We start from the raw sequence: 46,350 nt of genomic DNA, 5'->3' as shown, positions 1-46,350 counted from the left end.
AGGACCACGACCGCCGCCTCCTCGGACGAGGTGGGTGCGGTGGCCTTGCGGACGGCACGGCGGCGCGGACGGGCCGGAGCGGCTTCCTCGACGGGTCGAGTGCCTTGCGAGGTGACACGCCGTGCCATAACGTGAAGGAGTCCGGGCGGCCGGCGTACAGAGACCTTCCGTACGTCGGCTGTCCCCGCAAGCCCTCGGGCGAGCGCGCCCGGACGCCTGCGTCACAGGCAACTTCCCGCGCCACAAAGCGCTGCCACAGCACCACCTCCGCCGAACCGACGGCACCCCTCAGCCCTCACCCTCACCCCCAGCAGCACCGACGTACCTGCTCAGCGTCTCCCTCAAGATCCCCCAAGCTCTCGACGCCGCTCGACCAGGGGAGACCCCCACTTCGCCGGAGGCAACACCGTGAAGGACATCCTGGACGCCATCCAGTCGGGGACGGCCACGTCCGCCGACATCGCCGCTCTGCCGCTCCCCGATTCGTACCGCGCGGTCACCGTGCACAAGGACGAGACGGAGATGTTCGCCGGGCTCACCACCCGCGACAAGGACCCCCGCAAGTCGCTGCACCTGGACGAGGTGCCGCTGCCCGAGCTGGGACCGGGCGAGGCCCTGGTGGCCGTCATGGCCTCCTCGGTCAACTACAACTCGGTGTGGACGTCGATCTTCGAGCCGCTGCCGACCTTCGGCTTCCTCGAGCGCTACGGCAAGCTCTCGGAGCTCACCAGGCGCCACGACCTGCCGTACCACATCATCGGCTCCGACCTCGCGGGCGTCGTCCTGCGCACCGGCCCTGGCGTCAACGCCTGGAAGCCCGGCGACGAGGTCGTCGCGCACTGTCTGTCGGTCGAGCTGGAGTCCTCCGACGGCCACAACGACACGATGCTCGACCCCGAGCAGCGCATCTGGGGCTTCGAGACCAACTTCGGTGGTCTCGCTGAGGTCGCGCTCGTCAAGTCCAACCAGCTCATGCCCAAGCCCGGTCATCTGTCGTGGGAGGAGGCCGCCGCCCCCGGCCTGGTCAACTCCACCGCCTACCGGCAGCTCGTCTCCCGTAACGGCGCCCAGATGAAGCAGGGCGACAACGTGCTGATCTGGGGCGCCAGCGGCGGCCTCGGCAGTTACGCGACCCAGTTCGCGCTCGCGGGCGGCGCCAACCCCATCTGTGTCGTCTCCTCCCCGGCCAAGGCCGAGATCTGCCGCTCGATGGGCGCCGAGGCGATCATCGACCGCACTGCCGAGGACTACAAGTTCTGGAAGGACGAGCACACCCAGGACCCGAAGGAGTGGAAGCGCTTCGGCAAGCGCATCCGTGAGCTGACGGGCGGCGAGGACGTGGACATCGTCTTCGAGCACCCGGGCCGAGAGACCTTCGGCGCGAGCGTCTACGTCACGCGCAAGGGCGGCACGATCGTCACCTGCGCCTCGACCTCGGGCTACCAGCACGAGTACGACAACCGCTACCTGTGGATGTCCCTGAAGCGGATCATCGGCTCGCACTTCGCCAACTACCGCGAGGCCTGGGAGGCCAACCGCCTCGTCGCCAAGGGCAAGATCCACCCGACCCTCTCCAAGGTCTACTCCCTCGAGGAGACCGGGCAGGCCGCGTACGACGTGCACCGCAACCTCCACCAGGGCAAGGTCGGCGTCCTGTGCCTCGCCCCCGGCGAGGGCATGGGTGTGCGCGACGAGGAGATGCGCGCCAAGCACATCGACGCCATCAACCGCTTCCGGAACATCTGAGAGCGGCGGAGGTCACAGATGACTGAGCGTCAGAGGACTCAGGTGCGCGGTGAAAGGGACCGGCCGTGGCTCATGCGCACGTATGCCGGTCACTCCACGGCGGAGGCGTCCAACGAGCTGTACCGGCGCAACCTCGCCAAGGGCCAGACCGGCCTGTCGGTGGCGTTCGACCTGCCGACACAGACCGGCTACGACCCCGACCACGTCCTCGCCCGCGGCGAGGTCGGCCGGGTCGGGGTCCCGGTCTCGCACCTCGGTGACATGCGCCGGCTGTTCCAGGACATCCCCCTGGAGCAGATGAACACCTCGATGACCATCAACGCCACGGCCATGTGGCTGCTGGCGCTCTACCAGGTCGTCGCGGAGGAGCAGGGCGCGGACGTCTCCAAGCTCCAGGGCACGACCCAGAACGACATCGTCAAGGAGTACCTCTCGCGCGGCACGCACGTCTTCCCGCCGGGCCCCTCGCTCCGGCTGACGACGGACATGATCGCGTACACCGTCTCCCACATCCCCAAGTGGAACCCGATCAACATCTGCAGCTACCACCTGCAGGAGGCGGGTGCCACACCGGTCCAGGAGATCGCGTACGCGATGTCGACGGCGATCTCCGTCCTCGACGCGGTGCGCGACAGCGGCCAGGTGCCACAGGAGCGCATGGGCGATGTCGTCGGCCGTATCTCCTTCTTCGTGAACGCGGGCGTCCGCTTCGTCGAGGAGATGTGCAAGATGCGGGCGTTCGGCCGGATCTGGGACCGGATCACGCGCGAGCGCTACGGCATCGAGGACCCCAAGCAGCGCCGCTTCCGCTATGGCGTCCAGGTCAACTCCCTCGGCCTGACCGAGGCCCAGCCGGAGAACAACGTCCAGCGGATCGTGCTGGAGATGCTGGCCGTGACCCTGTCGAAGGACGCACGCGCGCGTGCGGTTCAACTCCCGGCGTGGAACGAGGCGCTGGGTCTGCCCCGGCCCTGGGACCAGCAGTGGTCGCTGCGCATCCAGCAGGTGCTCGCACACGAGAGCGACCTGCTGGAGTACGAGGACATATTCGACGGCTCGCACGTCATCGAGGCGAAGGTCTCCGCTCTCGTCGAGGAGTCGCTCGCCGAGATCGACCGGATCCAGGAGATGGGCGGCGCGATGGCCGCCGTCGAGTCGGGCTATCTCAAGTCGCAGCTCGTCGCCTCGCACGCGGCGCGCCGGGCCCGTATCGAGTCCGGCCAGGAGAAGATCGTCGGCGTCAACATCTTCGAGACGACCGAGCCGAACCCGCTCACGGCCGACCTGGACACCGCCATCCAGACGGTCGACCCGGCGGTCGAGGCACGGGTCGTCGCCTCGCTCCGAGGCTGGCGCGACACCCGCTACCAGCCGCCCTTCAACCACCCGCGCCCGTGCAAGGCGCTGGAACGCCTGAAGGAGGCCGCCAAGGGCACCGACAACCTGATGGAGGCCACCCTGGAGTGCGCCCGCGCGGGTGTCACGACCGGTGAGTGGGCCGGGGCCCTCAGAGAGGTCTTCGGCGAGTTCCGTGCGCCGACGGGGGTTTCGTCCGCGCCGGTCGCGGTGACGGCCGAGCAGGGCACGGCCCTCGCGGAGGTCCGCCGTAAGGCGGACGCCACCGCTCGCGACCTGGGCGTCGGCAAGCTCCGCTTCCTCGTGGGCAAGCCGGGTCTGGACGGCCACTCCAACGGCGCCGAGCAGATCGCCGTGCGGGCCCGAGACGCCGGGTTCGAGGTGGTCTACCAGGGCATCCGGCTGACGCCGGAGCAGATCGTGGACGCCGCCCTCGCCGAGGACGTGCACGCCGTCGGCCTGTCCATCCTCTCCGGCTCGCACGCGCAGCTCGTGCCGGACGTGCTGGAGCGGCTGCGTGAGGCCGGTGCGGCCGACATCCCGGTGATCGCGGGTGGGATCATCCCGAACGGCGACGCCGAACAGCTCAGGGCCGTGGGAGTGGCCGCGGTCTTCACTCCGAAGGACTTCGACATCACCGGAATCATCGGCCGTATCGTCGACGAGATCCGCAAAGCGAACAAGCTCGACCCCCTGGAGGTCCCCGCATGACAACGCCGGTCAACCGTCTGCGCCCGCGCCGCTCCTGCCTCGCGGTGCCCGGAAGCAACCCCCGCTTCCTGGAGAAGGCACAGGGCCTCCCGGCCGACCAGGTCTTCCTGGACCTGGAGGACGCGTGCGCGCCGCTGGCCAAGCCCGAGGCGCGGCACACCATCGTCAAGTTCCTCAACGAGGGTGACTGGACGGGCAAGACGCGGGTCGTGCGCGTCAACGACTGGACGACCGAGTGGACGTACCGCGATGTCGTGACGGTGGTCGAGGGGGCGGGCCAGAACCTCGACTGCATCATGCTGCCGAAGGTGCAGAACGCCGAGCAGGTCGTCGCTCTCGATCTGCTGCTCACGCAGATCGAGAAGACGATGGGCCTCGAGGTGGGCCGCATCGGTATCGAGGCGCAGATCGAGAACGCTCAGGGCCTCAACAACGTCAACGCGATCGCCGAGGCCTCACCGCGCCTGGAGACGATCATCTTCGGCCCGGCCGACTTCATGGCGTCGATCAACATGAAGTCGCTGGTCGTGGGCGAGCAGCCGCCCGGCTACCCGGCGGACGCCTACCACTACATCCTGATGAAGATCCTGATGGCCGCCCGCGCCAACGACCTCCAGGCGATCGACGGCCCCTACCTGCAGATCCGCAACGTCGACGGCTACCGCGAGGTCGCGAAGCGCGCCGCCGCGCTCGGCTTCGACGGCAAGTGGGTGCTGCACCCGGGCCAGGTCGAGGCCTCCAACGAGATCTTCTCGCCGTCCCAGGAGGACTACGACCACGCCGAGCTGATCCTGGACGCGTACGAGTACTGCACGTCCGAGGCGGGCGGCAAGAAGGGCTCGGCGATGCTGGGCGACGAGATGATCGACGAGGCGAGCCGCAAGATGGCGCTGGTCATCGCGGGCAAGGGCCGCGCCGCCGGTATGCGACGCACCAGCACGTTCGAGATCCCGGAGGCGTGAGGACCATGCAGTTCGGACGCACCTACGAGGAGTTCGAGGTCGGAGCGACCTACAAGCACTGGCCGGGCAAGACGGTCACGGAGTACGACGACCACCTGTTCTGTCTGCTCACCATGAACCACCACCCGCTCCACATGGATTCCAACTATGCGGAGAAGACGACGGACTTCGGCAAGAACGTCGTCGTGGGCAACTACATCTACTCCCTCCTGCTCGGCATGTCCGTACCCGACGTGTCGGGCAAGGCGATCGCCAACCTGGAGATCGAGTCGCTCAAGCACGTGGCGCCGACCTTCCACGGTGACACGATCTACGGCGAGACGACCGTGCTCGACAAATGGCCGTCGAAGTCGAAGAACGACCGCGGCATCGTCCATGTCGAGACCAAGGGCTACAAGCAGGACGGCACGCTGGTGTGCGTGTTCCGTCGCAAGGTGATGGTCCCCACCGAGACGTACATCAAGGAGCGCGGCGGCGAGCAGCCCGGCCGCCCGCCCGTCTCCCACCACCACCCTCAAGCGACGCCCCTGCGGGGCGGCACCCCCGGTTCCGAGCTGAACTCCCAGGAGAAGTGATGAGCCGTCTCGCCCAGACCTCCGGTCTGACAGATGTCCAGCAGGAGATCGTCTCCACTGTCCGCGACTTCGTGGACAAGGAGATCATCCCGGTCGCGACGGAGCTGGAGCACCGCGACGAGTACCCGCAGCAGATCGTCGACGGTCTCAAGGAACTGGGCCTCTTCGGTCTGATGATCCCCGAGGAGTACGGGGGTCTGGGCGAGTCGCTGCTCACCTACGCGCTGTGCGTGGAGGAGATCGCCCGCGGCTGGATGTCGGTCTCCGGCATCATCAACACACACTTCATCGTGGCGTACATGCTCAAGCAGCACGGCACGCAGGAGCAGAAGGACCACTTCCTGCCGAAGATGGCGCTGGGTGAGACCCGCGGCGCCTTCTCGATGTCGGAGCCGGCGCTGGGCTCCGACGTCTCGGCGATCACCTCGAAGGCGGTCAAGGACGGCGACGAGTACGTGCTGACCGGCCAGAAGATGTGGCTCACCAACGGCGGCACGTCGTCCCTGGTCGCCGTCCTCGTCCGGAGTGACGAAGGACACCCCGAGGGCACGGCGCCCCACAAGTCGATGACGACCTTCCTGGTCGAGAAGGAGCCCGGCTTCGGAGAGGTCCGCCCCGGTCTCACCATCCCGGGGAAGATCGACAAGATGGGTTACAAGGGTGTCGACACCACCGAGCTCATCATGAACGAGCTGCGCGTTCCGGCCGACCGTGTGCTGGGCGGGGTCACCGGGCGTGGCTTTTACCACATGATGGACGGCGTCGAGGTCGGCCGGGTGAACGTCGCGGCGCGCGGCTGCGGCGTCGCTCAGCGCGCCTTCGAGCTGGGCGTCTCCTACGCCCAGCAGCGGCACACCTTCGGCCGGCCGATCGCCCAGCACCAGGCCATCCAGTTCAAGCTGGCGGAGATGGCCACCAAGGTGGAGGCGGCCCATGCCATGATGGTGAATGCGGCACGCAAAAAGGACTCCGGTGAACGAAACGACCTCGAAGCAGGCATGGCGAAGTACCTCGCCTCCGAGTACTGCAAGGAGGTCGTGGAGGATGCCTTCCGGATCCACGGCGGCTACGGCTTCTCGAAGGAGTACGAGATCGAGCGCCTCTACCGTGAAGCCCCGATGCTGCTGATCGGTGAAGGTACCGCCGAAATCCAGAAAATGATCATCGGCCGTCGACTGCTCGAAGAGTATCGAATCCAGGGTTAGATATACCGATTTGGGGTGTTTTCTTCGCGAAGAAGATCACACCCCGTCAACACTCTTCAGCCGCCGACTCGGCTTCCTGGCTTGCCCAGTTGTGGTCGGCGACCGGTACGATCGCCGGAAAGCCGCCGTCCCCCGTTGAAGCGCGGCATCATCCGCTACGAAGGTCATCCATGCCCCACAGCAAAACCTCTGCACCACGCGACAGCCTTGTTAGCGTACGCCTCGCGCGCGGAGCATCGCCGTGGCTTCTCCCGACCGTTGCCACCGCAGCGCTCAGCCTGGCCCGGGCGCGCCGCTCCGGCGTCGCCAAGGCCGTGGCCGTGCCCGCCACCGCACTCGCGGCGGGCATGCTGTGGTTCTTCCGCGACCCCGAGCGCGAGATCACCCAGGGCCGCGTCATCTCTCCCGCCGACGGTGTGGTGCAGAGCATCATGCCGTGGAAGGACGGGCGCACCCGCGTCGCGATCTTCATGAGCCCGCTCAATGTTCATGTCAACCGCGCGCCGCTCTCCGGCACGGTGACGTCGGTCGAGCACATCCCGGGTGGGTTCGTTCCGGCGTTCAACAAGGAGAGCGAGAACAACGAGCGCGTAGTCTGGCATTTCGAAACCGAACTGGGCGACATCGAAATGATCCAGATCGCCGGCGCTGTGGCCCGCCGCATCGTCCCGTACGTGCCCCAGGGCACCAAGGTCGAGCAGGGTGACCGTATCGGTCTGATCCGCTTCGGCTCGCGCGTCGACCTCTACCTGCCCGAGGGCGTCGAGGTCGGGGTCGAGGTCGGCCAGAAGACCGTGGCTGGGGTGACTCGCCTTGACCGTGATTGATCGTGACACCAAGACCGGCTGGGTGCCGGAGGCGGACGGGGGGGACGACGAGGAGGAGATGCCCCTCTCACTCCGCCTCTCAATAGCGGACACCCTCACCCTGGGCAACGCCACGTGCGGATTCATGGCGGTGTACTTCACCACCACCGGCATCCTGATCCCGCACCTGACAGGCGGCAACGAGTCGGCGGGCATGGCCCGGCACTCCGCCGCCACGGCCGTGATCCTCATGCTCTGCGCGGCGATCTTCGACCTCTTCGACGGTCTGGTCGCCCGCAAGCTGCGTAGCTCGCCCATGGGCGCGGAGCTGGACAACCTCTCGGACCTGATCAGCTTCGGTCTGGCGCCGGCGTACTTCGTGCTGGTCTACGGCATGGTGGCGGACGACGCACACCAGAGAGTGGCCGCGGTCGGAGCGATCGTGGTGCTGCTGGCCGTGGTCCTGAGACTCGCCCGCTTCTCGTGCGTGACGATGAAGGACGGCGTGTTCCAGGGCATGCCCTCACCGTTCGGCGCGCTCACCGTGGTCTCGATCGTCCTGCTGGAGCTGCCGTTCTTCGCCACGCTGCTGGCGATCCTGGGCACGGCGTGGCTGATGGTGAGCCGGGTGGAGTACCCGAAGCCGCGGGGTCGTCTCGCGGTGGCGATGCTCTCCTGGATCGTCCTGAGCATGGGGCTGCTGGCGGCCTGGGCCTTCGAGGCGCCGAGCGGCACGCTCCTCCTGCAGACGGGCTGCGCCCTGCAGCTGGTCATGGGCGCGGTGATCCCGCTGTTCGCGACGGCTCGCCGCGTGAACAACTTCCGCGACAACCGCCGCGAGGCACGGACCGCACAGCTGCCATAACCCCGCGCTTACCGAGGGCCCCGAACCTGGTTGGGTTCGGGGCCCTTCGCTTTTTCGGTGCCCGGACTCGGGAGGCGCGAGGCATCCCGGCCTCAGCCCAGGTGGTCCCGGGCGATCCGTTCCGCCACCTGCTCCAGGAGCGGCCCCGCCTCCGCGATGCACGTCGCCACGTCCGGTTCGACCTCGGTCAGCGGGTAGGCCTGACGGATACCTGCCCGGGCCAGCGCCCGCGGTGTCAGCGCCAGCCGGCCGCACACCGCCACGACCTTCTTGCCCGCCGCCCGCGCGGCCGCCGCGACCCCCACCGGCGCCTTGCCGTGCAGCGTCTGCTCATCCAGCGCTCCCTCGCCCGTGATCACCAGCGAGGCCCGCTCCAGTGCCGACGCGAAGCCCAGCGCGTCCAGCATGACCTCGATGCCCGGCCGGAAGCGGGCGCCCACCAGCAGTGCCCCGTACCCGAGGCCGCCCGCGGCGCCCGCGCCCGGCGACACGGCGTACTCCGCCGCCCTGGGCCCGACGGCCTCCTCCAGCACCTTCACGTAGTGTGCGAGCGCCGCGTCCAGCGTCTTCACCTCGGCCGGCGAGGCACCCTTCTGCGGTCCGTACACGGCGGGCGCGCCCGTGGGCCCGGTCAGCGGGTTGTTCACATCGCTCGCGAGCACCAGGTCGACCGAGGACAGCCGCGGGTCCAGATCCGACAGATCGGCACGGGCGAGCGCCGCCAGCCCTCCGCCACCCGGCCTCACCGGTTCCCCTTCCGCACCCAGGAACCGGGCCCCCAACGCGGACAGCATCCCGGCACCCCCGTCCGTGGTCGCACTCCCGCCGGCCCCGAACACGATGGTCCGTACCCCGGCGTCCAGCGCGGCCAGCAGCAGTTCCCCGGAGCCGTACGTGGAGGCGGTCAGCGGCGCGAAGACGCCGGCCGGCAGCCGCTGCAGTCCGCTCGCCTCCGCCATCTCCACGACCGCGGTGTCGCCACGCAGCGCGAACGCCGCCGTCACCTCCCGGCCGAGAGGGCCCGCGACCCGTACCTCACGTCGTTCGAACCCGGCCACGACCGCCGCGTCCACCGTCCCGTCGCCGCCGTCCGCCACGGGCAGCGCCTCGACCTCCAGGCCGGGCACGACTCTGCGCAGCCCCGTCGTCACCCGCTCCGCGACCTCTACCGCCGTCAGCGACCCCTTGAACTTGTCCGCGGCGATGAGCACCCGCTGCGCCGACTGCGCTCTCCGGATGTCATCCACCACAGCGTCCGCCACCTGCACTCCCCTTGCTCTCCAAGCCTTGCGCACGTCGAGGCAGCCGCGCCGCTGCGCCCCTAACCGGAGCACGCCCTCGCCGTCGTGCCCCGTCCGGTCGCCACAGCCATGCATGATCTGCCACTACATCATCCGGCGGAACAAGCGCGCCGCCGACGATTGCGTGAACTCAAGCGCGCACCGGCCCGTGTCCAGTGGGACCCCGAACGCGACCTGAACTTGCGTCCCCTGCCGCACCGTTCGCTGCAACTCGGTCCGCCCTCGGGCGTGACCATCGTGGCCTTCCACACTCCACCCCGCCGTACGTCCGTCTCGACGGAGCCGGCAGCGGCGTAAGCCCACTGGGCATACTGCTCGGGGGTGGTCCACGCCTGCCACACCTTCGCTGCGGGGGCGTCCAGCGTTCGAGTCAGCTTGAAGGGGGTGCCGCAACCGGTCCGTCGCCGGTCGACCGGCGGAAGACAGGCAGCAAACACCACTTGATCTGCCACGGGCGCGGCAACCCGCTCCGGGTCATCACAACTGCCGCCAACGTCAATGGCATCACCCAAACCCTCAACCTGGTCGACGCTTCCCTCCATGAAGCAGCGACTGCCCGCGCGGCGAAGGCTCCGCCTCGATACCCGTTCGCTCCGAGCAGTCAGGCGCCCTACGCTCGGCCTATGAACAGGCCACTCGTAGCCATCCTCAGTGGGGCGGGTATCTCCACTGATTCCGGGATCCCGGATTATCGCGGTCCTAACGGGCTGTGGCGGCGGGATCCCGAGGCCGAGAAGCTCGTGACGTTCGAGTACTACATGGGTGATCCGGAGATTCGGCGGCGTTCCTGGCAGATGCGGCGCGGGAACCGGACGCTGAAAGCGGAGCCGAACGCCGCGCATCGGGCCGTGGCCGAGCTGGAGCGGTCCGGTGTGCCCGTGCGGGTGATCACTCAGAACGTGGACGGGCTGCACCAGCTCGCCGGGATGCCCGCCCGCAAGGTGCTGGAGCTGCACGGCACCGCACGGAGCATCGTCTGTACGGAATGTCATGTGCGCGGGCCCATGGAGGACGCTCTCGCCCGGGTCGACGCCGGCGAGGAGGATCCGCCGTGCCTGGAGTGCGGCGGGATCCTCAAGTCGGCGACTGTGATGTTCGGCGAGCGGCTCGACCCGGTGGTGCTGAGCGAGGCCGTTGCCATCTCCAAGGCCTGTACGGTGTTCATCGCGGTCGGCAGCAGCCTCAAGGTGCAGCCCGCCGCCGGGCTCGCGGGCATCGCCGCGGACCACGGGGCACGGCTGATCATCGTCAACGCCGAGCCCACCCCGTACGACGACCGGGCGGACGAGATCGTACGTGAGCCCATCGGCACCGCACTGCCCGAGCTTCTTGGCCGACTGAGCGCCGGGGATGAGCGCCGGGGATGACTACTCAGCGCCTCGTTTGAGGTGCTGGAGCTGCACGGCACCGCACGGCACGTCGTCCGTACGAAGTGCCGTGTGCGCGGGCCTGTGAAGGACGCCCTCGCCCAGGGTCGAAGTCGGCAAGGACGATCAGGTCTCGCGGACAGCGGTCGGCTGTCCGCGAGACCCGCGCCCCTCCGTGCGTGCCCGTCACCGCAGGTCGCACGGGGTCGCCGGGTCAGGTACCGAAGGCCAGCACCACGTTGTGGCCGCCGAACGCGAAGGAGTCGGAGAGCACCGCGGTGAGCTCCGCGGGGCGCGGCTCCGGGCCCACCACGTCAAGACCGATGGCCGGGTCAGGGGTGTCGGTGTTCAGCGTCGGGGGGATGACGCCGTGCCGCAGGGCCAGGACGCTCGCCACGGCCTCGACGGCGCCGGCCGCGCCCAGCGAGTGACCGGTCGTCGACTTGGTCGCTGACACGGGGACACCGTCCGCCGCGGGGCCCAGTGCCGCACGCAGTGCCTTGGCCTCGGCCGCGTCGTTGTAACGGGTGCCGGTTCCGTGGGCGTTGACGTACGAGACGTCCGAGGCGGACCAGCCGGCCGAGCGGAGCGCGAGGCGCAGGGCCCTGGCAGCGCCGGCGCCCTCAGGGTGCGGGCCGGCCACGTGGTGGGCGTCGGAGGACCGTCCGTAACCGGCGAGCACCGCGAGGACCTCCGCGCCCCGGGTGCGGGCGTTCGCCTCCGACTCCAGAACGAGCACGGCGGCGGCCTCGCCCAGTACGAAGCCGTCCCGGTCCGCACCGAACGGCCGCACGGCGCGCTCGGGTTCGTCGTTGCGGACCGAAAGCGCGCCGGCCCGGGCGAAGCCCCCGACGATCAGGCTGGTGACGGGTGCCTCGGCGCCGCCGGCGAGCACCACGTCGGCCTCGCCGGAGACGATCATCTGGCAGGCGGCGACGAGCGCCTCCGCGCCCGAGGCACAGGCCGTGACCGTGCAGGTGCTGGGACCGGTGATGCCGTGGGCGATGGCGATGTTCGCCGCGGGTGCGTTGGCCATCGACATGACGACGGAGCGCGCGCCGATCCGCCGGGGGCCGTCGGTCTCCAGGAGGCGTGCGTTGCGCTCCCAGCTGCCCGCTCCCCCGGCGCCGCTGCCGACGACCACCCCCACCCGGTCCCGGTCGACGGTGGCGAGGTCAAGGCCCGCGTCGTCGAGTGCCAGACGGGCGGCGGCGAGGGCGAGGTGGGTGGAACGGTCGGTCGCCAGTTCCTCGCGGCGGCCGGGGGCCAGTTCCGCGGGCAGATCGACCTCACCGGCGATGCGGACAGGGAGGCCGGAGGCGTCGAAGCGGGTGATCGCGCGGATCCCGCTCACCCCTTTGAGCTGGGCCTGCCAGAAGTCATGACGGCCGACGCCGACGGGGGTGACGGGACCGACCCCGGTGACGACCACCCGCCGGCCGCTCATCGGTCCGTTCCACTCCCGTGGGCGACGAGGTAGCCGACCACGTCGTCGATGGTGGTGAGACCGGGCGCGGCGGCGTCGTCGACGGGCCGGCCGCTCTCCGCCTCCATGATCGTCAGCAGTTCGACCATGTCGAGCGAGTCGAGGCCGAGGTCCTCCTTGAAGCGGGCCTGCGGGATGATCTCCTCCGGGAGGAGGCCGAGCTTCTGTTCCAGCAGGGCGCTGACGCGGTGGCGGACGGCGTCGGCGGCGGTGGTTCCTATGGTCATGGCGGTCATCCTTTTTCAGCGGTGTGGGAGGGGGAGGTGCGGTAGCCGGCGGTGCTGGAGGCGTCGGTGAGAGCGTCGGCGGTGGGGCGCGACGCGATCGGCACCCCGAAGGCGTCCGCGTGCAGGGCAAGTCCGGCGCAGACCTCGGCCACCGCCGCGGCGAAGGCGTCGGCCTGACCGGTGGTCAGGATGAGCGGCGGCTGGATGCGGAGCACCCGGTTGCTGTTGGCCGTGACGAAGGTGAGCATCCGGTGGTCACGGGCGAGATCGGCGGCGAAGCGCAGGCACAGCATGTCCCCGAGCGAGGACTCCAGGGCCGCGCCGGCCCGGCGGACAGCGGAACGTACGTCGTCGGGCAGCCAGTCGACGAGACGGTGCAGGTCACCGGGGAGCCGGGTGAGGAGTTCGTCAGCCATGGCCGAAGCCGCTCCGGAGAAGTCCCCGTCGAACTCGATGGCGTTCATCAGGCCGACGCCGCGCACCTCCCGGACGAATCCGAAGGGTGCGCACGCCGTGCGCAGCCGCTCGCGGAGCCGCGCGCCGGTCGTTCGGGCCCGCTCGGGTAGCTGTTGTTCCTCCACGACGTCGAGCGCGGCGAGAGCCACCGCGGCGGCGAGGTTGCCGCCGCCGAAGGTGGAGGAATGGAGCATGGCGCGGTCGGTGCTGCCGTACGCGGCGTCCCAGAGATCGGCGCGCACCAGCGTGGCGCCCACCGGTACCAGGCCGCCGGAGAGCGACTTGGCGAGGCAGATCACGTCCGGTTCCAGGCCGTCGTGCTCGGCCGCGAACATGGCCCCGGTGCGGCCCAGCCCGGTCTGGATCTCGTCCAGGACGAAGGCGGCCCCGGCACGGCGGCACAGACGCTGCGCCTCGCGGAGGTAGCCGGGCGGCGGCAGAACGACGCCGCCCTCGCCCTGGACGGGCTCCACGACGAACGCGGCAGCGCCCTCGACGGCCCGGGCGAGGGCGTCGAGGTCGCCGTACGGCACGCCGACCACGTCGCTCACCAGCGGGGCGAACGCCTCGCCGTGAGCCCGGCGGCCGGTGACGGACAGGGACCCCATGGTCTTGCCGTGGTAGCTGTTGTCCGCGTGCACCAGGCGGGTGCGCCCGGTGCCCGCGCGGGCGACCTTGAGGGCCGCCTCCACCGCCTCGGCACCGGAGTTGCTGAAGAAGACCCGTTCCAGCCCGCCGGGGGCTAGAGCGCTGAGCCGCTCGGCCAACTCGCCGGTCTGCACCGGCACGGAGACGTACTGGTTGAAGGTGGGGGCGCCCAGGTCCAGGAAGGAGCGCAGCGCACCGACCACCTGCGGGTGGTTGTGTCCGAGGCTCACCGCGCCGTAACCGGCGACGAAGTCCAGGTAGTCGGTGCCGTCGGCGGTGGTGAGCACGCAGCCCTCCGCCCGGGTGAAGACCCGGTCCATCCCCTGCGCGGCGAACAGGCGTGCCAGGGGTGGGTTGATGTGCTCCCGGAAGCGGCGACGGCCGGCAGCGGTGACGTCCTCGGCGTACGCGGCGGGCGGCCGGGGCTGCTGCCGGGCGCCGGGCACGGCCACCGGTGTGTGGTGGACGCCGAGCCGGGCGATGTCGTCGTCGGCCAGGGGCCGTCCGAAGGAGGCGAGCGGCGTGGGGCGGAACCCGTGGCGCTCGGCGAGCCGCCCGATGCGGCGCACCCCGTCCACATCGATCTCCCGGCCGAGTGACCAGTTCTCGGCCATGCCCTCCAGGGCGAGGACCAGAGTCTCCACGAGGCAGCCGTTGAGCTGCTGAGTCGGGGCGAGCAGGCCGCCCTCCCCGACGCGCACCGCGTCGTCGGCGCTGACCAGGCCGCCGTCCACCACCAGCACGTCCCGGCGGGCGGGCGGCGCGGGCGCGTCGCGGGGGAGGGCGACGTCCACGACGACCGAACCGGGGTGCAGCAGGCCGGTGTCGATGACGCCGCCGGACGAGGTGGCGGCCACACAGAGCCGCGGCGCGGTCAGGCATCCCGTGAGGTCGTCCGTCAGGGTGACCTGTCCGCGCTCCACCGGGCCGAGTGGGCGCAGCAGGCCCTCGGGCGCCCGGCCCCGGCGGACGACCAGTTCCAGGCGGAACCCGTCGGCGAGCAGGAGCCGGGCGACGGCCAGGGCGATCGAGCCGGGGTAGCCGACGATCACCACGGGCGCGTCGGCGGCGGCCGGGCCGATCAGCCTGACGCAGCGGTGCAGCGCCTCGTACGCGGCGTACGCGGTGAGCGAGTTGCCGCTGGTGACGGGGACGCCGACCTGAGCGGCGGTCCACAGGCCGCGGTCGCCGACGATCGAGGTGCCGCCGCCGAGGCCGACGATCTCCGCTCCCGCGTCGTGCAGCGCTCGGACCTCACAGGCGACCATCTCCCGGGCCGCGGTGGGGCGACGGAGGATCTGGTCCGCGGTGAGGGCGAGGATGCGGACCTCGCCGTCGCACCGGTCGCCGGTCGGCGAGGTGACCGAGGTGAGCAGCGGCAGCGGGACGTGCAGTCGACCGCCGGACGCGCGCCTGGTGCCCCGGTGGTCGTCCAGGAGACGGCCCAGCAGGTCAAGTCCGCGCACCTGGTTGCGGTGGGCCGGGCTGACTGCGTGGGCCAGGAAGCCGAACTTCACCGGGCTCTCCTTCGTGGGAGGACGTGCGGGCTGCCGGTCCACGGGCGGGCGGCGCGGCGGCGGACGCCACGGCTGCCGTAGGGGCCGGTCGGCGGCGGGGTCAGCGGGCGGGGCGACCGGGTGCCGGCGCCGTTCCCCGGCGGGCCATGGCGAAGGCCCGTTCGGGGAGCCGGTCGCGCTGCCAGCCGAGGGAGGAGAGCAGGCTCAGGCCGTCTCCCTCGTCGTTGTGCTCCAGCGGCACCGTGTACAGGCCGATGGTCCCGGGTCTGCGCAGACGGGCGACGAGGTCGTCGTGGTCGATGTCGTCTAGGCGACGCCGGGAGACGGTGAGGCCGCCGTAGTGGTCGTCCCTTTCCTCGTCCAGCAGATGCAGCACCTGGGTCTGGCGCCCGGCAGGTCCGGCCCGGCGGCCCTCACGGTAGCTGCGGATCACCGAGTGGCCGCCGTCGACCAGGATGAAGACGCTGAGGTTTCCGGCGAGGCGGTGGCCGTTGACGGTCACTTCCTGCACCAGGGTGGGCACGATGTCCGGCACGAGCGCGGCGGCCCCGTCCCCGACGAAGGCGAGCACATTGTCGTCCCGGGTGAGGGCGATCGCGGGCAGCGCCTGGAGGGCGTCACCCATGAGTGCCCTGCCGTACCAGCCGGAGAAACCGGGGCCGGTGCGGGGCAGGTTGCGCACGGCTGACAGCCCGCCGCGGCCGACGTCGAAGACGCCGGTCCAGGTGTATTCGTGGCGGCTGATCAACGTGTCGAGCACGTCGGCGAGGCGGGCGAAGAAGTAGTTGGCGCTCATCGGCCGCACCGGCAGGGTGTGCAGGACGTCGGAGGCGCTGTCGCAGGTCTCGGCGATCGCCCGCCTGCGCCGGTCCAGCAGGTCGCCGGGGACGTCCAGCCGTTCGCGGACGGCCCGTAGGAAACCGGCTGCGTCGCAGACCAGGGGGTGGTCGGCGAAGGGCGCCAGGTGCCCGGGTTCGCGGGTGACCTGCACGATGCGCAGCGAACGGTCGAGGGCGCGCCGGGAGAAGGGCGTGGCGGCCTCGGGGATGCGGCTCTTGAGGAAGAGGAGGCACTGCTCGTCGCGGGGACGCAGGCGGCCGTCGCGGTGCAGGAAGGCGTGGACACGGTCCGAGAAGCCGTACAGCCCGAGTGTGCCCAGGTAGTACGGCACGGGGCGGCCGTCCCGGTAGCGGGCGACGGTGCCGGGGCGGGTGAGCGAGTCGGCCAGGGCGACGCCCGCGCGGGCGGCGATGTCGTGGACGAGCGACGCCTCCTCGGCGTCGAGCCGCCCACACTGCCACAGCAGGCGGTCGGGGCCGCGATCGACGAGCTCCAGCACGGGAGCGAGGGCGTCCTCGCGGACGGCGAGGGCGGGCCGGGGCCGCGGGGGCGGCGCCTGGCGGCGGCCCTCCGTGGCTGCGGTTGTCCGCAGCACCTCGGGCGTGGCGAGCAGGACGACCGGCCCGCGGTCCTCCTCGTAGGAGGCGTACGCCTCGCGCAGTCGGTCGTCCAGGCGGGCGGGGTCGTCGAGATAGTGGCAGGGGATCCCCCGGGCGCGCAGCACCGCCCGGGAGTCCTCGCCGGCGTGCACGGTGCCCTGGAAGGGGAACCAGGCGTTGGGGGCCGAGTCGGCGCAGACCACGAATCCGCGGGCGCGGGCCTCCCGGAGGTTGGCCAGGGTGCCGCGGAACTCGTCGACCATGCCGCTGGTGACCACGATCAGGAAGGGCACCTCGTCGAGCTGCCAGCGGGCCAGTGCGCCGCAGGCGAGGCTGTGTTCGCTGGGGCCGCGCAGCACGGGGTTGCCGGCGCGGTTGGCGTGCTCCTCCAGGTCCCCGATGAGGCCGGACACCACGGAGCCGGTGTAGTAGTGCAGGCCCCAGCGGTTGCCGGCCCGGGCGTCGAGGAAGGCAGCCAGCTCCGCGCCGAGCAGGGACGGGCCCAGGGCCGCCGCGCCGCGCAGGGCGGCCGCCGAGTGGTCGAGTTGGATCCGGTCGGTGAGGGCGACGACCACCTCGGCGGCGAGCACCCAGTCCTGGTCGGGGAGCCGACGGCGGCGGTAGGGGGTCGCGACCAGCGTCCGGCCCGGCGGCGCCGTGTCGTAGACGAGGACGGCGCCGCCGGTGGGTGCCCGGTGCTTTCCGTCGCCGAGCGTGTCGCCGAGCGCGGTGAGTCCGGCGGCGAGCGCGGCGTCGTCGGGTGGCCCGGCGAGGGGGTCCGGTCCGCTCCGGTCGTCCGGCGCGGTGAGGGCGTCGGACTCGACGAGGACGAGAGCGAGCATGTCGTCGCCGTCGCGTTCCGCCGCGGTGGCCGCGCCGAGGGCGTGGGCCGCGGCCGGAAAGCCGTCGGCCGTGAGATGGCGGAGCTCGGCGTCGGGCACGGCGCGGTCCAGGAACCTGCGGGCCCTGGCGACGACCGAGTGCCAGGTGGCGTGGTCGGGCGGTGCGGGCAGGGGATCGGGGACGTCGGTCACGAGCCGTCGGCCGGCCGGGGCGCCGTGTCCGGTCTTCTGGTGAGCCGTCAGGCCCCAGAGGGCCGCGGCCACCGCTGTGTGGAAACCGGGGCGCCGGGCGACCGTGACGACGAAGAACCTCGGCCGTTTGTCGCTGTCACTGCCGCTGTCCACTCCTGCCACTCCCCCGTCGACGCCCAGGGCCGCTTTTGCCGTCCAGCAGTCTGCATCGCCCTGGCTGAAGGCGATCTGCATAACGTCTGGACGCGGCAGGACTCCGTGGCGCGGGATCAGGCGCCGCGCAGCAGGTGACAACGGTGACCGTCGTAGGCCCAGGCGCGTCAGCCGAGCCCGTTGACGTCTGGCGTCCGGTCTCTTCGGAGCGGCATACTCCTCTTGCTATAGTAGGAATCTAGAGTCACCATATACTCACATCGACGGAGCAGAGGTGACAAGCGTGACGGCTGATCCCGGCGAAAAAACGACGCTGCGCACCGCACGTCCCCCCTCGGGTCTCCTCGTTCTCGTCACGGGCGGGATGGGTCTGTCGATGGTCGTGCTCTACGCCATCGGCGCGCTGGGGCCGTTCCTCGTCGCCGATCTGGACCTCAGCGGGTCCCGTCTCGGACTGCTCACCGCAGTGACCTTCGGTACCGCGTCGCTGCTGTCGCTGTACGCGGGGCACATCGCCGATCTCGTCGGTGGCCGCCGGTCACTGGCCCTGCTGCTGGCCCTCGTCGCCTGTGCCTTCACGGCGCTGGCCCTCTCGCACGGCTACGAAACCCTGCTCGCCGCGCTGGTGTTCGGGGGCGCGGCGCAGTCGCTGGCCAATCCCTCGACCAACAAGCTGATAGCCGCTCATGTGCCGCCTGCCCGGCGGGCGATGGCCGTGGGGGTGAAGCAGTCGGGTGTCCCGCTCGCCGCGTTCACCGCAGGCCTGGTGCTGCCGGCCCTCGCCGACGCCACGTCGTGGCGCACGGCGCTGGCGGTGGTGGTGCCGCTCGCGCTGGCCGCGGCGGCCGGGACGCTCCTGCTGCTGCCGCCGGACGGTACCCGCCCGGCCGGGCCTGGCCTGTCCCTCCCGTCGCCGCCGAACACGCCGACCCGATGGCTGATGGCGGTCTCCTTCTGCGTCGGCTGCGCACTGGCCGCACTCACCACCTACTTGCCGCTCTACGCCCACCAGCGTCTGTCGCTGGGCGAGCGCAGCGCGGGGGCCCTGATCGCCGCCATCGGTGTCTCCGGCATCGCGAGCAGACTCCTCTGGTCGAAGTACAGCGACCGGATGGACATCGCCCGCTCCCTGCTGGTCCTGGCGGCCGTCGCGGTGGCGTCGGCGCTGCTGCTGCCCGCCGCGCTGGCCGGGACCTGGCTGGTGTGGGTCGGCGCCGTGGGGCTCGGGGGTTCCGCGGCGGCGGCCAACGCCGTCACCATGGTCGCGGTGACCAAGGGCAGCGGCTTCGGGCGGACCGGCCACGCCTCCGCCCTGGTGTCCCTCGGCTTCTTCGCCGGGTTCGTCGCCGGACCGCTCGGCTTCGGCCTGCTCGTCGACTCGACCGGCGGTTTCACCGCTGGATGGGTCATGGTGACGGTCCTCCTCGGCCTGGCCGGCGCGCTCGCCTGGGCGGGCCGGGAGCCGGTCCGCCGGAGCGTCTGACGGCGCCCGCGCGGCACGGCGTACACGGCCGACGCGCTCCGCCACGGATCCGGACACGCGCGAGGACGCCCGGGCCGGGGTGCGCTCCCCCGTCCGGGCGCCGGTTGCGGTGCGGCCCCGAGGTTAAGGCTGTCCCGTAATCCCTGGTGGATCAGCGCGCGGCGTCAGATGCTGGGGGCACCTCCCACGCCGTTCAGGCAGTGTGGGAGCATCGCAAGGCGGAGGAACGTCCGCATACTGGATGTATGCGGACGTTCCGACAACGCGGCGAGGTGCCGTAGCTGTCGTCGCGCGCCCGCCAGGGATTACGGGAGAGCCCTTAGGACATGAAGTCGTAGTCCAGGTGCCGGTCCTCGTCCGCGTCGGTCCAGAACCCGTAACGGCGCATCCCGTACATCAGCGGCAACTGGAGCTGGAGCTGGGTGATGGCGACGACGCTGCCCATCACCACGGCGTGATCGCCCACCTTCTGGATCTCGTGCACCGCGCAGTCCGCCACCGTGTGGGCCGCCTCATGAAGGTGGGGCCCGCCGATGTCACCGACGGTCCGCCAGGCGACCTTGTCGAACCGTTCACGGACCCCCGAGGCGAACAGTTCGGCGGTCGCGCGCGCCTGGCTGTGCAGCAGGTTCACCGCGAACGCCCCACTGCCCTGCACGGCCTGAAGCGTCGGGCTGCCGTGCCGCAGACACACCAGCAGCGTCGGCGGCTGCAGTGCGACGCTGCACAGCGAGGTGCACGTCATCCCCCACGGCTCGCCGTCCGGAGCGATGGAGGTGATCACCGATACCCCGGTGGGGAACCCGGCCATGAGCGGTCGGATGTCGGGCTGATGGGCTTCCGGCGTCATGATGTCCGCCTCCTACGGTCACGTGGACGTGTGGACGAGGTCGTACGGGGTGTGCGAGCGGGGCGGGAGCGCGGCCCTGACCTCCTCGGTCAGGTCGCCCGCGAAGGCGTCGAACGCGTCACCGAGGAAGTGGAAGTGGCCCCCGGGATAGACGCGCTCCGTGAAACGGGACCGGGTCTGGCCTGCCCAGGGCGCCATCGCCACCTGCGGCGCCCAGGCGTCGTGCGTCGCCGCGAACACCGTGACCGCGGCGGCCATCGGCATACGGTGGGCGTCCGGCCGGTAGCCCGCGACGGCGCGCAGGTCGCTGCGGACGAGTCGGAGGAACCGGTCGCGGAAGTCCGGCACCGAGTCGAGTTGCTGCGGCATCCCGCCCATCTCGCGCAGCCTCGCGATCAGTTCAGCGTCCGGGCTGTCGGGGTCGGGCAGCCTGGTCAGCACCTCGTGACCGGGCGCGCCCCGTCCCGAGACACCCACCCAGCGGGGACCGAGCCCCGCCTCCTCCAGGGCCCGTGCCGTCTCGTGCGCGACGATCGCGCCAAGGCTGTGGCCGAAGAGGGCCAGGGGCGGTCCCCCGGCCCAGGGCAGGACGTCCTTCGTCGCCACCGCCACGATCTCGTCCATGGACTCCAGGGCCGGCTCCGCGTGGCGCTTGCCCCGGCCGGGGAGGTCGAGCAGGAGCACGTCCCAGTCGGCGGGCACATGACGGGTCAAAGGGAACCATGAGGCGGCGGACCCGCCCGCGTGGTGGAAGGCCACCAGCCGGACGGCGGGGTCGTCGAGCCGCCGGGGCCGCACGAAGTTGCTCATGCGTTGCGCTCCCGTCCGTCGCCGCTCGCCGCAGTCTGCGCGATGTCGTCGGCGAGCCGGGCGAAGAGCTCCCCGAGCGGCAGGTCCAGCGGCAGTTCCTCCGCGGTCAGCCGGAGCCGGTAGTTCTCCTCGACCTTCGTGATGAACAGGACCGACAGGAACGAGTCGCCACCGGAGTCGAGGAAGGAGAGCGCCGTGTCCGGCTCCTCCTCCGCGTGCAGCGCCTCGGTGAGTTCGGCGAGCAGATAGGCGCGGACGGCCTCCCGGTCGGCGGGGTCGGGTGCGGTGCGCTTGCGCTCCCCGCCCGCGGTGGCGGTGGCGGCGCCCGCACCCGTGAGCGGCTCCTCGATCCAGAAGCGCTTGCGCTGGAAGGGGTAGGTCGGCAGATCGCCGGTGAACCGGGCACCCGGGGCGCGGAGCGCGTCGAGTCGCAGGTCAGCGCCGTCCGTGAAGAGCCGGCCGAGCGCGGCGAGCAGCAGCGCCGGGGCCTCGTCTGCATCGTCCCGCATCAGCGGCGCCGTGCGGGTCTCGCCGCCCGCCTCCCATTCCAGGCGGGCCGTGTCGCCGAGGTCCGCATCGAGGCGGTGGCGCACACGGACGCCGAACTCACCGAACAGCCCGGCCAGCCGTTCGCCCGGCGTACCAGAGCCACCAACGTCCGCAGCGGGACAGGCCGCGGCGAGGGCGTCGAGCCCGGCGGCGAGCCGGTCCTCGTCACCGGAGACCAGCAGCACCGCCGCGCGCGGGGCGGCGGGGACCCGGCCGTCGTGCGAAGCGGGCCGCCCGTCGACAGCAGCGCCGACGGCCTCGGCGAGTTCCTCCGCCGTCGTCCCGGTGACGGCGACACGGTGCGCGAAAGCGGCCCGTCCCGCGCGCAGGGTGTGGCAGACGGAGGCAAGCTGGGCCGGCTCGGTCTGCTTCAGACAGGCACGCACGGCACCCGCCAGTTCGACCAGGGCGACCGGGTCCTTGGCGGAGAGCGTCAGCAGTTCGGTCCGCCCGTCGGCCGCCGGCGGCGCGGGCATGTCGTGCCCCTCGAGCACGACGTGCGCGTTCGTGCCGCTCATACCGAACGAATTGACGCCGGCAAGCCGCGTCCCCGCGGGCCACGGGCGGTTGCGGCGTGGCACGGTGACGGAAAGCCGGTCCCAGGGTATGTGCGGATTGAGGTCGGATCCGTCATCGGGGAGGGCGGCCGGGATCTCGCGGTGCCGGAGCATCAGCACCGTCTTGATGACGGCGGCGATGCCCGACGCCGCCTCCAGATGTCCGAGGCGCGCCTTGACGCTGCCGATGGGGAGCGGTGCGCCGCGCTCACGCACGGCCTCGCCGACGACGGCGTCCAGGGCGCCGACCTCGATCGGATCGCCCAGCGCGGTACCGGTGCCGTGCGCCTCGACGTAACCCAGCTCGCCGGGGGTGACCCGGGCGTCGGCGAGGGCGGCCCTGAACACCTCCTGCTGCGCGGGGCCGTTGGGGGCGGTGAGGCCGGAGGCGGCTCCGTCGTGGTTGACGGCGGTGCCGCGGACGGTCGCGAGCACCTCCCGTCCCTCCGCCTCGGCGTCCTCCTGGCGCATCAGGACCAGGACGCCGACGCCCTCACCCCGGCCATAGCCGTCGGCGGTCGCGAGGAAGGACTTGGACCGGCCGTCGGGCGAGACGGCCCGGGTCTGGCAGAGCGACACCATCAGGCTGGCGGAGAGCAGCAGGTTGGAGCCACAGACGAGCGCGTAGCGGCACTCGTCACCGCGTAGCGCGCGAACGGCGAGGTGCAGGGCGCTCAGCGACGAGGAGCAGGCCGTGTCGACGCTCAGCACCGGCCCCCGGAAGCCCATCACGTGGCTGATGCGGCCGGCACCGAAGCAGAGCCCTCCGCCGGTCGTGTAGTAGGGGTCGATCCGCGTCATGTCCGTGCGGTCCTCGAGGCGCTCCCCGTACTCCGAGGCCATCATGCCGAGGAAGACCCCGACGTCGAGACGGTCGGAGCGCCGGACGGGGAGGCCGGCCCGTTCCAGCGCTTCCCAGGCGGTCTCCAGGAGCATCCGCTGCTGCGGGTCGAGCAGCTTGGCCTCGCGCTGCGAGATGCCGAAGAACTCCGCGTCGAAGTGGGCGATGTCGGAGAGGAAGCCCGCGCGTCCGACGTAGGAGCGGCCGGGGCGGCCGGGCACCGGGTCGTAGACGGCGCGCAGTCCGGGCCGGTCCTCGGGGATCTCGGAGTCGGCGGTGCCCTCGCCCTTGAGGAAGTCCCAATAGGCATCGGGAGTGTCGAGACCTCCCGGCAGCCGCAGGCTCATGCCGACCACGGCCAGGGGCGCGTGCCGCCGGTCCTCCAGTTCCTGGATGCGGGCCCGGAGCCGCCGGGAGTGCCGGAGCTGTTCCTCCATCAGCTGACGGATCTGCGCGGGTTCCATGCTCTGCGCACTCATATCTCTGTCCCCACATCTGCCTGTACGGCTTGGACGAGTTCGTCGAACGACAGTTCCGCCGGCTCCGGTTCCGGTTCCGGAGCGCTGCGAGGCCCGGCCTGTGCAGGCCTCGTAGGTGTGGCGGGCCGCGCCGGGCCGGCGGGCTCCTCGGGCGGTGTCCCGGTGCCGGACGCCTCCGCGGAGAAGAGCAAGTCGGTTACGTAGGCCACCAGTTGGGAGACAGTGGGGTGGTCGAGCGCCACCGTCGCGGGCAGGTCGGCGTCCAGCGCGTCCGACAGCCTCGTCCGGAGATCGATCACCATGATCGAGTCCAGGCCGGTCTCGGTGAATCCGATGTCGTCGGCGACGGCGCCCGGGTCACCGAGCACCTCCCCGGTCAGCTTCCGCACCTCCTCGCGCAGCACTTCCTCGCGCTCCTCCGGTTCCAGGCCGGCGAGCCGCTGCGCCAGCCGTCCCCGCGTGGGCCGGGAGGCCGCGCCGCGGGCCGGCCGCGACACCAGCCGGCTCACCAGGGCGCCACCGGGCAGACCGGCCAGTTGTTCCGCGTAGCGGTCACGGTCGAGGGCCACGGAGACGAGCCGGCTGCCGGTGCCGCCGGCGAGGACCGTGGCCAGGGTCTCCTCGGCCTCCTCGTCGGTGAGGGGGCGCAGCCCCCGGCGTTCCATGGCCCGTCCGGCTGCGGCGGACGCCGCCATGCCGCCGCGGGCCTTGGGCGCCCACGGTCCCCAGGCCACACTGGTGGCCGGGATCCCGCGGGCGCGCAGCAGCGCGGCGAGGCCGTCCAGGTACCCGTTGGCCGCCGCGTAGTTGGTCTGGCCGGCCGAGCCGAGCACGGCGGACGCGGAGGAGTAGAGGACCAGGGCGTCGAGGTCCTGGCCGTCGAGCGCCTCCACCAGGTTCGCCGCGCCCCGGGCCTTGGCCGCGAACACGGTGGCGAACGCCTCCTCGTCGAGCCGTTCGAAGGTGCGGTCGGCGTTGACGCCCGCCAGGTGCAGCACGGTGCGCAGCGGTACCCGGCGTCCGGCCGTGGCCACCGCCTCGCGGCATGCGGCGGGGTCGGTGACGTCACCACGGAGGACCGTCACGTCGACCCCCTGAGCGGTGAGTTCGTCGACGACCGTCCGCGCGGTGGCGTCCGGTGCGGACCGGCTCATCAGCGTGATGGCCGTGATGCCGGACCGGGCGAGGAATCCGGCGCTGCTCAGTCCCAGGGCGCCGAGCCCTCCGGTGATCAGCGCCGCCCCGCCGCGGGTGCCCGGCCGGGCTCCCGCCCTCGCGTGGCGGGCGGGGTCACCGTCGTGCGGGAGGAGTCGTGCGACGGACACTCCGTCTTCGCCGACGGCGAGCCAGGGCTCCGGGACGCCGTCCGCGACGGCGGCGGCGACGGCGGCGGCGAGCGGCGCGGCCTCCCAGTCGGGGCGCAGCCCGACCCGCAGCAGCAGCCGGTCGTGCTGCTCGGCCTCCAGGGAGGCGAGCATGCCCCACAGGGTCTCGCGGACCGGGGCGGCGCCGGCGCCTGTGCCGGCGAGCACCGCGTACGGAACGGTGCGCTCCACCTCCCCGAGCGTGGCGGCGAGTTCGCGGGCGGCGTCGCGTGCGGCATCGGGCCCCGCGGCCCGGTCCTCTCCGGGCTCGGCGCCGAACCGCGCGTCCACGATCAGGTCGGGCGTGCCGGCGCCGTCCGGGTCGCCGACGAGATGGCCCCGTGCGGTGAACGCCGCGTGCAGGGCACGGCCGACCGGGGTCGCGCCGCCGAGCAGTGCGATCCGCAGGGCGGGCGCGTCGGTCGCCTCCGGCGCCGCGGCCGGCTGTGGGGTCCATCGCATCTCGTAGGTGTGCGGGGCGCCGTCGCGCAGCGAGCGTTCCAGGACGGCGCGTGGGGCGCGCCGGAAGCGGAAGTCGTCGACGGCGAGCACGGTGCTGCCTGCGGCGTCGAACATGTGCAGGTCCGCCGCCTTGACCTGGAGGAGTCCGGCGTCCGTTCCGTCCTCGACGACGGCACGGACGTGACCCCACAGTTCCTGGCCGGGGACCGGCCTCCTCGGGAACGAGAGCCGGGCGACGGCGAACGGGATGGCGAGGCCGTCGTCCTCGGACACGTCCTCGCCGGTGACGGCGAAGGCCACCGCGCTCTGGAGGCAGGAGTCCAGCAGGCCGGGATGGATCTCGTAGCCGTCGGGGGACTCGTTCATCTCCGCGGGCTCGGCGAAGCGGACGAGCGCCTCGTGGCCGCGGATCCAGACCTCCGAGATCCAGCGGAAGGACGGCCCCAGGTGGTAGCCGAGTGCCCGGAGGTGGCCGTAGAAGGCGTCGCCGGTGAGGTGCCGGTCGGCGCCGGCGGCGAACGCCGTCGGGTCGGGCGGCGCGGCACGGCGGTCGTCCGCCCCTGCGGACGAGTCCCCGATCCGGGCGGCCAGGTGCTGCTGCCAGCGTCCCCGCTCCGGGTCGAGCAGACTGTGCACCCCGACGGCGCGCGCCCGGTTCCCGTCCGTCTCCTCGACGACCTGGAGGTCGTAGCGCTCCCCTTCGCGCAGCACCAGGGCACGCGGGAAGTGCAGATCCTCCAGGACGACCGGCGACCCCCCGTTGCCGAGCGCGGACAGCACGGTCGCGGTCTGGGAGGCTCCGGGAACCGAGACGACGCCGAAGAGACGGTGGTCGGTGAGGTGGGCGGGGTAGTCAGTGCTCCGCTCGGTGGTCCAGACGCGGCCGCCGAAGGCGGGCGAGCGCAGCGGGGTGCCCCAGGCGGGGGTCTGTGCGGAGGGCCGCCGTGCTGCGGTGGGTGTGCCGGAGGCGGACGCGGTCCAGTGCCGTGTCCGGGCGAACGGGTAGCGCGGCGCGGCGGCACGCGCGGGGGCCCGGCGCGGCGACGTCCGCGCCCAGTCGACGTCCTGGCCGCCCAGGTAGAGGGTCCGGGTGGCGGCCAGCAGCGCCGCCGTGTCGCCGGTGCCGCGGCGCAGCGAGGATGCGGTGACCGGCGTGTGGTCGAGTTCCGCGCCGGCGACCAGGTTGACCAGGGTGCGGTCGGGCCCGATCTCCAGGCAGATGTCGACGCCGAGTCCGGCGAGGCTGCGCGCCCCGTCGTGGAAGCGCACGGGCAGACGGGCGTGACGGCGCCAGTAGGCGGCGTGGAACTCGCCGGGGCCGGCGAGCCGGCCGGTCACGTTGGAGACGATGGGCAGTTCCGGTTCCCGGAAGGCGAGCGGGGCGAGGGCGGCGTCGAACGCGCCGAGGGCGGGCTCCAGCAGCCGTGAGTGGAAGGCGTGCGAGACGGGGAGCCTGCGGGCCCGCACACCCTCGTCCTTGAGCCGGGCGGCGAGCGCCTCGACGGCGTCCACCGCGCCGGAGAGCACGACGGACCGGGGTCCGTTGACCGCGGCGACGTCCAGACCGGTGCCCGCCGCCCACGCGGTGACCTCCTCCTCGGTGGCGACCACGGCGAGCATCGCGCCGCGCTCGGTGTCCTGCATCAGCCGGGCGCGGTGGGCGATCAGCTCCAGGCCGGTGGGCAGGTCCATCACCCCGGCCGCGACGGCGGCGCTGATCTCGCCGACGCTGTGGCCCATGACGACCGCGGGCCGTACGCCCCGGGACTCCCACAGCGCCGTGAGGGACAGCTCCAGCGTCACGAGCGCGGGCTGGGTGACACGGGTCTCGTTGATCGCGTCCCGGTCCTCGCCGTAGTACAGGAGGTCGCTCAGACGGGCGCCGAGCGCTGGTTCCAGCACCCGCTCACAGGTGTCGAACGTCTCCCGGAACACCGGCTCCGTCTCATAGAGTTCGCGTCCCATACCGAAGTACTGGCTGCCCTGTCCGGAGAACAGGAAAGCGATCCGGGGCGGGCCCTGGGTGGCGGCGGCGGGGGTGCCGAGTTGCTCGGCCAACTGCTCGGCGCTGGTGCCGAGCAGCGCCCGCCGGTACGGGAAGTGCGCGCGGCCCGCGCCGGCCTGGGCCGCGAGGGCGTCCAACACTTCCTCGGTGGCGTCGCCGAGGCGAGCCGCCCAGGCCGCGGTGAGGCGGTCGAGGCCGTCGGGGTCCGGCGCGGAGAGCGGGATCAGCCGGGTGGCCGGACGGGCGGGAGGCTCACCGGCGGGAGCGTCCGTCGGCGCGGCGCCCACGACGGGCACGTCGTCGGGGGCGTCGGCGACGACGAGATGGGCGTTGGTTCCGGTGAAGCCGAAGCCGGAGACACCGGCGACGCGGGGGCCGTCGCCGCGCCGCCACGCGGTGGCCGTGTCGACCACCCGCACGTTCATCTGCGCCCAGTCGACGTGCGGATTGGGCTCCTTGAAGTGCAGGTTGGCGGGGATCACGTCGTGGCGCAGGGCGAGCACCGTCTTGAAGAGGGCAGCCATGCCGGCGGCGGACTCGCAGTGGCCGATGTTGCTCTTCACGGAGCCGAGGTGCAGCGGACGGCCGGGCGCGCGCCCCGGACCGAGCACCCGCCAGGCGGCGGCGATCTCGACCGGGTCGCCGAGCGAGGTGCCGGTGCCGTGCGCCTCCAGGTAGGACACTTCTTTGCCGTCGACCCCGGCCTGCGCGAGCGCGTCCCGGAGCATGGCCTCCTGCGCCCGTCCGCTGGGGACGGTCAGTCCGGAGGACGCGCCGTCCTGGTTCACGGCGGTGCCGCGGATGACGGCGAGCACCTGGTTGCCGTCGCGCCGGGCGTCGGAGAGCCGCTTGAGCACCACGACGCCGCAGCCCTCCGAGCGGACGAAGCCGTTGGCGTCGGCGGAGAAGGTGCGGCAGCGCCCGTCGGGCGAGAGCATGTGCGCCTGGCTGACGGCGGCCCAGGAGGCGGGGTCCAGCATGATGTTGACGCCGCCGGCGAGCACCGCGTCACTCTCGCCGGAGCGCAGCGAGCCGACCGCGAGATGGAGCGCGACCAACGACGAGGAGCACGCGGTGTCCACGGCCACGGCCGGCCCGTTGAGCCCGAGGGTGTAGGCGATGCGCCCGGCCGCGGCGTTCAGGGCGGTGCCGGTGCTGTAGTAGGCGTCGATGTCGTCGGGGCCGTTCCCGGCGAGCAGCCGGGCGTAGTCGCCGTAGCTGATGCCGACGAAGACCGCGGTGCGGGAGTTGCGCAGCGACCGCGGGTCGATACCGCCGTCCTCCATGGCGTGCCAGGCGGATTCGAGGAGCAGACGCTGCTGGGGGTCGAGGTTCTCGGCCTCGCGGGCCGGGACGGAGAAGAAGCCGGCGTCGAAGCGGTCGATGTCGCCGAGGAATCCGCCCTGGTCGGTGGTGAGCGTGCCGGGGGCCAGGTCGGCGGGGTCCCAGCGGTCCGCGGGCACCCGGGTCACGCCGTCGCGGCCGTCGACGAGGAGTTCCCACAGCTCCTCGGTCGAGGCGGCGCCGGGGAAGCGGCCCGCCATGCCGACGATGGCGATCGGTTCGGACGGGGCGGCGGGCCCGGTCCGGGGTGCGACGCGGGTGACGGACACGGCCCGCACCGGCGCCGGAGGCGGCCCGGCGGGGCGGGTGTCCCGGACGGGCGGGGCGGAGACCGGCGCGTCGAGCAGGAAGGCGGCGAGTTCGGTGACGGTCGGGTGGTCGAAGACGTCCGGCACCTGGACCACCGTGCCGAACTCCGCGCAGAGCCGTGCGGTCAGGTCCACGGCCATGATCGAGTCGAGACCGAGGTCGAAGAAGCCCACGTCGTCCCGGACGGCCGAGGCGTCGGCGTGGCCGAGCTGATCGGCGAGCAGCTCGCGGACCAGTGTCCGGGCGGCCGCCGGGCGCTCCCCGGCGGCCAGCGCGGCGAACCGGCCGCCGGCGCTGTCCGGCACGCCGTCCCCGGGGCCGGCGGGGCCGGCGTGTGTCGTGTCCGGGGCGAACAGCCCCCGCGGGCGCAGTCCACTCATCACCTGGCGCAGTCGTGCCAGGTCGAGCGGGCAGGCCACCGCACGGCCGTCGGCGCCGGCGGCCGGGACGGCGAGTGCCGCCCGGCCCGCGGCCGCGTCGAGGGTGCCGATGCCCATACGGGCGGCCCGGTGGCGCAGTTCCGCGTCGGCCATGCCCTCGTCGCCGAGCGCCCAGGGGCCGTAGGCGATGCTCACGGCGGGCAGTCCGAGCGAGCGGCGGTGGGCGGCGAGCAGATCGAGGGCGCCGTTGGCGGCGGAGTAGGCCGCGCAGTCCTGGGTCCCCCAGAGCGCGGAGACCGAGGAGAGAAGGACGAAGAAGTCCAGCGGCCAGTCGCGTGCGGCCAGGTGGAGCCACCAGGCGCCCGCCGCCTTCCCCCCGAGGGCCTGTGCGAACTCCTCGGGCCCGGTGCGCGTGGCAGGGGTGTAGGAGACGGTGCCCGCGGCGTGCAGCACGCCACGCACCGGCGGCATGCCGACGAGCCCCTCGCAGGCCCGGGCCAGGGCGATGGGGGTGTCGCAGCCGCCGCCACGGTAGATCGTGTGCTCGGTGTCCTGGCGCAGGGTGGCGAGGAACCGGGCCGCTTCGGCGCCGAGTTCGTCCTCCTCGCGGCGGCCGATCAGCAGCAGATGGCGTGCGCCGAGCCGCACCAGCTCGGCCACGAGTTCCCGGCCCACGGCGCCGAGTCCGCCGGTGACGACGTAGGTGGCGTCCGGACGGACGGTGAGGGGGACCGGTTCGCCGGCGGCCTCGGCCAGCCGGGGGACGAGGACCTGTCCGCGGCGAACCGCGGCGACGTCCTCGCTCCCGGTCTCGCCCATCCTGGTGGTGACGAAATCGATCAACGCCGCGGTGTCGGCCCGGTCCGGTTCGGCGGGCAGGTCCACCACGCCGCCCCAGGCAGTGGGGAGTTCGAGGCCGAGCACCGGTGCAAGCCCGTGGAGCAGACCGTGCGCGGTGGCGGACACCGGGTCGCCGTCCGCGGTGCGCACGGCGGCGCGGGTCACGACGTAGGTGCGGTGCCCTCCGCCGGTGTCGGCGGCGGCGCTCACGGCGGCGGTGACGGTGGCGGCGAGGGACGCCCCCTCGGCGACGAGCGTGTCCGTACCGCCGGCGGTGTCGGGGGCGGACGCGCCTGGTCCGTCGGGCAGCGGAGCGGCGCGCAGGGCCAGGACGAGGGTGGTGGGCGCGTCGGAGCGGTCGGCCCAGAAGCGCTGCCAGTCCCCGGCTTCCGCCGGGAGCCCGGCGGTGGTCCAGCCGTCGGCCGGGCCGAGGGGCACGGGGGTGAGCAGGGTCCCCCGCGTCCCCCGGGCGGCCGCCTCGCGGAGGAGCTCCGCGAGGAGCTCGGGGTCGTCGCCCGCGAGGACGAGGGAGGCGACGGGCGCGGGTCCGGCGCCGCCGGCCGGCACCGGCCGCCAGCGCAGGGCGTGCGCGGCCGGAAGTGTGTCCGGGGACGGTCCGCCGAGCTCCCCGGCGGACCCGGTGTTCCCGGGTGCCGGGGCCGTGGCGGCCGCCACGGCGGGCGGCTCCGACGACGCCGCGGCACCGGAGCCGGGCGCCGTCGCGGGGTCCCCGTCCGGCGCAGGCAGCCGGTCGGGCACATGACGGATACGCTCCCAGGGGTAGGCCGGTAGGTCGATCACGTCGCGCGGAAGGGTGCCGACCGACGCCTCCGCGTCGTCCCGTTGCCCCTGGAGGACGGTGACCTCGGCGCACTCCTCCCCCGCTGCGAGGGCGCGCAGCGCGCGGAGTGCCGCGTCGGGTGCGGCACAGCCGAGGCGGGCACGGTACTCGTGCACGGTGCGTGCCTCGCCCGCCGAGTAGGCGAAGGCGGCGTACGCGTCGGGGCCGAGCCCGGCCAGCCGTTCCGCGTAGCGGTCGGCGAGTGCCCGCAGGGCCTCCGGGCTTCTTGCGGAGATCTCGAAGCCGGTCACGGCGGGGGCAGGTCCGGTTCGCGCACCACCGTCCGGCGCGGTGCCGGGCGGTCCCACGACGATGTGCGCGTTGGTGCCGCTCATGCCGAACGAGCTGACACCGGCGTGGCGTCCCGCACCTTCGGGGAGGTCGGTGAGGGTGTCCGGCACCGTGATGCCGGTGCCGGAGAGGTCGATCCGGGGGTTGAGGGTGCGGAAGTGCACGACCGGCGGCGCCTTGCGGTGTCGCACGCTCAGCATCGCCTTGACCAGCCCGGCGATGCCCGCGGTGGCCTCGAGGTGACCGAAGTTGCTCTTCGCCGCGCCGACGGCGATGGGCGCCCCGCCGTTCGCCCGGCCCAGCGCGGTCGCCAGGGCCTCCATCTCGATGGGATCGCCGAGCGAGGTACCGGTGCCGTGGGTCTCGACGTACCCGATGTCGGCGGGCTCCAGGCCGGCGTCCGCGAGCGCCTTCTCGATCACGGCGACCTGGGAGAGCACGTTGGGCGCGGTGAAGCCGCCCGAGCGGCCGTCCTGGTTGACGGCGGTCCCGTGGATGACGGCGTGCACCCGGTCGCCGTCGCGCAGAGCGTGGTCCAGTCGCTTGAGGACGACGACGCCGCATCCCTCACCGCGGACGAAACCGTTGGCGCGCGCGTCGAACGCCTTGCACAGGCCGTCCGGCGCCAGCGAGCGGGTCTCCTGCACCAGCCTCGTCGAACGGGGCGACAGGATGAGGTTGGTGCCCGCGGCGAACGCCACCTCGCAGTCGCCTCGCCTGAGGGCCTGTGCCGCGAGGTGCACGGCGACGAGCGACGAGGAGCAGGCGGTGTCGACGGCCATGGCGGGGCCGTTGAGGCCGAGCGCGTGGGCGATCCGGCCCGCGGCGAAGTTGTGACCGTTGCCGGTCGTCCAGTAGGCGTCCGGCTGCCCGGCGAGCCAGTCGCGGTAGTCCTGCCACATGATGCCGAGGTACATCCCGGTCTGCGTGCCGGACAGCCGGCCGGCGGGCAGGCCCGCGTTCTCCATCGCCTCCCAGGCGACCTCCAGCAGCAGCCGCTGCTGGGGGTCGAGGTGGCGTGCCTCGCGCGGGCTGATGCCGAAGAACGCCGCGTCGAAGCCGAGCACCTCGTCGAGGAATCCGCCGCGCTGCGGCAGCGTCTCCCACTCCGCGGCGAACGGCTCCTTGCGGTGGGCCGGCATAGGACGGACCATGTCGCGGCCGGCCGCCAGCGCCTCCCAGTACCCGTCGAGGCCGTCGATGCCGCCCGGCAGCCTCAGCCCGACGCCGATGACGGCGACGGGCCCACTGCTCTCCTGCTCCTCGATGCGCCGGCGCAGGGTGCGGATCGTGGCGAGTGCCCGGGTGAGGGGGGTCTGCCCGCCCGGGGTGGTTGCAGCGGTCTCTTCCATGTGTCGGTATTCCTCGCGGTCGTACGACAGGACGTCGTGGGTGACGGGCTGGGCCGGGCGTGGACGGGCGGGGTCAGCCGGCGGCAGCCGGGTCGGGCAGTCGTTCGCAGAGGGCGGCGGCAAGCGCCGCGGCGTTCCCGTAGGACCACAGGAGCGTGGGCGACAGGCGGAGCCCGAAGGAGGCCTCCAGCCGGTTGCGAAGCTCCAGGCCCATGAGGGAGTCGAGGCCGAGTTCCTTGAACGGCACCGCGCTGCCGACGCCCTCCGCGCCCAGGCGCAGTACCCGTCCGGCGAGCCGCCGGACCTCCTCCTCGGCGAGCGCCGGACGTTCGGCGGCGGGAGTGCCGAGGATCCGGGCGAGGAAATCGCCGCCTGCGGCGGACGCGCCGTCGTCGCGGGCGGCGGCGTGCAGGCGCTCCCAACTGCCCAGCGCGGCCGTGTCGGGGTAGGCGTCGAACCAGCGGCGCAGGCCGATCGGCACATAACCGGTGACCGGCTCGTCCCGCTCCAGCATGCGCACCAGCGCCGGCCACGCCTCCTCGGGCGGGAAGCCGCCCATGCCGCGTTCCTCCAGCCGGGCGCCGCGTTGTTCCTCGCTCGCGGCGAGACCCGTGCCGGTGAAGGGGCCCCACTGGACGCTGAGCGCCGGGCGGCCGCGCCGTCGGCGTGCCTCGGCGACGGCGTCCAGGTAGGAGTTGGCGGCCGCGTACGCAGCCTGGCCGGCGTTGCCGACCAGCGCGGCGGCGGAGGAGAAGAGGACGAAGAGGTCCAGCGGGTCGTCGGCGGTGGCCTCGTCGAGGTTGCGGGCGCCGACGGCCTTGGGGGCGAGCACCCGCGCCAGCTGGTCCTCCGTCATGTTGCGGACGGTGGCGTCCTCCAGGAGTCCGGCGGCATGCACCACCCCGCGCAGCGGTGGCAGGTGCTCTCGGACGCGTGCCACGACGGCGCGCACCGCGGCCGGGTCCGACACGTCGCAGCGTTCCGTGGTGACGCGGGTGCCGGCGGCCCGCAGGGCCTCGATGCGGGCGGTGGCCTCCGGCGCCGGCGCGGAGCGGCCCAGCAGGACCAGGGAGCCCGCGCCGAGGGCGGCGAAGTGCTCGGCGAGGCTCAGGCCCAGGGCGCCGAGACCGCCCGTCAGCAGGTAGGTCCCGTCCGCCCGCAGGCGCCCGCCGGTCAGGGGGAGGGCCGTCACCTCGGTGACGGAGGCCGGGTCGACGAGGACCGTGCGGGCGCCGCCCGAAGCGGCCCCGGCGCTCTCGCGCAGTGCGTCGACCGCGCCCGCCATGGGACGGGTGCGCACCGCAAGGGGCTCCAGCTTGCCGTCGGCGAGCAGTTGCCATGCCTCGGCCAAGGCGGCGGCGAAACGGCGCGACCGGGGGCCGAGCAGTCCGGGGAGGTCGATGCCGGCGAGGGCGATGCCCCGGCTGTGCGCCTCGGCGCCGAGTGTGCGGCCGCCGTTCCCGCCGAAGGTGAGGTAACGGCCGCCCGCGGCGACGGCCTCCAGCCGTCCGTCGTCCGGCCGTCCGGCCGGGGAGGCGAGCACGAGGTCGACGCCCCGGCCGCCGGTGGCGGCCCGTACCGCGTCGGTCCAGCCCGGGTCGGCGGGGTCGACGACGAGGTCGGCGGAGTCCTGGTCAGGGGCGGCCGACGTGGTGACGATCCGGGCGCCGAGGACCCGGGCGACCTGTTCGACCGCGGCGCGCGCGGCGACCTGGGGCGGCAGGTCGATCAGCACGGTCTCCCCCGGCTCCAGGCGTCCGAGGTCGGCGAGGGCGTACCAGGCCGCGCCCAGGGGCAGCGGCAGGGCGGCGGCCTCGGCCTCGCCGAGCGCCTCCGGCACCGGGACGGCGTGCTCGGCGCGCACGGTGACATGGGTGGCGAAGGCGCCCGCGGCGCAGGCCGCGACCCGGTCGCCGGGGGTGAACGCGCTGACGTCGGGGCCGATCGCGCTGACGTGTCCGGCGCACCCCGAGCCGAGCGGCAGCACACCTGGGGCGCCGACGGCAGGACCGAGTGCCCGCTGGGCGTCACCGTGGTCCAGGGCGACGGCGGCGACCTCGATCTCGATCTCGCCGGGGCCCGGCGCTCGGCGGGCGAGCGGCAGGAACTCGACCGGTTCCTGGGCTCCGGGACGGCGGGCGCCCGCGCGGAACGGCTGCCTGCCGGAGCGCGGCGCGGGCAGCGGAGCATTCGCGGTGTCCGCCGTGCCCCGGGTGAGACGGGCGGCGAGGCGGCGGCCGGCCCGGAGCGCGACCTGGTCCTCGGCGGTGTCCTCGATGAGTTCGGCGGCCCAGTCGGCGGGGTCGCAGTCCGGGTCGACGTCCACGAGCCGGGCGAGCAGTTCGGGGTGTTCACGCCGGAGCACCCGGGTGAAGCCCCCGTACATGGCGGCTCCGGGGTCGGGGGCGTCGTCGGGGCCGGTGGCCTGCGAACGGCTGGTGACGACGGTGAGGCGGGGCGGCACGGGCAGGTCGGAGCAGGCCCGGGCCAGCGCGGCGAGCCGGACGAGTCCCCGTCGTTGCGCCTCCTCGCCGTCGCCGGCGTCCGGCGCGACGAAGGCGACGTGGCCGGGCGGTTCGGCGCCGTCCGGCAGGACGGGTCCGGCGGACTCGGTGACCCGGGCCCCCGCGGCGGTGAGGGCGGCGGCGAGCGGCGCGAGCACCTGCGGGCGGGTGCCGGGCCCGGTGCCGTCCGTGCTGTCGGCGGTCTCGGCCCCGGTGACGAGCCAGTGCCCGGCCTCGCCGGTCCCCCGGCGTGGCGTGGTGAGCTCGGTCCACTCGATGCGGTGGAGGCGTTCGGCGTCCGTCCCGCCGGCGTCGCCCGCGCCGGGAAGCGGGGTCAGTGCCAGCCCCTTCATGACGAGCAGCGGCTGGTGTCCGGCGTCGAAGATCTCGATGTCGACGACGCCGTCGGCGCGGCGCACGGCATGGGACCAGATCCGGTCCAGCCCCTCACCGGGCTCGCCGCACAGGTCGATTCGTTCGACGGCGGTGGGGACCACGGCCTCGCCGGGCGCGAGGTCCGCGCAGAGCGCGAGGGCGACCTGGAGCGCACCGTCCCACAGCGCGGGGTGGAGCGCGCGGGTGCGGTTGCCGGCGCGCAGCCGGTCGGCGAGCACCACTTCGCCGAGCGCTCGGCCGCCACCGGGCTCGACGACGAGCGTCGTGACGCCCTGGAACGCTGGGCCGTACTCCAGGCCGCGCGCCGCCCAGTCGCGGTAGAAGGCGGCGGTGTCGGTGGGCGCGAGCGCGGTGTGCCAGTCGGGGAAGGCGGCGGCCGGGCGGGGTGCCGACCGGGCGGAGGAGCGTGCGACGGCGTTCTCCTGCCAGCCGCTGCCGCCGACAGGCAGGGAGAGCAGCCGGAAGGAGCCGCCGCGCCACTCGGCGGTGAGCCGGGTGAGGTCGTCGGTGACGGCGATCTCCTTGTGGAAGCGGACCTTGTCCAGTCGGCGCACGGGGGAACCCGGCAGCGACCGGGCCGTGTTGACGGCGACGGCGAGCATCCCGGCCGCGGGCAGCACCGCGGTGCCGTGCACCTTGTGGTCCTCCAGCCAGGGCGGGTTGCCCAGGGACAGTTCCAGCGCGCCGTGGCGGGTGTCCTCCTCACCGGGGGCGGGCACCAAGGGCGCGTCGAAGCCCCGGGCCGCGCCGGATCCGCGCGGACGGGCGTCGGTCCAGTGGCGCTCGGAGCGCAGCGGGTATCCGGGCACCGTGGTGGCGGCGCGCCGGGGCAGTCCGCCGAAGGGCTCCAGACCGGCCGTGTAGGCGCGGCCGAGCGCGGTGGCGACGTCGGCGGTGGTGCCGTGGTGGCGGCGCATGGTGGTCAGGACGGCCGTCCGGGCGGCGCGGCCGGCGGTCAGTTGCTCGATGGCCGGGGCGAGGACGGGGTGGGGGCTGATCTCGACGACATGGGTGACGCCGTCGTCGAGCACGGATTCCATGGCGTCGGCGAACTGCACGGGGCTGCGGAGGTTCTCCACCCAGTAGGCACCGTCCATCTCGGGCCCGGACACGCGGGTACGGCGCACGGTCGACATCAGCGGGATGCGGGCGTTCCGCGGCCGTACGGGCGCGAGCGCGGCGAGCAGGTCGTCACGGAGCGGATCCATCTGGGGGCTGTGGGAGGCGTAGTCGACGTTGACCAGACGGCAGTAGGTGCCTTCGGCGTCCAGCAGTTCCTTCAGGGTCAGCACCGCCTCCTTCTCCCCGGAGAGCACGCAGGAGTGCGGGCCGTTGTGGACGGCCAGGGAGACGCTGTCCTCGAATCCCTCGAGTGCGGCGAGGGCGGCGTCGCGGTCCAGGTCCACCGCGAGCATGCGGCCCCGGCCGGAGGTGCGGCGCGCGATGGCGCTGCGCCGGGCCATGAGGAGGGCGGCGTCCTCGTAGGTGAGGATGCCGGCGACAGTGGCGGCGGTGATCTCTCCCTGGCTGTGTCCGAGGACGACGCCGGGCTCGACGCCGGAGGCGCGCCAGAGTTCGGCGAGGCCGAGCGACATCGCCCACAGGGTGGGCTGGAGCATGTCGATCCGGCGGGTCCAGGCGTCGTCGGCGCGGCCCGAGAAGATGTCGAGCAGATTCCAGTCGGTGTGCGGGCGAAGCGCGTCGGCGCAGCGGGTGACGACGTCGGCGAAGAGCGGGCTGTCCGCGAAGAGCCGGTTGCCCATGCCGTCCCACTGGGAGCCCTGACCAGGGAAGACGAAGGCCGTACCGCCGTGCGGGACGGCGGTCCCGGTGACGAGGCCGGGCGCGTCCGGGTCGGCGTCCGGGCCGTCGGCGAGGGCGGTCAGCGCGGTGCGCAGGGTGTCGGGTCCGTCGGCGGCGACCAGGGCGGCCCGGTGGGCGAAGTGGTCGCGGCGCCAGGCGAGGACGCCGGCCTGTGCGGTGGTCGCGTCGTCGGTGGCGGGGACGAGCGGGGTGAGGTCCGCGGCGCGCCGGCCGAGCGCGGGGGCGTCCTTGGCGGACAGCGGCAGCACGGCGGGCAGCCCGGTGGCCGGGGCGTTCGGGGCTGCGTCGGCGGCTGCGTCGGCGGGCGGGCTCATGAGGACGACATGGGCGTTGGTGCCGCCCCAGCCGAACGAGTTGACGCCGAGGCAGAGAGGACGGTCCGCGGGCAGCGGTGTCGGTTCGCGCACCACGCGGACGTTGAGGTCGTCGAAGGGGATGGCGGGGTTGAGCTCCGCGGAGTGGAGGCTGGGCGGCAGTGTGCGGTGGCGCAGGGCGAGCAGGTTCTTCATCAGGCCGGCCAGTCCGGCGCTGGCCTCCAGATGGCCGATGTTGGTCTTCACCGAGCCGATGAGCAGCGGAGTGTCACGGTCGCCGCCGAGCACCCGGCCCAGTGCGGTCGCCTCGATCGGGTCGCCCCGTCCGGTGCCGGTGCCGTGCGCCTCGACGTAGTCCGGCGCGCCGGACGGTACGGCGCCGGTGAGGTAGGCGCGGCGCAGCAGGTCCTCCTGGCCGGCGGGGCTCGGTGTGACGAGGCTCTCGCCGCCTCCGTCGTTGTTGACGACGGTGTTGGCGATGATCCCGTGGATGCGGTCGCCGTCGGCCAGGGCCCGTTCCAGCGTCTTCACATAGAGCGCGGCGACGCCCTCGCCACGCACGAAGCCGTCGGCCGCGGCGGAGAAGGTCTTGCAGCGTCCGTCCGGGGAGAGCGCCCCGAAGTGGGTGAGGCCGACGGTCACATGGGGGTCGAGGATCAGGTTGGTGCCGCCGACGACGGCCGCCTCGATCTCACCCTGGCGCAGGGCCTGGCAGGCGAGATGGAGGGCGACGAGAGAGGAGGAGCAGCCGGTCTCCACCGTCATGCTGGGGCCGCGGGTCCCGAGGAAGTACGACAGCCGCGCGGCGATCACGTCGAGGGCGTTGCCGACGAGGCTGTGCGGAGTGGGCCGGGCCTCGCGGTCCTTGCGCAGGAGTTCGTAGTCGTGCCACGAGGCCCCGACATAGACGCCGGTGCGGGTGCCGGCGAGCGCCCCGGCGGGCTGGCCCGCGTCCTCCAGGGCGCGCCAGCCGACCTCCAGCATGAGGCGCTGCTGCGGATCGATGGCCTCGGCCTCCCGCGGCGAGATGCCGAAGAACGGGGCGTCGAAGAGGTCGACGCCGTCGACGAAGCCGCCGACGGCCTGGATCTCGCGTTCCGGGTCGAGCTGCGCCGAGCTGTCCCAGCGTTCGGCGGGCACGGAACGTATGGCGTCCCCGCCTTCCATCAGGAGGGTCCAGAAACTGTCGAGATCGGGCGCGCCCGGAAACTTGGCGGCCATGCCGACTATGGCCGTGACATTCGCCGGGTCGCGGTCTTCCTTCGCGTCCATGTACCGTCGCCTTCTCATCTCGCAACCGAATACCGAAGCAATCCGTCCGACCGTACAGCCGCCCATAATCAGGGGAACACCCCTGACATTCCAGGGGTGTTCCCGGGGGCCACTAAGGGTCTGCCTGCGGATCGCGCGCCGGGCGCACCTATCCGCGGAGGCGGGTCCTGACCAGCCCCTTGCTGGCGTTGATCATGCGGGGACCGATCTCCGGCGGTGCTTCGCGGCGCGACCAGACCGCATTCATCGCCATCTTGGCGGGGCTCATGGCGAAGCAGCGTGTCGCCTCCTCGCCGAGACGGAACGACGGGGAGATGAAGTCGGCATTCTCGATGTGTTTGAGAATGCGCTTGGCCGCATCACCGGGTGAAATGCTGCCGTTTTCCACGGATTCACAGAGATCCCGCGCGAGAAATCCCATCTCGTTGAATCCGGCGCTGACCGGGAGGGGGGACCCGGGGTGCTTGCTCTGCTCCAGGTCGAGGAAGACCTTCTCGTCGCCCGTGGTGTCGTAGCGGTAGTAGGCGTCCTCCAGCATGACGTTGCCGAGCATCGTGCCGAGCATCCAGGTGCGGTTGACGGCGTTCCACAGCTCGTAGTCCCGGAAGCCCACGAAGGAGCTGTAGACCAGGTCGTCGTGGAAGTCGAACAGCCCCTGCTGGAGGCTCTCCAGGTAGGAGAAGCGCTCCAGCGACCAGTCGCCGTCGCGGGAGGCGGCGATCAGGCGCCAGCCGAGGGCGTTGACCAGCTCCATGGTGTTGGTCAGCCCGCGCGAGTAGAGGGCGTCGATGAAGCCGGCCGCGTGCGACGTCAGGCAGAACCGCTCCCCCACGACCTGCTTGGCGGAGTACTGGAGCCGGCCGGTGGAGACCCACGGCCGCACGGCCTTGGCCCCCTGGAACTGCCAGGCGATCTCGGGGTACCGCTTCAGGAAGTCGTCGAACTCCTGCTCCGGCGTGGCGTCACCCTTGGGGAACTTCCGGGGGTCGTAGGTCAGTCCCACGCTGCACAACGGGTTGAGCGAGCCCTCGTGGTTGTCGAAGGGGATGACCCAGAGCCAGCCGCCGTCGAAGACGTGGTGCAGGGTGCCGTGGTGCCAGGGGTTGGGCTGCTTGTGCATGCGCCCGTTGGGCGAGCGGTCGTAGGGACGCACGCCCACCATGTGGGTGAACATGCTGCGCGAGTGGGTGCGCGCCCGCGTCGGCGTCTCACGGAGCCCGAACTTCTCCGCCAGCGGCGAGCGGAACCCGCTGCCGTCGACGACGTAGCTCGCCCGGAACTCCTTGCCGGCCTCGGTACGCAGCACGGCACCGCTGTCGGGGTCGATCTCGATGTCCGCGATGCGGGTGGTCAGTTGGGGCACCGCCCCGTACTTCACCGCAAGGTGGAAGAGGTAGGCGTCGATGTCCTGGCGGAAGAGGTGCGACTCGGTCCTGATGGCCGACGGGACGACGAGCTGGTTCACCTCCTGCGGATTCTGCGGGCGGCCCTCGCGGTGGTAGACGAAGCCGAAGTTCTGCTTCTGCCCGCAGTTGCGGGACACTTCCTTGCGGATCCCCTTGAAGCTGGAGAGCGCCTTCAGCTCGGGGACCTTGTAGCGGTCGGCGATGAGCCGGGTCATGCCCGAGGTGTACGGGATGGTCGACTCGCCGACCGCGAAACGGGGGTGCGTCCCGGCGTCGAGCAGCAACACCCGGACGCCGTTGCGGGCGAGGACCGCCCCCAGCATGCCGCCGGCCATTCCGCTGCCCAGGATCGCCACGTCGTACTCGTTCGCGGATGTCTTCTTCGTGTCCTTGCGCGGCACACCGCTCACCTGTCTCTCTTCGCTAGGAAAAGGTGCCTGCTCATGTCGCTGCCGCTCCCATGAAGTAGGTCCTCGGCAGTTCCTTCCGTGTTCGGATGCCGAGCTTCCGGAAGGCCTTCGTGAGGTGCTGCTCCACCGTGCTCACGGTCACGGTCAGGGCGCCCGCGATCTCCCGGTTGGTCCTGCCGTGGGCGGCGAGCGCCACCACGCGGCGCTCCGCCCAGCTCAGCGCTGCGAACGCGGCGTTGTCCGGCTCGGCGACCCCCGCCGTGCCGTGCACCACAGGGGCGGGACGCCCCACCCCGCACTCGCGCCGTAGGCGCTCCGCCTCCTTGAGCCCGGCGACGGCCCGCGCCCCCTGGCCGGAGGAGGAGTACTCGTCGGACAGTTCGCCCAGTGCACCGGCCAGCTGGAAGCGGTCGCCGCAGGCCCGGAAGATCTCGACCGCCTCCTCCAGCAGCCGGCCGCGCCGACCCTGCTCGCCGACCGCCGCGCACACGCGCAGGGAGACGCCGCGGGCACGGGTCGGGCGCGCGCCGGCGATCGCCAGCTCCTCGTGGGCGAGTTCGCGGGCCGGGCGGGAGTCCGACAGGGCGAGGTGGGCGCGGGCTGCGCTGCTGCGCCACGGCACCAGCGTCGGCTGGTCGAGCCCCCACTCGGCCATCAGCTCACCGCACCTGCTGAAGTCGTCGAGCGCGGCGTACGGACGGCCGGTCGCCAGGTGGTAGCAGCCCCTGGCGTGGAGGTAGTTGAGCCCGAAGCGGCTGGAGAACATGCCGTCGGGCACCGGCTGGGCGACGTACTCCGCCGCGGCACCGAAGTCCCCGGCAGCGGTGGCCGCCTGGACGAGATTGGCCAGCGGCCCGCCGATGCACACACCCCAGCTTTCCGCCGGGACCTGGGCGAGCGCCGACTCGGCGAGCGTCCGCGCGTGCGGCAGATCGCCCTGCCGCAGCGCGATACCCGCCCGCAACGACGCGAACTCGGCGGCCCACAGCGGTACTTTGCGGGCCCGCGACTCCTCGAGCCAGTGGTCGCACCAGCGGGCGGCGGCCTCCTGACGGTCGGCGAACGACAGGGCGGCGACGGCGCACATCAGCCATTCCTGGGTGTGCTTGCCGAGCCGCATGGCGCGCAGGGCGCTCTCCGCGTCGGCGACCGCCGCGTCACCGGGCCCGTGGGCGAGTACCTGTGACAGCGCGGTGACGCCCAGCAGACGCGCATCGCCGGTGGCCGGCCGGTCGATCGGCGGGGCCTGCACCACCGGGTAGGTGACGGACAGCAGCTTCCAGGTGGCCCTCACCTCTGCCGCGTAGCCGGGGTCCTGGAGCTCCTCGCCGTCGTCCATCTGGGCCACCGCACGCACGGCCTCGTCGAACCTGCCGTGCCACAGCAGGTACTTGGCGAGCATCAGCGTGTGTCTCGCGGGCAGCCGACCGTCCCCCAGGGCTATGGCGAGTTCACCCAGGTGAGGGGTGCTGATCGACGGGTTCAGCATCCAGGCCGTCGACGCCAGGAGGGCGCGCAGGCCGACCCGTTCGCCGTCGTCCGTGCCGAGCCGCAGGGCCGCTTCGAGGCAGGAGTGGGCGTCGGCGACGCGGTTGGCGCTGAGATGGCGCTCAGCGGCGTCGCGCAGCACCGGTACCGCCCAGGTCAGCGATCCGTCGTCGTCGCAGTTGCGCAGATGGCGGGCGGTCCTGGTGGTGGCGACCCCCTCCTCGTAGCACATCAGGGCGGCGCGCCGGTGCAGCGCGGCGCGTTCGGGCACGCTGAGTCCTTCGAGGACGGCCTGGGCGGCGACGGGGTGACGCAGGCGTATCCCGTCGAGGAAGCCTGCGACGGCCAGCTCCCGGGTGCCGCGGACGACGGCGCTGGGTTCCAGGCCGGTGAGCCGGGCGAGCAGGGCCGGTGCGTGGATGTCACCGTCGAGCGCCGCGAGCGCCTGGGCGAGCCGGAGCAGTGCGGGACGCCCGCGGTGCAGGCAGCTCAGCAGGGTGTCGCCGTAGGTGTCGCCGACCACGATGGCGCCCGGGTCGGGAGTCTGACGGGAGTCCTCCAGCAGCGCTCGGACCAGCAGCGGGTTGCCGCCGCTGACCTTGTGGCACCGTTCGGCGAAAACGGGGTCCGGAGGCGAGCCGAGGTACAGGGCGAGCAGCTCGGTGGTCCCGGCCTGCGGGAGCGGGCCTGGATTCACGCTGCGATAGCGGGGCTGGCGGAGCAGCTCCGCGTGGAGCTGCGGGTGCGCGGGCCGGGAGAGCGGGCACTCGGTGAACGCCAGCACCACCCGGGCGCCGCGCAGCCGGCGGATGAGGTGGAAGAGCCAGTGGAGCGTCAGGTAGTCGGTGTACTGCACATCGTCGACGCACAGCAGCACCGGCGCCTCCTCCGCGGACCGGACCACCTCGGCGCAGAGTTCGTGGAGCAGATCGGTGGTGTCGGCGTCGAGGGTGAGCGGCGGCCCACCGGCCGCACCGGCGATGTCGTCGCAGGAGCCGCGGAGGCGGTCGAGGGCGGCGACGGCCGGGGCGGGGGCGTCCGGAGAGCGCAGCAGCTGCTGGAGCACACTGCCCGGGGAGAGCCGCTCCGGCCAGGAGCCGACGGCGTCCAGCACCACGAAGCCCCGGTCACGGGCGGTGCCCTTCACCGCCGTGAGCAGTTCGGTCTTGCCGCAGCCCATGGCGCCGCCGATCATGGCCACGCCGCCGCCGTCACGGTGCGCGCAAGCGTCCAGGAGCTCGGCGAGTTCTGCCAGTTCGCGGTCCAGTCCGATCAACCGCATCTCTTCCACTCCTCCTATCCGGCCGACGACGTCACGCGTTCCGGCTCGGCTCTGTCCTCGGGGTTCGGGACTTCGACGGGTTTGCGGTAGATGCGGGTCAGCAGCGGACCGGTCATGGCGGTGGTGACGACGGCCATGACGACCATCAGCGAGTACAGATCGGTGTCGAGCAGGCCGAGTTGCAGACCGACGCCGAGGATGACGAGTTCGGTCAGGCCTCGGGTGTTCATCAGGACACCGAGTGTGGCGGCCGGCCGGGGAGGCAGGCCCATGGTGCGGGCGCCGGCATAGGTACCGCCGAACTTGCCCAGCACCGCGACGAGCAGGATGAATCCCAGCTCCACGAAGTCGGACGCCTTCATGGAGCCGAGGTCCACGTTGAGGCCGGCGATCACGAAGTAGACCGGCAGCAGCAGGGAGGTGACCTGCCCGACCCGGTCCTCGATGTCGCCGCGCAGGACCACGGTCTTCTCCCTCGGCATGATGGTGCCGAAGAGGAAGGCGCCGAAGATGAAGTGCATGCCCATCGCCTCGGTGGCCGCGGCGGAGAGCAGCACACCGATGAGGACCAGGGCGAGGTGCCAGGGCGCGAAGGCCACGGCCTCGCCGTTCCTGACGAAGACGCGACGCAGCAGCGGGCGCACGCCGAGCATCATGACGAGGATGTAGGGCACCGCGATCGCCACCCGCCAGTGGTCGCCCCCGCCGCCGACCGACGCCTGGACCGCCGCCAGAGCAGTCCAGGCGACGACGTCCACGGAGGCCGCGGTGGCGAGCGCGATGTTGCCGATGGTCGTCCTGCTGAGCGCGCGTTCGGTGAGGATCCGCGCGAGGACGGGGAAGGCGGTGACGGAGACGGCGAGCCCGACGAACACCGTGAACCCCGCCTTGTCGGTGACGTCGTGGGTGCGCATCAGATAGAGGGCGAGCCCGATGCCGAGCAGGAACGGCACCACGGTGGACCCGGTGACCGCACCGCCGGTCACCCGGCTCCTGCCCCGCAGCGTGGCACGGTCCAGCTCCATGCCGACGGTGAACATGAACAGCGCCACGCCCACGTTCGCCAGAACGGTCAGGAGCGGGCGGATGTCCGCCGGGAACAGCAGATCGGATATCGCCCCGTTGAACAGCGTCGGTCCCATCAGGATGCCGGCGACGATCTCGCCCACCACCGCGGGCTGGTTCACCCAGGCCGCCAGGTGGCCGAGCGCTCTCGCCAGGAAGAGGATCAGCCCGAGGTCGATGAAGAGCAAGGTGATCTGATGACTGCTCATGACGGCGGCATCCTGCCTGTCCTTGTCGTGGGGGTAAGGGCGTTCAGCTCGCCGCGGCGTCGGTGTTCTCGGCGATGAGGTCGTCGATCTTGAGGGTGAGCATCGGGTGCTTGCCGCTCAGCCCGGAGATCAGCTGCACGAAGTCCGCCGAGGGGGTGCGCTCGCGCTCCGGGTCGACCATCTCCTGGGCCAGGGAGTGGTAGAACTCCTTGTACTTGGTGCGGTCGTAGAAGCGCTCGACGAACATGCGGATCTCGTCGAAGAAGGCGCGGTAGGCGGTGACATACCGCTTGAGCGCCTGCTCCTCGATCTCCGGGTGCTCGATGATCTTGTCGACGATCCTCGCCAGGGTGCTGGCGGCGAGGGTCGCCAGCGCCACACCGGTGGAGAAGAGCGGGTCGACGAAGGCCGCGGAGTCACCCACGCAGACCCAACCGTCGCCGTTGAAGCTCTGGCTGGTGTACGACCAGTCGCGCGCCGTCCGCCAGCCGGCCGCCTGGTTGGCGCCCGCGAGCATCTTCTTGAGCTTGGTGGACTTCCCGACCTCGGCCTTGAAGAGGTCCTCCAGGGACTGCCCGTCCTTGGTGGCGTCCTTGGAGCGGGTCACGTAGCCGACGCTGACCGTGCCCTTGTCGATCGGGATCGCCCAGAACCAGCCGTCGTCCAGACCCTCGATGAGGATGTTGGTGTACTCGTCGCCGCCGAGGCGCTCGCAGTTGTCGAAGTACGTCCAGACGGCGACGTTGCGGAGTTCCTCGTGCCAGGTGATGTCGGCGTAGCGGCGGCTGAGGAGTCGCGCCTGTCCGGAGGCGTCGATGACGAGCTTGGCGCGGGCCTCGTAGGAGCCGTCCGTGCCGCGCAGGGTGAAGCGCACACCGGTGACGCGACCCTCGGTCTCGATGGGCTCCTTCACGGTGGCTTCCTCGATGATGTACGCGCCCAGCTCACGGGCGCGGTCGAGGATCAGCGAGTCCATGTCGGCGCGCCGGGTGTGGTAGGCGTACTCGTGGCCGCCGCCCTCGATGAACGAGAAGTGCCACGGCACCTGGGCGTTGCCCCAGACGAGAGTGCCGCCGTACTTGCGCTCGAAGCCCCGGGCGTCCATGCGTTCGGTGATGCCCAGCTCATCCATCGGGCGCATGAAAGCCGGGATGAGTGACTCGCCGACGTGGTAGCGGGGGAACCGCTCGCGATCGAGCACGAGGACGCGGTGTCCGCGCTTTGCGAGAAGCCCCGCGGTGGTGGCACCGGCCGGCCCACCACCGATGACGATGACGTCGTATTCGTCAGGTACTCCGTGAAGAGTCGACGACATGACACTTCCTCCCCTTGCTTCGACAGACGTGTCCGCTTTGCGCGGCGCTCGCACCGGCATTCCTCAGAGCCTGACGTGTGGCCCATAAAGGTCTTCTGGACTATCTCTGGATTTCGTTCAGAGATTGCTTCACAGGCCTCCGGTCCCGGACGGGTCGGCGAAGCGTGTCGGCCAACTGGTGGTTCTCCAGGATTGCCACGATCGTGCGAGGCACGGCGCACAGCGTGCCGTTCAGTGTCGACAGCGGCTGGACC

General features: G+C 72.4%; 23 protein-coding genes and 2 pseudogenes. 10 read left to right on the top strand and 15 right to left on the bottom strand.

Going from position 1 to position 46,350, the window contains the following annotated elements:
- Positions 1 to 408 precede the first annotated feature (408 nt).
- The 7 genes from ccrA (at position 409) to pssA (ending at position 8,226) form a co-directional block, all read left to right on the top strand.
- Complete coding sequence (gene ccrA / locus ACWDEX_RS32595) at positions 409 to 1,746, top strand: crotonyl-CoA carboxylase/reductase (protein WP_450468076.1); 1,338 nt, start codon at positions 409 to 411, stop codon at positions 1,744 to 1,746.
- An 18-nt stretch (positions 1,747 to 1,764) separates the two neighbouring features.
- Positions 1,765 to 3,813, top strand: coding sequence for a protein meaA (locus tag ACWDEX_RS32590; RefSeq protein WP_450468075.1), 2,049 nt, complete (start codon positions 1,765 to 1,767; stop codon positions 3,811 to 3,813).
- Entirely contained in the window at positions 3,810 to 4,775 is a 966-nt protein-coding gene (locus tag ACWDEX_RS32585) for an HpcH/HpaI aldolase/citrate lyase family protein (protein WP_450468074.1), read from the top strand. Before ACWDEX_RS32590 ends, ACWDEX_RS32585 begins: the two co-directional genes overlap by 4 nt.
- Positions 4,776 to 4,780: 5 nt before the next feature.
- Positions 4,781 to 5,350 carry a MaoC family dehydratase gene (locus tag ACWDEX_RS32580; RefSeq protein ID WP_450468073.1) on the top strand — a complete coding sequence of 190 codons (570 nt, stop codon included), beginning with the start codon at positions 4,781 to 4,783 and terminating at the stop codon, positions 5,348 to 5,350.
- On the top strand, positions 5,350 to 6,555 hold the full coding sequence (locus ACWDEX_RS32575) for an acyl-CoA dehydrogenase family protein (protein WP_450468072.1): 1,206 nt from the start codon (positions 5,350 to 5,352) through the stop codon (positions 6,553 to 6,555). The genes ACWDEX_RS32580 and ACWDEX_RS32575 overlap by 1 nt, the downstream gene beginning before the upstream one ends.
- A 170-nt stretch (positions 6,556 to 6,725) precedes the next feature.
- The gene (locus ACWDEX_RS32570) at positions 6,726 to 7,382 is read left to right on the top strand and encodes a phosphatidylserine decarboxylase (protein WP_450468071.1); all 657 of its coding nucleotides are present in this window, start codon (positions 6,726 to 6,728) and stop codon (positions 7,380 to 7,382) included.
- Positions 7,383 to 7,404: 22 nt separating this feature from the next.
- Entirely contained in the window at positions 7,405 to 8,226 is an 822-nt protein-coding gene (gene pssA, locus ACWDEX_RS32565; RefSeq protein ID WP_450468078.1) for a CDP-diacylglycerol--serine O-phosphatidyltransferase, read from the top strand.
- Positions 8,227 to 8,318: 92 nt separating this feature from the next.
- Here the strand turns inward: pssA and ACWDEX_RS32560 are convergent, their stop codons facing one another.
- Positions 8,319 to 9,437: a glycerate kinase gene (locus ACWDEX_RS32560; RefSeq protein WP_450468077.1), complete on the bottom strand. Its 1,119-nt coding sequence runs from the start codon at positions 9,435 to 9,437 to the stop codon at positions 8,319 to 8,321.
- Between the two features lie 201 nt (positions 9,438 to 9,638).
- On the opposite strand from ACWDEX_RS32560, the pseudogene ACWDEX_RS32555 reads away from it, so the two are divergent.
- Positions 9,639 to 9,743, top strand: a pseudogene (locus tag ACWDEX_RS32555) (DUF4291 family protein); the annotation flags it as partial.
- Positions 9,744 to 9,745: 2 nt separating this feature from the next.
- Here the strand turns inward: ACWDEX_RS32555 and ACWDEX_RS32550 are convergent.
- Positions 9,746 to 9,964, bottom strand: a pseudogene (locus ACWDEX_RS32550) (SRPBCC family protein); the annotation flags it as partial.
- 186 nt (positions 9,965 to 10,150) lie between these two features.
- On the opposite strand from ACWDEX_RS32550, the gene ACWDEX_RS32545 reads away from it, so the two are divergent.
- The gene (locus ACWDEX_RS32545) at positions 10,151 to 10,894 is read left to right on the top strand and encodes an SIR2 family NAD-dependent protein deacylase (RefSeq protein ID WP_450468070.1); all 744 of its coding nucleotides are present in this window, start codon (positions 10,151 to 10,153) and stop codon (positions 10,892 to 10,894) included.
- Positions 10,895 to 11,108: 214 nt separating this feature from the next.
- Here the strand turns inward: ACWDEX_RS32545 and ACWDEX_RS32540 are convergent, their stop codons facing one another.
- From ACWDEX_RS32540 to ACWDEX_RS32525, 4 genes are all read right to left on the bottom strand, one after another.
- Positions 11,109 to 12,341: a beta-ketoacyl-[acyl-carrier-protein] synthase family protein gene (locus tag ACWDEX_RS32540; protein ID WP_450468069.1), complete on the bottom strand. Its 1,233-nt coding sequence runs from the start codon at positions 12,339 to 12,341 to the stop codon at positions 11,109 to 11,111.
- Entirely contained in the window at positions 12,338 to 12,607 is a 270-nt protein-coding gene (locus tag ACWDEX_RS32535; protein ID WP_450468068.1) for a phosphopantetheine-binding protein, read from the bottom strand. Before ACWDEX_RS32535 ends, ACWDEX_RS32540 begins: the two co-directional genes overlap by 4 nt.
- A gap of 5 nt (positions 12,608 to 12,612) precedes the next feature.
- On the bottom strand, positions 12,613 to 15,228 hold the full coding sequence (locus tag ACWDEX_RS32530; RefSeq protein WP_450468067.1) for an aminotransferase class III-fold pyridoxal phosphate-dependent enzyme: 2,616 nt from the start codon (positions 15,226 to 15,228) through the stop codon (positions 12,613 to 12,615).
- A 100-nt stretch (positions 15,229 to 15,328) separates the two neighbouring features.
- A complete protein-coding gene (locus ACWDEX_RS32525; RefSeq protein WP_450468066.1) occupies positions 15,329 to 17,854 on the bottom strand; it encodes a hypothetical protein in 2,526 nt (841 codons plus the stop codon).
- A gap of 283 nt (positions 17,855 to 18,137) precedes the next feature.
- Between ACWDEX_RS32525 and ACWDEX_RS32520 the strand changes: the two genes are divergently transcribed.
- Positions 18,138 to 19,337, top strand: a complete 1,200-nt coding sequence (locus ACWDEX_RS32520) for an MFS transporter (protein ID WP_450468065.1) — start codon at positions 18,138 to 18,140, stop codon at positions 19,335 to 19,337.
- A gap of 319 nt (positions 19,338 to 19,656) precedes the next feature.
- Here the strand turns inward: ACWDEX_RS32520 and ACWDEX_RS32515 are convergent, their stop codons facing one another.
- The 9 genes from ACWDEX_RS32515 to ACWDEX_RS32475 form a co-directional block, all read right to left on the bottom strand.
- On the bottom strand, positions 19,657 to 20,187 hold the full coding sequence (locus tag ACWDEX_RS32515; RefSeq protein ID WP_450468064.1) for a flavin reductase family protein: 531 nt from the start codon (positions 20,185 to 20,187) through the stop codon (positions 19,657 to 19,659).
- Between the two features lie 18 nt (positions 20,188 to 20,205).
- Entirely contained in the window at positions 20,206 to 20,997 is a 792-nt protein-coding gene (locus ACWDEX_RS32510) for a thioesterase II family protein (protein WP_450468063.1), read from the bottom strand.
- Positions 20,994 to 23,423, bottom strand: a complete 2,430-nt coding sequence (locus ACWDEX_RS32505) for a beta-ketoacyl synthase N-terminal-like domain-containing protein (RefSeq protein WP_450468062.1) — start codon at positions 23,421 to 23,423, stop codon at positions 20,994 to 20,996. Before ACWDEX_RS32505 ends, ACWDEX_RS32510 begins: the two co-directional genes overlap by 4 nt.
- Complete coding sequence (locus ACWDEX_RS32500; RefSeq protein WP_450468061.1) at positions 23,420 to 32,611, bottom strand: SDR family NAD(P)-dependent oxidoreductase; 9,192 nt, start codon at positions 32,609 to 32,611, stop codon at positions 23,420 to 23,422. Before ACWDEX_RS32500 ends, ACWDEX_RS32505 begins: the two co-directional genes overlap by 4 nt.
- Before the next feature lie 73 nt (positions 32,612 to 32,684).
- A complete protein-coding gene (locus ACWDEX_RS32495; protein WP_450468060.1) occupies positions 32,685 to 38,921 on the bottom strand; it encodes a type I polyketide synthase in 6,237 nt (2,078 codons plus the stop codon).
- A 148-nt stretch (positions 38,922 to 39,069) separates the two neighbouring features.
- Positions 39,070 to 40,737 (bottom strand): NAD(P)/FAD-dependent oxidoreductase, encoded by a 1,668-nt coding sequence (locus ACWDEX_RS32490; protein WP_450468059.1) that lies wholly within the window; start codon positions 40,735 to 40,737, stop codon positions 39,070 to 39,072.
- A 31-nt stretch (positions 40,738 to 40,768) separates the two neighbouring features.
- A complete protein-coding gene (locus ACWDEX_RS32485; RefSeq protein ID WP_450468058.1) occupies positions 40,769 to 43,507 on the bottom strand; it encodes a BREX system ATP-binding domain-containing protein in 2,739 nt (912 codons plus the stop codon).
- 14 nt (positions 43,508 to 43,521) lie between these two features.
- Positions 43,522 to 44,781 carry a cation:proton antiporter gene (locus tag ACWDEX_RS32480; RefSeq protein ID WP_450468057.1) on the bottom strand — a complete coding sequence of 420 codons (1,260 nt, stop codon included), beginning with the start codon at positions 44,779 to 44,781 and terminating at the stop codon, positions 43,522 to 43,524.
- Positions 44,782 to 44,824: 43 nt separating this feature from the next.
- Positions 44,825 to 46,096 (bottom strand): NAD(P)/FAD-dependent oxidoreductase, encoded by a 1,272-nt coding sequence (locus tag ACWDEX_RS32475; protein WP_450468056.1) that lies wholly within the window; start codon positions 46,094 to 46,096, stop codon positions 44,825 to 44,827.
- Between the last annotated feature and the right edge of the window lie 254 nt (positions 46,097 to 46,350).

This window comes from Streptomyces sp. NPDC001020 (assembly GCF_053599115.1).
This window is presented reverse-complemented; position numbering and strand designations above follow the sequence as displayed.

What these genes read in the sequence shown, in the direction of transcription:
- ACWDEX_RS32590 (WP_450468075.1), top strand. Translation starts at nt 1,765, where the DNA reads ATGACTGAGCGTCAGAGGACTCAGGTGCGCGGTGAAAGGGACCGGCCG.
- ACWDEX_RS32585 (WP_450468074.1), top strand. Translation starts at nt 3,810, where the DNA reads ATGACAACGCCGGTCAACCGTCTGCGCCCGCGCCGCTCCTGCCTCGCG.
- ACWDEX_RS32580 (WP_450468073.1), top strand. Translation starts at nt 4,781, where the DNA reads ATGCAGTTCGGACGCACCTACGAGGAGTTCGAGGTCGGAGCGACCTAC.
- ACWDEX_RS32575 (WP_450468072.1), top strand. Translation starts at nt 5,350, where the DNA reads ATGAGCCGTCTCGCCCAGACCTCCGGTCTGACAGATGTCCAGCAGGAG.
- ACWDEX_RS32570 (WP_450468071.1), top strand. Translation starts at nt 6,726, where the DNA reads ATGCCCCACAGCAAAACCTCTGCACCACGCGACAGCCTTGTTAGCGTA.
- ACWDEX_RS32545 (WP_450468070.1), top strand. Translation starts at nt 10,151, where the DNA reads ATGAACAGGCCACTCGTAGCCATCCTCAGTGGGGCGGGTATCTCCACT.
- ACWDEX_RS32540 (WP_450468069.1), bottom strand. Translation starts at nt 12,341, where the DNA reads ATGAGCGGCCGGCGGGTGGTCGTCACCGGGGTCGGTCCCGTCACCCCC.
- ACWDEX_RS32535 (WP_450468068.1), bottom strand. Translation starts at nt 12,607, where the DNA reads ATGACCATAGGAACCACCGCCGCCGACGCCGTCCGCCACCGCGTCAGC.
- ACWDEX_RS32515 (WP_450468064.1), bottom strand. Translation starts at nt 20,187, where the DNA reads ATGACGCCGGAAGCCCATCAGCCCGACATCCGACCGCTCATGGCCGGG.
- ACWDEX_RS32510 (WP_450468063.1), bottom strand. Translation starts at nt 20,997, where the DNA reads ATGAGCAACTTCGTGCGGCCCCGGCGGCTCGACGACCCCGCCGTCCGG.
- ACWDEX_RS32505 (WP_450468062.1), bottom strand. Translation starts at nt 23,423, where the DNA reads ATGAGTGCGCAGAGCATGGAACCCGCGCAGATCCGTCAGCTGATGGAG.
- ACWDEX_RS32500 (WP_450468061.1), bottom strand. Translation starts at nt 32,611, where the DNA reads ATGGAAGAGACCGCTGCAACCACCCCGGGCGGGCAGACCCCCCTCACC.
- ACWDEX_RS32495 (WP_450468060.1), bottom strand. Translation starts at nt 38,921, where the DNA reads ATGGACGCGAAGGAAGACCGCGACCCGGCGAATGTCACGGCCATAGTC.
- ACWDEX_RS32485 (WP_450468058.1), bottom strand. Translation starts at nt 43,507, where the DNA reads ATGCGGTTGATCGGACTGGACCGCGAACTGGCAGAACTCGCCGAGCTC.
- ACWDEX_RS32480 (WP_450468057.1), bottom strand. Translation starts at nt 44,781, where the DNA reads ATGAGCAGTCATCAGATCACCTTGCTCTTCATCGACCTCGGGCTGATC.
- ACWDEX_RS32475 (WP_450468056.1), bottom strand. Translation starts at nt 46,096, where the DNA reads ATGTCGTCGACTCTTCACGGAGTACCTGACGAATACGACGTCATCGTC.